General features: G+C 72.0%; 73 protein-coding genes (2 of these 73 cut by a window edge). 20 read left to right on the top strand and 53 right to left on the bottom strand.

The features are described from left to right. Together ilvC and serA are read left to right on the top strand one after the other, a co-directional pair. A protein-coding gene (gene ilvC, locus ABZ807_RS09590) for a ketol-acid reductoisomerase (protein ID WP_357154756.1) crosses the window boundary here: on the top strand, positions 1 to 685 show its 3' portion. 329 nt of this gene lie to the left of the window's left edge; only the last 685 of its 1,014 coding nucleotides appear in the window; its start codon lies off the left edge, out of view; its stop codon occupies positions 683 to 685. A gap of 476 nt (positions 686 to 1,161) precedes the next feature. Further along, positions 1,162 to 2,760, top strand: a complete 1,599-nt coding sequence (gene serA, locus ABZ807_RS09585) for a phosphoglycerate dehydrogenase (RefSeq protein WP_357154754.1) — start codon at positions 1,162 to 1,164, stop codon at positions 2,758 to 2,760. A gap of 61 nt (positions 2,761 to 2,821) precedes the next feature. Here the strand turns inward: serA and ABZ807_RS09580 are convergent, their stop codons facing one another. Continuing rightward, positions 2,822 to 3,178, bottom strand: a complete 357-nt coding sequence (locus ABZ807_RS09580) for a hypothetical protein (RefSeq protein ID WP_357154752.1) — start codon at positions 3,176 to 3,178, stop codon at positions 2,822 to 2,824. A gap of 361 nt (positions 3,179 to 3,539) precedes the next feature. Continuing rightward, entirely contained in the window at positions 3,540 to 4,415 is an 876-nt protein-coding gene (locus ABZ807_RS09575) for an FAD:protein FMN transferase (RefSeq protein WP_357154750.1), read from the bottom strand. A gap of 221 nt (positions 4,416 to 4,636) precedes the next feature. On the opposite strand from ABZ807_RS09575, the gene ABZ807_RS09570 reads away from it, so the two are divergent. The 3 genes from ABZ807_RS09570 to ABZ807_RS09560 all read left to right on the top strand — a co-directional run bounded on the left by ABZ807_RS09570 (position 4,637) and on the right by ABZ807_RS09560 (position 7,567). After that, complete coding sequence (locus ABZ807_RS09570) at positions 4,637 to 5,668, top strand: 3-isopropylmalate dehydrogenase (RefSeq protein WP_357154748.1); 1,032 nt, start codon at positions 4,637 to 4,639, stop codon at positions 5,666 to 5,668. A 412-nt stretch (positions 5,669 to 6,080) separates the two neighbouring features. Further along, positions 6,081 to 6,929: a tyrosine-type recombinase/integrase gene (locus ABZ807_RS09565; RefSeq protein ID WP_357154746.1), complete on the top strand. Its 849-nt coding sequence runs from the start codon at positions 6,081 to 6,083 to the stop codon at positions 6,927 to 6,929. A gap of 80 nt (positions 6,930 to 7,009) precedes the next feature. Further along, a complete protein-coding gene (locus ABZ807_RS09560; protein WP_357154744.1) occupies positions 7,010 to 7,567 on the top strand; it encodes a DUF2637 domain-containing protein in 558 nt (185 codons plus the stop codon). 62 nt (positions 7,568 to 7,629) lie between these two features. Here the strand turns inward: ABZ807_RS09560 and ABZ807_RS09555 are convergent, their stop codons facing one another. Both ABZ807_RS09555 and ABZ807_RS09550 read right to left on the bottom strand, forming a co-directional pair. Then, entirely contained in the window at positions 7,630 to 7,971 is a 342-nt protein-coding gene (locus tag ABZ807_RS09555; RefSeq protein ID WP_357154742.1) for a hypothetical protein, read from the bottom strand. A gap of 252 nt (positions 7,972 to 8,223) precedes the next feature. Continuing rightward, on the bottom strand, positions 8,224 to 8,460 hold the full coding sequence (locus tag ABZ807_RS09550; RefSeq protein ID WP_357154740.1) for a winged helix-turn-helix domain-containing protein: 237 nt from the start codon (positions 8,458 to 8,460) through the stop codon (positions 8,224 to 8,226). Positions 8,461 to 8,598: 138 nt separating this feature from the next. Between ABZ807_RS09550 and ABZ807_RS09545 the strand changes: the two genes are divergently transcribed. The 3 genes from ABZ807_RS09545 to ABZ807_RS09535 are packed head-to-tail and all read left to right on the top strand — an operon-like array spanning position 8,599 to position 9,121. Beyond that, positions 8,599 to 8,772 (top strand): hypothetical protein, encoded by a 174-nt coding sequence (locus tag ABZ807_RS09545; protein WP_357154739.1) that lies wholly within the window; start codon positions 8,599 to 8,601, stop codon positions 8,770 to 8,772. Then, entirely contained in the window at positions 8,769 to 8,990 is a 222-nt protein-coding gene (locus ABZ807_RS09540; RefSeq protein ID WP_357154737.1) for a hypothetical protein, read from the top strand. Before ABZ807_RS09545 ends, ABZ807_RS09540 begins: the two co-directional genes overlap by 4 nt. Continuing rightward, positions 8,987 to 9,121, top strand: a complete 135-nt coding sequence (locus ABZ807_RS09535) for a hypothetical protein (RefSeq protein WP_357154736.1) — start codon at positions 8,987 to 8,989, stop codon at positions 9,119 to 9,121. The genes ABZ807_RS09540 and ABZ807_RS09535 overlap by 4 nt, the downstream gene beginning before the upstream one ends. Before the next feature lie 116 nt (positions 9,122 to 9,237). Here ABZ807_RS09535 and ABZ807_RS09530 read toward each other — a convergent pair whose 3' ends face one another. The 5 genes from ABZ807_RS09530 to ABZ807_RS09510 are packed head-to-tail and all read right to left on the bottom strand — an operon-like array spanning position 9,238 to position 11,250. Beyond that, on the bottom strand, positions 9,238 to 9,492 hold the full coding sequence (locus tag ABZ807_RS09530; RefSeq protein WP_357154734.1) for a hypothetical protein: 255 nt from the start codon (positions 9,490 to 9,492) through the stop codon (positions 9,238 to 9,240). Between the two features lie 12 nt (positions 9,493 to 9,504). Further along, the gene (locus ABZ807_RS09525; RefSeq protein WP_357154732.1) at positions 9,505 to 9,786 is read right to left on the bottom strand and encodes a hypothetical protein; all 282 of its coding nucleotides are present in this window, start codon (positions 9,784 to 9,786) and stop codon (positions 9,505 to 9,507) included. Beyond that, positions 9,783 to 10,088 (bottom strand): hypothetical protein, encoded by a 306-nt coding sequence (locus ABZ807_RS09520; RefSeq protein WP_357154730.1) that lies wholly within the window; start codon positions 10,086 to 10,088, stop codon positions 9,783 to 9,785. The genes ABZ807_RS09525 and ABZ807_RS09520 overlap by 4 nt, the downstream gene beginning before the upstream one ends. After that, the gene (locus ABZ807_RS09515; RefSeq protein ID WP_357154728.1) at positions 10,085 to 10,726 is read right to left on the bottom strand and encodes a hypothetical protein; all 642 of its coding nucleotides are present in this window, start codon (positions 10,724 to 10,726) and stop codon (positions 10,085 to 10,087) included. The genes ABZ807_RS09520 and ABZ807_RS09515 overlap by 4 nt, the downstream gene beginning before the upstream one ends. Next, entirely contained in the window at positions 10,726 to 11,250 is a 525-nt protein-coding gene (locus tag ABZ807_RS09510) for a hypothetical protein (RefSeq protein WP_357154727.1), read from the bottom strand. The genes ABZ807_RS09515 and ABZ807_RS09510 overlap by 1 nt, the downstream gene beginning before the upstream one ends. Before the next feature lie 58 nt (positions 11,251 to 11,308). Here ABZ807_RS09510 and ABZ807_RS09505 point away from each other — a divergent pair, with 58 nt between their 5' ends. After that, a complete protein-coding gene (locus tag ABZ807_RS09505) occupies positions 11,309 to 11,866 on the top strand; it encodes a DUF3152 domain-containing protein (RefSeq protein WP_357154725.1) in 558 nt (185 codons plus the stop codon). A 5-nt stretch (positions 11,867 to 11,871) separates the two neighbouring features. Here ABZ807_RS09505 and ABZ807_RS09500 read toward each other — a convergent pair whose 3' ends face one another. The 37 genes from ABZ807_RS09500 to ABZ807_RS09320 form a co-directional block, all read right to left on the bottom strand. Then, the gene (locus tag ABZ807_RS09500; RefSeq protein ID WP_357154724.1) at positions 11,872 to 12,579 is read right to left on the bottom strand and encodes a hypothetical protein; all 708 of its coding nucleotides are present in this window, start codon (positions 12,577 to 12,579) and stop codon (positions 11,872 to 11,874) included. Position 12,580: 1 nt separating this feature from the next. Beyond that, positions 12,581 to 13,699: a DUF5047 domain-containing protein gene (locus ABZ807_RS09495; protein ID WP_357154722.1), complete on the bottom strand. Its 1,119-nt coding sequence runs from the start codon at positions 13,697 to 13,699 to the stop codon at positions 12,581 to 12,583. Then, a complete protein-coding gene (locus ABZ807_RS09490) occupies positions 13,696 to 14,910 on the bottom strand; it encodes a carbohydrate binding domain-containing protein (RefSeq protein ID WP_357154720.1) in 1,215 nt (404 codons plus the stop codon). The genes ABZ807_RS09495 and ABZ807_RS09490 overlap by 4 nt, the downstream gene beginning before the upstream one ends. An 84-nt stretch (positions 14,911 to 14,994) precedes the next feature. Beyond that, positions 14,995 to 16,296, bottom strand: coding sequence for an SGNH/GDSL hydrolase family protein (locus ABZ807_RS09485; RefSeq protein ID WP_357154719.1), 1,302 nt, complete (start codon positions 16,294 to 16,296; stop codon positions 14,995 to 14,997). An 83-nt stretch (positions 16,297 to 16,379) separates the two neighbouring features. After that, positions 16,380 to 18,260 (bottom strand): hypothetical protein, encoded by a 1,881-nt coding sequence (locus tag ABZ807_RS09480; RefSeq protein WP_357154718.1) that lies wholly within the window; start codon positions 18,258 to 18,260, stop codon positions 16,380 to 16,382. Continuing rightward, positions 18,253 to 18,711, bottom strand: coding sequence for a hypothetical protein (locus tag ABZ807_RS09475; RefSeq protein WP_357154716.1), 459 nt, complete (start codon positions 18,709 to 18,711; stop codon positions 18,253 to 18,255). Before ABZ807_RS09475 ends, ABZ807_RS09480 begins: the two co-directional genes overlap by 8 nt. Positions 18,712 to 18,820: 109 nt before the next feature. Beyond that, positions 18,821 to 19,162 carry a hypothetical protein gene (locus ABZ807_RS09470; protein WP_357154714.1) on the bottom strand — a complete coding sequence of 114 codons (342 nt, stop codon included), beginning with the start codon at positions 19,160 to 19,162 and terminating at the stop codon, positions 18,821 to 18,823. Then, complete coding sequence (locus ABZ807_RS09465; RefSeq protein ID WP_357154712.1) at positions 19,162 to 19,572, bottom strand: hypothetical protein; 411 nt, start codon at positions 19,570 to 19,572, stop codon at positions 19,162 to 19,164. Before ABZ807_RS09465 ends, ABZ807_RS09470 begins: the two co-directional genes overlap by 1 nt. Before the next feature lie 2 nt (positions 19,573 to 19,574). Next, complete coding sequence (locus ABZ807_RS09460; protein WP_357154710.1) at positions 19,575 to 19,916, bottom strand: hypothetical protein; 342 nt, start codon at positions 19,914 to 19,916, stop codon at positions 19,575 to 19,577. After that, positions 19,913 to 20,506, bottom strand: coding sequence for a hypothetical protein (locus ABZ807_RS09455; protein ID WP_357154708.1), 594 nt, complete (start codon positions 20,504 to 20,506; stop codon positions 19,913 to 19,915). The genes ABZ807_RS09460 and ABZ807_RS09455 overlap by 4 nt, the downstream gene beginning before the upstream one ends. An 18-nt stretch (positions 20,507 to 20,524) precedes the next feature. Beyond that, the gene (locus ABZ807_RS09450) at positions 20,525 to 20,848 is read right to left on the bottom strand and encodes a hypothetical protein (protein ID WP_357154706.1); all 324 of its coding nucleotides are present in this window, start codon (positions 20,846 to 20,848) and stop codon (positions 20,525 to 20,527) included. Between the two features lie 13 nt (positions 20,849 to 20,861). After that, on the bottom strand, positions 20,862 to 22,259 hold the full coding sequence (locus tag ABZ807_RS09445) for a hypothetical protein (RefSeq protein WP_357154704.1): 1,398 nt from the start codon (positions 22,257 to 22,259) through the stop codon (positions 20,862 to 20,864). A 189-nt stretch (positions 22,260 to 22,448) separates the two neighbouring features. Next, positions 22,449 to 22,607, bottom strand: a complete 159-nt coding sequence (locus ABZ807_RS09440) for a hypothetical protein (RefSeq protein WP_357154702.1) — start codon at positions 22,605 to 22,607, stop codon at positions 22,449 to 22,451. 12 nt (positions 22,608 to 22,619) lie between these two features. After that, entirely contained in the window at positions 22,620 to 22,949 is a 330-nt protein-coding gene (locus tag ABZ807_RS09435; protein WP_357154701.1) for a hypothetical protein, read from the bottom strand. A 32-nt stretch (positions 22,950 to 22,981) separates the two neighbouring features. After that, a complete protein-coding gene (locus tag ABZ807_RS09430; protein ID WP_357154700.1) occupies positions 22,982 to 23,638 on the bottom strand; it encodes an HK97 family phage prohead protease in 657 nt (218 codons plus the stop codon). Beyond that, complete coding sequence (locus ABZ807_RS09425) at positions 23,638 to 24,807, bottom strand: phage portal protein (RefSeq protein ID WP_357154698.1); 1,170 nt, start codon at positions 24,805 to 24,807, stop codon at positions 23,638 to 23,640. The genes ABZ807_RS09430 and ABZ807_RS09425 overlap by 1 nt, the downstream gene beginning before the upstream one ends. Before the next feature lie 18 nt (positions 24,808 to 24,825). After that, entirely contained in the window at positions 24,826 to 26,469 is a 1,644-nt protein-coding gene (locus tag ABZ807_RS09420) for a terminase (protein WP_357154696.1), read from the bottom strand. A gap of 505 nt (positions 26,470 to 26,974) precedes the next feature. Next, complete coding sequence (locus ABZ807_RS09415; protein WP_357154808.1) at positions 26,975 to 28,531, bottom strand: DnaB-like helicase N-terminal domain-containing protein; 1,557 nt, start codon at positions 28,529 to 28,531, stop codon at positions 26,975 to 26,977. A gap of 61 nt (positions 28,532 to 28,592) precedes the next feature. Next, positions 28,593 to 28,781: a hypothetical protein gene (locus ABZ807_RS09410; RefSeq protein WP_357154694.1), complete on the bottom strand. Its 189-nt coding sequence runs from the start codon at positions 28,779 to 28,781 to the stop codon at positions 28,593 to 28,595. Positions 28,782 to 28,797: 16 nt separating this feature from the next. Beyond that, positions 28,798 to 29,061, bottom strand: a complete 264-nt coding sequence (locus ABZ807_RS09405) for a hypothetical protein (RefSeq protein ID WP_357154692.1) — start codon at positions 29,059 to 29,061, stop codon at positions 28,798 to 28,800. After that, positions 29,058 to 29,183 carry a hypothetical protein gene (locus ABZ807_RS09400; protein ID WP_357154690.1) on the bottom strand — a complete coding sequence of 42 codons (126 nt, stop codon included), beginning with the start codon at positions 29,181 to 29,183 and terminating at the stop codon, positions 29,058 to 29,060. The genes ABZ807_RS09405 and ABZ807_RS09400 overlap by 4 nt, the downstream gene beginning before the upstream one ends. Beyond that, on the bottom strand, positions 29,180 to 29,425 hold the full coding sequence (locus ABZ807_RS09395; protein WP_357154688.1) for a hypothetical protein: 246 nt from the start codon (positions 29,423 to 29,425) through the stop codon (positions 29,180 to 29,182). The genes ABZ807_RS09400 and ABZ807_RS09395 overlap by 4 nt, the downstream gene beginning before the upstream one ends. After that, the gene (locus ABZ807_RS09390; RefSeq protein WP_357154687.1) at positions 29,422 to 29,823 is read right to left on the bottom strand and encodes a hypothetical protein; all 402 of its coding nucleotides are present in this window, start codon (positions 29,821 to 29,823) and stop codon (positions 29,422 to 29,424) included. The genes ABZ807_RS09395 and ABZ807_RS09390 overlap by 4 nt, the downstream gene beginning before the upstream one ends. A 76-nt stretch (positions 29,824 to 29,899) precedes the next feature. Next, positions 29,900 to 30,100 carry a hypothetical protein gene (locus tag ABZ807_RS09385; protein WP_357154685.1) on the bottom strand — a complete coding sequence of 67 codons (201 nt, stop codon included), beginning with the start codon at positions 30,098 to 30,100 and terminating at the stop codon, positions 29,900 to 29,902. Next, entirely contained in the window at positions 30,097 to 30,459 is a 363-nt protein-coding gene (locus ABZ807_RS09380; protein ID WP_357154683.1) for a hypothetical protein, read from the bottom strand. Before ABZ807_RS09380 ends, ABZ807_RS09385 begins: the two co-directional genes overlap by 4 nt. Next, on the bottom strand, positions 30,456 to 30,971 hold the full coding sequence (locus ABZ807_RS09375) for a hypothetical protein (protein ID WP_357154681.1): 516 nt from the start codon (positions 30,969 to 30,971) through the stop codon (positions 30,456 to 30,458). Before ABZ807_RS09375 ends, ABZ807_RS09380 begins: the two co-directional genes overlap by 4 nt. Further along, entirely contained in the window at positions 30,968 to 31,483 is a 516-nt protein-coding gene (locus tag ABZ807_RS09370) for a RusA family crossover junction endodeoxyribonuclease (protein ID WP_357154679.1), read from the bottom strand. The genes ABZ807_RS09375 and ABZ807_RS09370 overlap by 4 nt, the downstream gene beginning before the upstream one ends. Continuing rightward, positions 31,480 to 32,634 carry a hypothetical protein gene (locus ABZ807_RS09365; protein WP_357154677.1) on the bottom strand — a complete coding sequence of 385 codons (1,155 nt, stop codon included), beginning with the start codon at positions 32,632 to 32,634 and terminating at the stop codon, positions 31,480 to 31,482. The genes ABZ807_RS09370 and ABZ807_RS09365 overlap by 4 nt, the downstream gene beginning before the upstream one ends. After that, positions 32,631 to 33,500, bottom strand: a complete 870-nt coding sequence (locus ABZ807_RS09360) for a PD-(D/E)XK nuclease-like domain-containing protein (protein WP_357154675.1) — start codon at positions 33,498 to 33,500, stop codon at positions 32,631 to 32,633. The genes ABZ807_RS09365 and ABZ807_RS09360 overlap by 4 nt, the downstream gene beginning before the upstream one ends. After that, complete coding sequence (locus tag ABZ807_RS09355) at positions 33,497 to 33,778, bottom strand: LuxR C-terminal-related transcriptional regulator (protein ID WP_357154674.1); 282 nt, start codon at positions 33,776 to 33,778, stop codon at positions 33,497 to 33,499. Before ABZ807_RS09355 ends, ABZ807_RS09360 begins: the two co-directional genes overlap by 4 nt. Positions 33,779 to 33,833: 55 nt before the next feature. Then, a complete protein-coding gene (locus ABZ807_RS09350) occupies positions 33,834 to 34,319 on the bottom strand; it encodes a hypothetical protein (RefSeq protein WP_357154672.1) in 486 nt (161 codons plus the stop codon). Then, positions 34,316 to 34,735, bottom strand: coding sequence for a hypothetical protein (locus ABZ807_RS09345; RefSeq protein ID WP_357154671.1), 420 nt, complete (start codon positions 34,733 to 34,735; stop codon positions 34,316 to 34,318). Before ABZ807_RS09345 ends, ABZ807_RS09350 begins: the two co-directional genes overlap by 4 nt. Then, the gene (locus tag ABZ807_RS09340; protein WP_357154669.1) at positions 34,729 to 34,911 is read right to left on the bottom strand and encodes a hypothetical protein; all 183 of its coding nucleotides are present in this window, start codon (positions 34,909 to 34,911) and stop codon (positions 34,729 to 34,731) included. Before ABZ807_RS09340 ends, ABZ807_RS09345 begins: the two co-directional genes overlap by 7 nt. Next, positions 34,908 to 35,129: a hypothetical protein gene (locus ABZ807_RS09335; protein ID WP_357154668.1), complete on the bottom strand. Its 222-nt coding sequence runs from the start codon at positions 35,127 to 35,129 to the stop codon at positions 34,908 to 34,910. Before ABZ807_RS09335 ends, ABZ807_RS09340 begins: the two co-directional genes overlap by 4 nt. After that, positions 35,126 to 35,584: a hypothetical protein gene (locus ABZ807_RS09330; protein ID WP_357154666.1), complete on the bottom strand. Its 459-nt coding sequence runs from the start codon at positions 35,582 to 35,584 to the stop codon at positions 35,126 to 35,128. The genes ABZ807_RS09335 and ABZ807_RS09330 overlap by 4 nt, the downstream gene beginning before the upstream one ends. Positions 35,585 to 35,589: 5 nt before the next feature. Continuing rightward, positions 35,590 to 35,937, bottom strand: a complete 348-nt coding sequence (locus ABZ807_RS09325) for a hypothetical protein (protein ID WP_357154664.1) — start codon at positions 35,935 to 35,937, stop codon at positions 35,590 to 35,592. A gap of 161 nt (positions 35,938 to 36,098) precedes the next feature. Next, on the bottom strand, positions 36,099 to 36,308 hold the full coding sequence (locus ABZ807_RS09320) for a helix-turn-helix transcriptional regulator (protein WP_357154662.1): 210 nt from the start codon (positions 36,306 to 36,308) through the stop codon (positions 36,099 to 36,101). Positions 36,309 to 36,428: 120 nt separating this feature from the next. Here ABZ807_RS09320 and ABZ807_RS09315 point away from each other — a divergent pair, with 120 nt between their 5' ends. Then, positions 36,429 to 36,689: a helix-turn-helix transcriptional regulator gene (locus ABZ807_RS09315; protein ID WP_357154660.1), complete on the top strand. Its 261-nt coding sequence runs from the start codon at positions 36,429 to 36,431 to the stop codon at positions 36,687 to 36,689. A 65-nt stretch (positions 36,690 to 36,754) separates the two neighbouring features. Further along, positions 36,755 to 37,852 (top strand): branched-chain amino acid aminotransferase, encoded by a 1,098-nt coding sequence (locus ABZ807_RS09310; protein WP_357154658.1) that lies wholly within the window; start codon positions 36,755 to 36,757, stop codon positions 37,850 to 37,852. 179 nt (positions 37,853 to 38,031) lie between these two features. On the opposite strand, the gene ABZ807_RS09305 is transcribed toward ABZ807_RS09310, so the two are convergent. The 4 genes from ABZ807_RS09305 to ABZ807_RS09290 form a co-directional block, all read right to left on the bottom strand. Beyond that, complete coding sequence (locus ABZ807_RS09305; protein WP_357154656.1) at positions 38,032 to 38,769, bottom strand: tyrosine-protein phosphatase; 738 nt, start codon at positions 38,767 to 38,769, stop codon at positions 38,032 to 38,034. Between the two features lie 60 nt (positions 38,770 to 38,829). Further along, positions 38,830 to 39,243 (bottom strand): PRC-barrel domain-containing protein, encoded by a 414-nt coding sequence (locus tag ABZ807_RS09300; RefSeq protein ID WP_357154807.1) that lies wholly within the window; start codon positions 39,241 to 39,243, stop codon positions 38,830 to 38,832. A 204-nt stretch (positions 39,244 to 39,447) separates the two neighbouring features. Then, the gene (locus ABZ807_RS09295) at positions 39,448 to 39,978 is read right to left on the bottom strand and encodes a carboxymuconolactone decarboxylase family protein (RefSeq protein WP_357154654.1); all 531 of its coding nucleotides are present in this window, start codon (positions 39,976 to 39,978) and stop codon (positions 39,448 to 39,450) included. Position 39,979: 1 nt separating this feature from the next. After that, positions 39,980 to 40,534 carry a peroxiredoxin gene (locus tag ABZ807_RS09290; RefSeq protein ID WP_357154652.1) on the bottom strand — a complete coding sequence of 185 codons (555 nt, stop codon included), beginning with the start codon at positions 40,532 to 40,534 and terminating at the stop codon, positions 39,980 to 39,982. 363 nt (positions 40,535 to 40,897) lie between these two features. On the opposite strand from ABZ807_RS09290, the gene cimA reads away from it, so the two are divergent. Further along, positions 40,898 to 42,481, top strand: coding sequence for a citramalate synthase (cimA, locus tag ABZ807_RS09285; RefSeq protein ID WP_357154650.1), 1,584 nt, complete (start codon positions 40,898 to 40,900; stop codon positions 42,479 to 42,481). 11 nt (positions 42,482 to 42,492) lie between these two features. Here the strand turns inward: cimA and ABZ807_RS09280 are convergent, their stop codons facing one another. Next, entirely contained in the window at positions 42,493 to 43,428 is a 936-nt protein-coding gene (locus tag ABZ807_RS09280; protein WP_357154805.1) for an endonuclease/exonuclease/phosphatase family protein, read from the bottom strand. A 274-nt stretch (positions 43,429 to 43,702) separates the two neighbouring features. Here ABZ807_RS09280 and ABZ807_RS09275 point away from each other — a divergent pair, with 274 nt between their 5' ends. From ABZ807_RS09275 to ABZ807_RS09245, 7 genes are all read left to right on the top strand, one after another. Further along, a complete protein-coding gene (locus ABZ807_RS09275) occupies positions 43,703 to 44,752 on the top strand; it encodes a MoxR family ATPase (RefSeq protein ID WP_357154648.1) in 1,050 nt (349 codons plus the stop codon). Next, positions 44,749 to 45,753, top strand: coding sequence for a DUF58 domain-containing protein (locus tag ABZ807_RS09270; protein WP_357154646.1), 1,005 nt, complete (start codon positions 44,749 to 44,751; stop codon positions 45,751 to 45,753). Before ABZ807_RS09275 ends, ABZ807_RS09270 begins: the two co-directional genes overlap by 4 nt. Next, entirely contained in the window at positions 45,750 to 46,709 is a 960-nt protein-coding gene (locus tag ABZ807_RS09265) for a VWA domain-containing protein (protein WP_357154644.1), read from the top strand. The genes ABZ807_RS09270 and ABZ807_RS09265 overlap by 4 nt, the downstream gene beginning before the upstream one ends. 31 nt (positions 46,710 to 46,740) lie before the next feature. After that, on the top strand, positions 46,741 to 47,604 hold the full coding sequence (locus ABZ807_RS09260) for a trypsin-like peptidase domain-containing protein (RefSeq protein WP_357154642.1): 864 nt from the start codon (positions 46,741 to 46,743) through the stop codon (positions 47,602 to 47,604). A gap of 105 nt (positions 47,605 to 47,709) precedes the next feature. Further along, a complete protein-coding gene (locus ABZ807_RS09255) occupies positions 47,710 to 48,018 on the top strand; it encodes a hypothetical protein (protein WP_357154640.1) in 309 nt (102 codons plus the stop codon). Between the two features lie 9 nt (positions 48,019 to 48,027). Next, positions 48,028 to 48,453: an alternative ribosome rescue aminoacyl-tRNA hydrolase ArfB gene (arfB, locus tag ABZ807_RS09250; RefSeq protein ID WP_357154638.1), complete on the top strand. Its 426-nt coding sequence runs from the start codon at positions 48,028 to 48,030 to the stop codon at positions 48,451 to 48,453. 48 nt (positions 48,454 to 48,501) lie between these two features. Beyond that, entirely contained in the window at positions 48,502 to 48,888 is a 387-nt protein-coding gene (locus ABZ807_RS09245; RefSeq protein WP_357154636.1) for a DUF4180 domain-containing protein, read from the top strand. 37 nt (positions 48,889 to 48,925) lie between these two features. On the opposite strand, the gene ABZ807_RS09240 is transcribed toward ABZ807_RS09245, so the two are convergent. Together ABZ807_RS09240 and ABZ807_RS09235 are read right to left on the bottom strand one after the other, a co-directional pair. Further along, positions 48,926 to 49,879, bottom strand: coding sequence for a 3-methyladenine DNA glycosylase (locus tag ABZ807_RS09240; protein ID WP_357154635.1), 954 nt, complete (start codon positions 49,877 to 49,879; stop codon positions 48,926 to 48,928). A gap of 34 nt (positions 49,880 to 49,913) precedes the next feature. After that, the gene (locus tag ABZ807_RS09235; RefSeq protein ID WP_357154634.1) at positions 49,914 to 51,377 is read right to left on the bottom strand and encodes a hypothetical protein; all 1,464 of its coding nucleotides are present in this window, start codon (positions 51,375 to 51,377) and stop codon (positions 49,914 to 49,916) included. A 185-nt stretch (positions 51,378 to 51,562) separates the two neighbouring features. Between ABZ807_RS09235 and ABZ807_RS09230 the strand changes: the two genes are divergently transcribed. Next, positions 51,563 to 52,054, top strand: partial view of a fumarylacetoacetate hydrolase family protein gene (locus ABZ807_RS09230; protein ID WP_357154632.1) — the 5' portion only. It continues 312 nt past the right edge of the window; the window shows 492 of its 804 coding nt (coding positions 1-492); it begins with the start codon at positions 51,563 to 51,565; the stop codon falls past the right edge of the window.

Here is a 52,054-nt window from a genome sequence, read left to right as displayed (position 1 = left end):
CTTCAACATCCGATACGACCTGATCAAGCCGCCGGCCGACGTGGACGTGGCGATGGTCGCCCCGAAGGGCCCCGGTCACCTGGTCCGCCGCCAGTACGTCGACGGCAAGGGCGTGCCCTGCCTGGTCGCCGTCGAGCAGGACGCCACCGGCACCGCGTTCCAGTTGGCCCTGTCGTACGCCAAGGGCATCGGCGGCACCCGGGCCGGCGCGATCCGGACCACCTTCACCGAGGAGACCGAGACCGACCTCTTCGGCGAGCAGGCGGTGCTCTGCGGCGGCGCGGCGGCGCTGGTGCAGACCGGTTTCGAGGTGCTCACCGAGGCTGGCTACGCCCCCGAGGTGGCCTACTTCGAGTGCCTGCACGAGCTGAAGCTGATCGTCGACCTGATGTACGAGGGCGGCATCGCCCGGATGCGCTACAGCGTCTCCGACACCGCCGAGTACGGCGACCTCTCCCGCGGCCCCCGGGTGATCGACTCCCGGGTCAAGGAGGAGATGCGCAAGATCCTCGGTGAGATCCAGTCCGGCGAGTTCGCCCGCGAGTGGGTGGCCGAGGACGAGGCCGGCCGGCCGAACTTCGCCAAGTGGCGGGCCGAGGGCGCGGCGCACCCGATCGAGGAGACCGGGCAGAAGCTGCGCTCCATGATGAGCTGGGTCGACCGGCCCATCACCGAGACCGCCTGAGGCGTGGCGGCCCCGCCGGCGGGGCCACCGCGACGCGGCCCGCGACCCGACGCTCTCCCCGGCGTCGGGCCGCGGGCCGCGCGCGTCCACCGTCTCGTCGGCGGCGGCGGCCGGGCGCCGGGCGGTGGCGGTGGACCGGCCGCTCACCTGCTGGGACCGGGTGACCAACGCCTCGGCCGGCCGCGGGCCGAACCGGGCGGGGTCGGGCCGGGCCAGCCGGCGCGGCAGCGCGATGCGGACGGTGGGTGACACGGCCGGCCCGCCCGCACGTGCCGGATGAACGCGGGATGACGGGCGTGCGACGACCCTGTGTGAGGGCCCTCACCCCGCCGTCCGGGACACGCCGGCCATCGGGCCACCTACGATCCCTGATAGGTGCGTAGCCGGCACCTGACGGCCATGGCACGGATCAGCGCGGGGCGCAGCGCGGCGTCCCGGCGCCCCAGGCCGACCGCATACGACGTCTACGAGGACCGATGAATCCTGTCGTACTGATCGCCGAAGAACTCGCTCCCGCCGCCATCGAGGTGCTCGCCCACGACTTCGACGTACGCCACGTCGACGGCACCGATCGCCCGGCCCTGCTCTCCGCGCTCTCCGAGGCCGACGCGGTGATCGTGCGCAGTGCCACCCAGATCGACGCCGAGGCGATCGCGGCCGCGCCGCGTCTCACGGTGGTCGCCCGGGCCGGCGTCGGTCTGGACAACGTCGAGGTGCCGGCCGCCACCGCGCGGGGCGTCATGGTCGTCAACGCCCCCACCTCCAACATCGTCTCCGCCGCTGAGCAGGCCGTCGCGCTGCTGCTCGCCGTCGCCCGCAACACCGCCGCGGCCAGCGCCGCGCTGAAGGCGGGGGAGTGGAAGCGGTCCAGGTACACCGGCGTCGAGCTGCAGGGCAAGACCGTCGGCGTGGTCGGCCTCGGCCGCATCGGGGTGCTCTTCGCCCAGCGGATCGCCGCCTTCGGCACCCGGCTCATCGCGTACGACCCCTACATCCAGCCGGCCCGCGCGGCCCAGCTCGGCGTCCGCCTGGTCGGCCTGGAGGAGCTGCTGCGGGAGAGCGACTTCATCTCCATCCACCTGCCGAAGACCCCGGAGACCGTGGGCCTGATCGGGGAGAAGGAGCTGGCGGTCGTCAAGCCCGGCGTACGCATCGTCAACGCCGCCCGCGGCGGCCTGGTCGACGAGCAGGCCCTGGCCGACGCGATCGCCGAGGGCCGGGTCGCCGGCGCCGGCGTCGACGTGTACGCCAAGGAGCCCTGCACCTCCTCGCCGCTGTTCGCCTTCGACAACGTGGTGGCCACCCCGCACCTGGGCGCCTCCACGCACGAGGCGCAGGACAAGGCCGGCCTGGCGGTGGCCCGCAGCGTCAAGCTGGCGTTGCAGGGCGAGTTCGTGCCGGACGCGGTCAACGTGCAGGCCGGCGGCGTGGTCGCCGAGGACGTCCGCCCGCTGCTGCCGCTGGCCGAGAAGCTGGGCCGGGCCTTCACCGCCGTCGCCGGCGGGGTGGCCGCCAGCGTCACCGTCCAGGTGCGCGGCGAGATTGTCAACCACGACGTGTCGGTGCTCAAGCTCGCCGCCACCAAGGGGCTGTTCAGCTCGGTGGTGGAGGAGCAGGTCACCTACGTCAACGCGCCGCACCTGGCCGCTGAGCGGGGTGTCGAGGTGACCCTCGCGACCCAGGCCGAGACGGTCGACCACCCGGTCCTGGTCACCGTCCGCGGCGCGCTGCCCGACGGACGTACGGTCAGCGTCTCCGGCACGGTCACCCACACCGGCGCCCGGGACGTCATCAAGCTGACCGAGGTGGACGGGTTCGACGTGGAGATCGGCGCGGAGGGCATCCTGGTCTTCTTGCGCTACGTCGACCGGCCGGGCGTGGTCGGCACCGTCGGCACCCTCCTCGGCGAGGCCGGCATCAACATCGCCGCGATGCAGGTGGCTCGTCGGGAGGCCGGCGGCGAGACGCTGATGACCCTAACCGTCGACCAGGCGCTCGGGGCGGACCTGCTCACCTCGGCGGCCGACTCGATCGGCGCGACCTCGGCCAGCGCCGCGGACCTGCGCGACGAGTAGTCCACGCACGACGTATCGGGGGCCTGGCCGTCTCGGCCGGGCCCCTCGTCGTACCGGGCGGTCAGCCCACGACGCGGGACGGCGGCGGATAGACCGAGCCGTCCTGGGCGTCGAAGAGCATCAGGTCGTGCTCGCCGGCGAGCCGCTCGATGTCGAGCAGGACCTGGTCCTCGCAGGTCGGCACGAGGTTCAGCTCCACGTGGTCGCCGGCCGCGTGCAGCGGTGCGACCTCCCACGGCGTGCCCGGTCCGGCGGGCCGGTCCGGATAGCTGGCGATGATGGCCCGGTAGAAGGCGACGACCCGCCGATCGGGGTGCCGGTCATCGTGGCGTCCCTCGCGGCACCGCCGCACCGCCACCCGGACGTCCTCGGGCGTGGCCCCGTCCGGCAGGGCCCACACGCTCAGATCGAAACTCACGGCGGACAGCGTGCCATCCACCGTTCACGTGGACGCAACTGACCCGCCGACGGGCGACGCGAAGGTGACGCAGGGTCCGCCGGGTACGGTCCGCTGTGGAGACTCTTGCGTCGAGTTGCGTCGATTCGCTAGCGTACCGGTGCGGTCACCGGCTGAGTGGGGCGTTCGGCCCGTCTTCGGGTGATGAGGTCAGGTGTTCCGGCCGACCGGTCCGCACCCCTCGATTGCGCGAGCCACGCGCACTCGTCGCTGGCCGGCCCCCACGGTCATTGCCGAGACCTTGGGGGCCGATCGCGGGCCCGCCGACCTCGCCACCACAGTGGACCCCCTCCACCGGTCGGCCGGCGTGCCGCCGCGGCGCTCAGCGGCGCCGGTGGGCGAAGAGCGCCTGATATCCCGAGCCGTTGCGGAACCAGGCCAGCCCGGTCGGGCCGGCCGCGTACAGCGCCGTGGCGTAGGCGTCCGCCACCGCCAGGTCGGGCCCGACGACGGTGGCGGCGACCAGGTGGCCGGTGGGTTCGCCGGTGTGCGGGTCGACCACGTGGTCGCGGCGGCCGGTCACCCCGGAGGTGCCCACCGCGCCGGCGGTCATCTCCAGCACCAGCGGTGCGCGGCGTCCGTCGGTCGGGTGGTGCACCGCGACCCGCCACGGCCGGCCGTGCGCGGCGTGACCGCGGACGGTGAGGTCCGCGCCGGAGAGCACGGCGTAGTCGTGGATGCCGGCGGCGCGCAGCCGGGCCGCCGCCCGCTCCACCGCCCAGCCGTTGAGCAGGCCGCCGGGGTCGAAACCGCCGGGTACGGCCCAGGCGTCGAACCAGCCGTCGGTCGCGGCGCGCATCGCCGCGCAGCGATCCACCAGGTCGGCCAGGGGCGGGTATGACTCGGGCGCGATCTCGCCCCGGCGCAGCCGGGAGACCAGGCTGTCCGGCCGGGCCGGGCCGTAGGTGAGGTCGATGGCGCGCAGTTCGGCGACGGCGTCGCGCAGCGCGTCGCCGACGGCCCGGCGGCCGACGTGCTCGGGGGCGTTGAGCAGGAGCGAGTACTCCGCCGTGCTGGTCCGCACGGTGTGCCGGACGGCGATCCGGTCGACGGGGGCCTCGCCGGAGCGGTCGAGCCGGTGGCTGCTGGTCCCGAGCCGCAGGTCCGGCCGGCGCCGGCTGAACGCCGTCTGGTCAACCCAGCGGGTGCGGGGCTGCTCGTTCGTCCGGGCTGGTCTGGTCTGCTGGTCGATCCGCATGACACCTGCTCCTTCGCCGACGGCGCCGCAGCGCTGCGGCGGATCCCGTCACGGGCCCCGTGACCCGTTCGTCATCGACCATAGGCAGCGGAGATGACTGCCCCATGAATGTCACCTGGGAGCCTCCTGAGCATCCGCTTATCCCAAATGTTGGAAGACGCGTACCGGGAAGCGGGACGCCGACGTACCGTGCACGAGAACGACGAGGTGAGGAGCGCCAGGTGGCACGGATCGCGGTGGTGGCCGGGGACGGGATCGGACCGGAAGTGGTCGAGCAGGCCCTCAAGGTCCTCGACGCCGTGCAACCCGGGATCGAGGCCACCCGCTACGACCTCGGCGCGGCGCGGTACCACCGTACCGGCGAGGTGCTGCCCGACGCGGTGCTGACCGAGCTGGCCGGCCACGACGCCATCCTGCTCGGCGCGGTCGGCGACCCCTCCGTCCCGCCGGGCGTGCTGGAGCGGGGGCTGCTGCTCAAACTCCGCTTCGCCTTCGACCAGTACGTCAACCTGCGCCCGTCCCGGCTGTGGCCGGGCGTGCCCGGCCCACTGGCCACCGTCAAGCCGGGCGAGGTCGACCTGGTGGTCGTCCGGGAGGGCACCGAGGGCCTCTACGCGGGCGCCGGCGGCGCGCTGCACCGGGACACCCCGGCCGAGGTGGCCACCGAGGAGAGTCTGAACACCCGGCACGGGGTCGAGCGGGTGATTCGGGACGCCTTCGCCCGGGCCGCCCGCCGGGAGCGTCGCAAGGTCACCCTGGTGCACAAGACCAACGTGCTGACCCACGCCGGCTCGCTGTGGGCGCGCGCCTTCGCGGCCGTGGCCGCCGAGCACCCCGACGTGACCACCGAGTACCAGCACGTCGACGCCGCGGCGATGTTCCTGGTCACCCAGCCCCAGCGGTACGACGTGGTGGTCACCGACAACCTCTTCGGCGACATCCTCACCGACATCGCCGCCGCGGTCACCGGCGGCATCGGGCTCGCCGCCAGCGGCAGCATCAACCCCGGCGGGACGTACCCGTCGATGTTCGAGCCGGTTCACGGCTCGGCGCCGGACATCGCCGGCAAGGGCCTCGCCGACCCGGTGGCCGCGGTGCTCTCCGGCGCGCTCCTGCTCGACCAGCTCGGCCACGCCGACGCCGCCGCGCGGGTGACCGCCGCGGTCGCCACCGAGCTGGCCAGCCGCACCCCGGGCGCACCGCTGCGCACCGAGGAGGTCGGCGACCGGCTCGCCGGCCACGCCGTGGCCTGACCGGCCACCGCCCGTTCCACCGGTCCGGTCCCGGGTCCGCCAGTCCTCGGGGCCGGGCCGGGCCGCGTCCGTCCGGCCGTCGTCGGCGGCTCCGACGCTGCCGCGACGCCCATCCGGATCGTTCGATCTGCGGGGGCGGAGCTATCCGCTGAACGACCGTTCGGACGCCTCACCCGTTCGGCCCACCACCGCGCCCCGCCCGGCCCCCGCCCGGCCGAAGAGCCGACCCGCCGCCGCGACGACGCGCCCGGCATCCACCGCGCCGCCGAACCGCCGCCGCCCCACCCGAATTGACCGCCCCGGCAGCCGATAGCTGCCCGCCCCGCCGCGTCACACCATCAACCCAGTGACGCGCCCGGGCGGCGGCGGCCCCCGCCATCCCGGGCGCTCGACCGCCCACAGGGAGGCGACCGTGACCTACACCGTAGATGCCGCCAACGCCCCGCACAGCCACGAACTGATCATCGGCTTCGTGCGGTACCTCGCCGGCCTCGGCCGCGCGGAATCAACCCGAGACACGTACGCCGACGAACTGTGCCGCCTCGACCGGCAGCTACCCGAAGGGCTGCTCTACGCCTGCGTCGACGAGCTGGTCGACGGCATCCACACCGGCCGCCGCTCCGCCGCCCACATCGCGAAGATCACCGCTGCCGTGACCGGCTTCTTCGGCTGGGCAACCCGGCCGGCCGACCCGCGCCTCGACTTCAACCCGGCTGCGGACCTGCCCCGCGCCACCGTGAAGCCGCGCCGGCCCCGGCCCATCACCACTGACGAGCTGGCCGACATCCTGCGGCGGGCGCGGGAGCCCATGCGCACGTGGTACCTGCTCGCCGCCGGCAACGGGCTGCGCTGCATCGAGATCTCCCGCCTCGACCGGGCCGACCTCACCGAAGAAGCGACGTGGATCCACGGCAAGGGCGGCAAGGAGCGCATCGTCCCAACCCACCCGGCCGTCTGGGCGGCCGTGAAGGACCTGCCGTCCGGGCCGATCGCCCGGACCCGGGCCGGCGCCCACGCCGACCGCGTCCAGGTCCAAGAGCGCGCCAACTACCACCTCCAGACGACGCTCGGCCACAAGACGGTGTCGATGCACCGGCTGCGGCACTGGCACGGCACGTACGTACATCAGGCGGCCGGTGGCGACATCCGCGTGACGCAGGAGCTGCTTGGCCACGCCAACCCGAACACCACCTCTACGTACGTGGCGACGATCGGCGGCGCGAAGGCAGCCGCGGTGCACGCCCTGCCGCTGCCGATCTGAGGACACGAATAGGACGGGCCTGGCCGGACTGGAGTCCACCCACCGGCCAGGCCCTTGACCGACTGCAAAGGAGTCGACCCATGCTCAACCCTACGACCCTCGCGCGGGCCAGCTCGGCGGCAGTTGTCGCCGGCGTGGCCGCCGTCGCGTCCTACTCCCACATGCGGGACCTGGCCGCCGGGCACGGCCAGGGCGTGCTGCTGGCCAACCTGCTGCCCCTGTCCGTGGACGGGATGCTGATCGTGGCCAGCGTGGTCATGGCCGATGACCGCGTGGCCGGACGGCGGCCAAGGCTGTCCGCCGGGGTGTCGTTCGTGGTCGGGGTCGCGGCGAGCATCGCGGCCAACGTGCTGGCCGCGCCGCCGTCCACCGTGGCCAGGGTCATTTCCGCCTGGCCAGCCCTGGCCCTACTGCTGGTCGTTGAGATGCTGGCCAGAGGGCCACGGTCCGCTCCGGACGTTGCCGAGCCGGCGTCGCAGTGCGAGCCAGCCGGGCGGCCGGGGATCGCGCCGGAGACGGCGGTGAGGATCGCCGCGGCGGTGGCCACCCGCCCCGACGCGGACAGGGATGAGGTCGCGGCCATGGCCGGCGTGTCCACGCGGACAGTGCGCCGGTACCTGGCCGGCCAGCCTGCCTGACCGCCGGACAACCACAGCGCCCCCGGACCGCGTGCTGGTCTGGGGGCGCTGTCGTGCTCGGGCTACCGGACGCGGCGGGGCCGGCGTACCTTCGGCGCGGTCACCTCCGGCGGAACGACGTGCTGCTGCGCCGGGTTGACGCGCACCGCATCGTTGACCGTCTCGACCCGGGGCCGCCGATCGGCCGGCAGATGCCCGCGGTCCGCCACGACCACCACGTGCGCCCGGCCCTGCTCCATCAACTCCCGTGCGTCCGGCCAGGTGCGCACGATGCCGGCGAACACGTACCCGCAGGCCTCGACCCTCTCCAGGCAGGGCGCGGCGACGGCGGCGAACTCGGCCGGGTCGGTGGTGGTGGCGGGGACGAAGACGACGGCGTGGTCACGGGTGGCGCGGTGTGGCATCAGGGGTGGCTCCTCTTTTACCGGCGAGCCCCGATAGAACACCCGTCCGACCGGCTGGCGGAAGACCCAAGATCAGGGGGGGCGAGCACGGCCGGTGATCACTGGGCGGGAGCAAGTTGCATGTGGTAACACGCCACAGACCGTGAGGCGTGGGAGCGCTAGCGGCGAGATTCGATCACAGCCGGTCTATGGCCTGTCCGGACATGTTCGCCACGCAGCGCAGCCGGCCGCCGCCCGTTCTCACCGATGCCGCTACGAATCGCGTTCCCCGCGTTCCTCCACGTACACCCCCGCACCGGGCACACCGTACGTCAGCCCGCGCTCCCGCAGGATGATGTGCGCCTTCTGAATCGTCGGCACCGACACCGAGTACAGGATGGCCAGCTCACGCATGCTCGGCAGGGCCGTGTGCGGGGGGTGCTCGCCGGCGGCGATGCGGGCTGCGAGGTCTTCCGCAATCTGCTCGTACGTCAGCCGGCGGGCGGGCATGGATGTGGTGATCTCCGTGGGTTGGGGCCCGCAGATAACACCATGTGCGAATCGCGGCTTCAACAGACTGCTTGCCCTAGAAACCTAGGCTTTCTAGGCTGCGAAGGGTGACCCTCTGACACGGGAGAGTGATCACCCATGGTCCGGCTACTCGCCCACCTTCGCCGCCGACCCGCGCCGCGCATCGACGCCACCGGCCCCGCCATCCAGCGCGCCGAACAGGAGAAGGCCAAGTCGCTGCTGCTCGCCCAGGCCCGCCGCCGCCAGGCCCAGCACCTGCACGACGGGCCGATCTTCGGCGTGCAGTCGTGACCGGCATGTACGACGGGGTGGAGGTGCGGGTGCCGCTGCGGTGCCTCGGCTGCGCCGACACCATCCTCCGGCTGCCGCACATGTGCGCCGGCCAGCGGGAGCTCGTGCCGTACGGCGGCCTCTGCGAGTGCCCACGGTCCGGCTGCGGGCCGACAGCGGCACCGGCGACCAAGCGGCGGGGCGGCACGTTGACCCCGGCCAGTACGGTGCCGGCATGACGCCCCGCTGGAACTTCCGCCTCGGCCCGATCCAGTTCACTGGCGCGTTCGGGGCGCTGTCGTGGGGGATCGTCGCCGTCGTCGTCCTGATCTGCTGCTGCGCCGGCATCATCGGCACGGTCCAGGGTTGACCGACTGACCGCCCGGACAGCACGAAGCGGCCCCGCCCCCGGTGAGGGGAGCGGGGCCGCTTGCATGCTGGTCGGTGCCCGACCGGGACGTCACCGGCGGCACCGCGACGACGATCCTACTCGGACCGGACGACACCCGCCGGCTCGGCCGCCAGCCACGGCACATACCGCCGCAGCCAGCCGTCCACACCCGGGATCGCCAGCACCCGCGTCACCGCGCCGATGACGGCCAGGGCCTGCGCCCCGTACGCCGTCTCGGACAGCCCGGTCTCGGCGAGGATCTGCGGGGCGATGACGAGCGCGGCCACCAGCGCGGCGGCGACGGTCCGGGCGGTCGCCCGCCACGGGTGACGGGTCTGCGTGGGCTGCATCGGTGAGCCTCCTCAGACTCTCGGGGGCCAGATCCAGCGGCCCTGCTGGTCGGGCTCGCCCTCGGTGCGGGACGTCGCCCAGTAGGTGTCGGTGCCGTCCAGGAAGACCTGAAGGTTGACGGCGTCGCCACCGAAGTTGCGGACCACCAGAGCCGGGTACGTCTGGCCCGGGGCGACGAAGTTGTGCCGGCTCCGCTGGACCTCGTCGGTGCCGTTGAGTCGGTCGCCGATGATGATCGAGACGTCCTGCTCGGTGAGGGTGTAGTGGACGAAGCGGCCGATGGTGGGCGTCATGCTGTTCCTCCGTGGGATCGGATGTGGTCTTCCAGGCGGGTCTCCACGCGGCCGATCGCATCCCGCAGCGACGACCCCGAGTTCGGCTTGAGTTCCTTCTCGATCAGGCTGAGCCGCTCCGGCACGCCCGGTACGGCGTCGCGGCCGGGCCGGGCCGGCGCCCCATACCAGTCCTCGCGGAACTCATCGTTCTGCCGCGCGAGCTTCCGCAGCGGCCGACCGATCATCCCGGCGAGGACCAGCGCCGAGACGACCACGCCGAGGATGACGCTGGCGGCAACCCAGCTCTGCAGGTGGCTCACCGGGCTGGCCCGTCGGCGGCGCGGCGCACGATCGCGTCGGCCAGCCGGTCGTAGTCGATGACCACCGGCGGGCGGGCGGCGAGCGCGGCCAGCTTGTCGTCGACCGCCTTCTGCCAGGGCTCGTCGCGCTGCCGCCACCGCACGGCCTCGATGCCGCGCTTGCCGTCGGCCATGGTCGGCATCCCGGACCGCCAGCGGGTGACCGTCTCGTGCAGCTCGTCGAGCTTCGCGCGGTCTTCGGGCAGCATGTCGTCCTCCAAGAGTCCCCAGGGGCGTCGGTCCTGCTCCGCCGTCCGGGTCTGCCGGATCGAGCCGTGCAGGTGCTTGTCGTGCGGGTTGGGCCCGATGTACGGGCGGCGCCGCCATCCGTCGTCGGCGTCGGCGATCTGCCGGTTGAAGATCCAGTAGTGGGCGGACGGGTGCCGCTCGAACGCGGCGATGATCGCGGCGACGTCGACGCCGTCCTTGTCGACGTCGATCGCGTCGACGGAGCCCCGAGAGTTGGGGTTGTGGTCGCTGCGGCTGGCCTGGTGGGCGGCGTCGCCGATCCACCCGTCCGACGTACGGTCCCGGCCCGGCCAGCGGGTGTCGATCTCGGCCCGAAGCACGTCCAGAGCGGGCGCCAGGTAGTAGGCCATCAGGATCCGATCCGGTAGACGGCCAGCGTGGAGACGCCCAACGTCGTCGCCGTCGCGCAATAGATCTCGACCTTGATGATCGTGCCCGCAGCCATCCGACGCGTGCCAGCCGTACCGAACCCGGACTCGGTGAATCCGCCGAACGGGATGCGGAACGGCCGGCCGTCGAGGAAGGCCTGCGCAAACGCCCTCCCCGTCTGGCCATTGGTCACCGTGCCCTGCACGGTCGCCGCGTAGACACCGGCGGTCGGCACCGTCCACTCGAACGCGCTGGGCTTGCCGAACCCACCGACGTTCGAGCTCGCGGCCTGCCAGCGCATCGCGACCAGCGTCGTCGCGGCGATCGCCTGCGGCGTGACTTCCGATGTGGCCTCGAACCCGACCATCGTCCCGAGCGCCGCCGCGTCGACGCGCTGCAGCTGCGTCTCGGCAGCATTGGCGAGGTCCTTCGTCGCGCGGGCGATGTCCGGCGGGTCGTCGGGCACCAGATACGGCAACCCGTAGATAGACGTCGAGCCCGGCATATCAGTCCTCCTTGCGCTGCGCAGCTACCATCGTCCCGACACAGATCGGGAGGCGACGATGCAACGACGAGTGATCGGCATGGGCGTGCTGGCGGCGGTGCTCACCGCGGCCGCGGTCCTCGCGTGGGTCGACGTCCTCACCGACGACCGCCGCGCCCCGGTGGCCGCCGCCGTAGCGCAGGTGCGATACGCGCCGCCGAAGGTGGAGGTCGCCGACGACGTGACCGACATCGACCCGGCCGAGGTCGCCGCCGTCGTCGACCAGGCCGTCAACGACCCGCGCGGCTGGCGCACCAACATGGACGGATTCACGGTGCGGATCGTCCAGCCCGGCTACCGAGGCGTAAACGGCATCGGCCAGCTCGTCGGCGCGGCGTGGGCCGACGAGCAGCTGGCCGTCGTCACCGCCGACGCGTGGATGCGCGTAGGACCGCGGTTCGCCGCAGTGGGCGGCACCCTCGACATGCAGCGCGCCCACATCGTGCTGCACGAGCTCGGGCACCTGATCGGCCACGACCACGAGTCGTGCCCCGCGCCGGGCCAGCCTGCCCCGCTCATGCGTACCGCCACGTACGCCCTCGACGGGTGCACCCTCAACATCTGGCCCAACCCCTGACCTGGTCACAGCGGCATCACCACGAGGACCCGGTCGGAGAAGTCGGCGGTGACGCCCAACTGAGCGCCGTACTTCATCGTGAAGGTGGTAGCGCCGGCGACCAGGCCGGAGAGGTAAAACGTTGCCCCGAACTGGTCGACCCGGTAGGTGCTCGGTGCGCCCGTGTTCGACGCCATGTTGATGGACCGCTGCGGGGATGTCGCCAGCGTGTTGGCGCCCGCAGCCACAAACGACGCCTTGCATCCGCCGAGGGCCGCGGCGGTGGCGTAGCCCATCTGCGAGCTGATGATGACCAGGCACTTGCCGGATCGGCCGATGGTGACGGTGACCTCGGGGCCTACGGTCGCCAGGTCGCCGTAGACCGCCGACGCGGTGCTCTCCTGAGTGCTGATGACTGCCGCGCGGATCGGATTGCTGACGGCGTCCAGGGCGCTCGCCGCGGCCGGGGTGCCGGGGATGGTGAGCCGGCCGAGGATGCACCACGACCCGGCGGCCTGCCCGGTCGCCAGGATCCCCACCACATCGCCGGGGGCGAGCAGCACCGCCTCGTTCGTGTTCAGGATCGGCAGGTTGTCGACCAGCACCCCGTCGACATCGACAGTGTTCTCCGCCGTTAACGGGTTCCATGCGCGGATGATGCCCTGCCGGTAGCGGAGACCGGCCGCGGGCTGCTGGGCGAGTATCGGTGTCAGGTCATCCGTGGCGTACGACATCTCACAGCCCCCCGAGCAGCACGGTCGTCTGTTCCCGCGTCGACCCCGACAGCGGGGTCTCCACAACCAACGGCACCGTCAACCGGTCGAGGACGTGCACCTCGGACCGGCCCGGGTACGTGACCCGAATCGGGTCGTACGGCTCCAGGGCCGCGTTCGGCACCGCCGCGAAGTCCACCGCGTACGGCAGGCCCAGCTGCCGGGCCAGCAGCGACGCCGCAGCGCTGCGCGCCTGGTCCGGGCTGGTGATGAACGGGCTAGAGAAGTAGCGCGGAACCTTGCCGAACGAGCCGTGCCAGTAGGTCGGCGACAGCGGGTTGGCGTCGACGACCACCGCCCGGGCCGGGCTGGTCGTGTCCGCGCCCTCACCGGTCGCGACCACGCCGTTGTAGACGCCCTGCCGGGTCAGCCGCCGGCCGACCTGCAGCAGCACCCCATCCCGCCCGTGGTTGACCTCCCACACCGGGCTGGTCGGCGACGGTGGGGTGCGGACCACCAGAATGCCCCGGTGGTCCCACCACCAGATTTTGCCGACGCTGGTGACAAGCTCGTCGAGGACGGCGTACCGGTCCTCCTCCGCGATGATCTGCCGGCCGATCGGCTGCCCGCTGGTCGCGTCGTCCCACTCGATCGTCGCCCACGGGTAGATCTCCCTGACCAGCGCCGACATGACCGCCCCGTACGTCGTCGACGCGGTGAAGGCCCGGGGCCTGGCAAGCCGGCCGTCGACGATGCCCGACATGCGGTCCTGGCCGGAGACGCGGATCGGCCCGTCCGGGGCCTGGTCCTGCTCGTCGGTGTCGATGCGGAAGTAGCCGAGGCTCACCCACTCGGTGACGCCGTTGCCGTAGCGGACCCCCCGCCGCACGAACACCTCATTGCCGTACGGGGCGAGCAGGTCGCCCGCCCGGGTCGGCCACATGCCCTTACCTTCGGTCGCCATCTCCAGCGTCGACCGGACCTGCTGCCCGCCGTCGACCTGGACATCCCCGCCCTCGATGCCGATGACCGTCCCCGACGGCTGCACACCGGTCTGCCCGGGGGCGACGACGCGGGCCTCGCACACCGCCCGGTGGGAGCCGCGCACGGCGCGGAGAAACTGGTTGCTGACTGGTCTCACGGCACGATCACATCCGTCGGGTCGCCGATGAGCTCCATCAGGCTCAAGCAGGTGTCGTGCGCGGCCAGGACCGCGGCGCAGGTCGGGTAGGTGGTGAGCACCGTCTGGCAGGTGACGGTCGCCCCCACGACGTCCGGGCCCGGCGCGGCGATCTCCGTACACGGCAGCTCGAACACCCGCCGGGTCGACCGGCGGCCGGTACGCCGCTGCGTGGTGTCACCGATGACCACATACCCGCCGGGCACGCCGACACCAGCCGGCACATGCACGAGCATCGGATCGCCGGACGCGAGGACCAGGTCCAGCTCTCTGGCATCGCCGAGCGTCTCGGTGAGGACCTCAAGGGTCCACCGGCGGGAACCGCGCACGTCGTTGACGGCCACCGGGAAGCTGCGGCCGATCACGTCGAATACCCCGGCGCGGGAGGGCCGCTCCACATCCGAGTAGTCGAGGACCGTCACCTTGCGGTTCAAGAACGGCCGGCTGACCGACTTCAGCCACACCCCGCCGATGGCCGGGGTGATCGACCCGGAGAACACCGGGCTCCCCCCAATCACGACGAAGTACGCCTCATCGACACGCATCGTGTTGGTGGTGGGAGGGGTGCCGCTCATCGACGCGGCCACGAAGGTCGCCTGCGTCGCCCCTACCGGGGCCTCGCCGGTGACCTCGAAGTACGTCCACGCCCCCGCCGACATGGACACGGTCGAGCCGAGCGTCTGGGACAGGATCGCGCCTCCAGCGTCCCGCCAGATGATGCTGATGCCGGCGGTGCGGGCGACCGTCGACCGCAGCCAGTCCGATGCGATGTAGAAGTTGCCGGCGGTGACCGGGAGGTTCACCGTCCGGGCCTGCACGGCGGCGGTGACGCCATCGGGGGTGAGGAGCAGCGACGCGGCGCCCTCGTGTGGCGTCGTCGTCGACTGGGCAACCGTGCCGCCGTTGCCCGTCCACCCGGAGGTGTCCGTCTCGATGTACGGGTTGGCGTTCTTCGCCGGCCCGATTTCCCAGCCCAGCGGCGAGATGAACGCCCGCACCCGGTAGTAGTTGGCGACGTCGGGGGCGAACTCGTAGTCGCTTACCGACACCCAGCCGCCGGCGGTCACGGGCACCGCCGAGCCGCCCCGCACGGTCGTCCACCGCAGCTGATCGGTGGACCGCTCCACCAGCGCGTACGCAGCCGACGACGGGATCTGCACCGACACCCGCACCCGCGACAGGATGGGGTCATAGGACAAGCCCGCGGGGGCTGGCCCGGAACCGCTACCAGCGGGGATCGGCACCGTGCACCTCCGTCACCTGGTCAGGATCGCCGTGGCGATGTGGTCGGCGATCAGGCCCTGCCCCTTGTCGCTGTTGTGCGCCTCGTCGATGTAGAGGCCCAGGGCGGTCGCCTCCGCGGTGCCCTGGTCGGGAATCCGCGACCGCAGATCCAGGGTGGCGACGTCCGCGTCGGCGGCGGCAATCGCGTCCATCTGCGCCAGGTAGCTCGACCATGTCGCCTCGGTGGCGGTGCCCCGCTTCGGCATCTTCAGCAGCAGGATCGACCCGGACCAGCCGGCGGTGCGGACGTTCGCGATCAGCGTCTCCAGGGCGGTCTTGAACGCCGCCGGGGTGGTGCCGCCGGTGGCGTCGTTCGCCCCCCACGCCATCACCAGCAGGCCCGAACCCGGCACCGCCCCCAGCGCGCTGTGCCACAACGCCGAGCCGGTGAACGTGGCCAGGGTCGCCCCCGAGCGGGACGCGTCGATCACCCTGACGCCGGCGGACTCGTCGCCGTTGTACGTGACCAGGCCCTCCAGCAGCACGTTGCCCGGCGACGCGGTGGTCGTCGAGGAACGCTGCACCAGCACCGTGTGAGCCCCGGCGGTCAGGGCGCCGGAGTCCCACAACAGCACACCGCTGGACGTGGACCCGGCAACCCCGTCAACCACCACCTCAGCGGCCCCGTTGAGGCGCACCCCGTACTTGCCGACCGCAGCGCCCTTGGTGCCGTACACCCTGGCCCTGGTCCCGGTGAACGTGAACGTCACCGACTCGCCGGCCGGGATCACCGCCGACCGCAGACCCAGCCCATGATCCGACTGGGTCACCCCAGCCGTCGCCGTGCGCGGGTAGTCGGCGGGGATCGGCGACACCCGCGGCGACGCGCAGATGTACGGGAACGTCGCGCCCGTCACCCCGACAGGCTGGAACCGGGACCGCAACTCGGACTGGAGCACCTGCAACCAGCGCCGCGTCACGGACGTCGCGCCGTACCCCTCGGAGATCGAATCGCCGAACACGACGACGGAGGCGATCGACCCGTACCGGCCGCCGAGGGTCGCGAACCACTTCCGCAGCGCCGGGTTGTGCCCCGCCGTGGCTGAGAGGCTGTCGAGCCGGCCGTTGTTGTCCGCGTCGATGGGGAACGCCGGCCCGCCACCGACACGCACCCACAGCCGGTCCACGGCGCTGTCGGGGAACCAGAACACGGGAAGCTGCCCATACGCGTCGAGGGTCACCGTCGACCCGCCGATCGCGGCACCCGGAGCCGTCGACCCGTCGTAGGCGCGGATGTCCGCCAACACCGTGCCGGCCGCGTCGGAGTACACCACGGCGTTCCTGCTCGCCGCCGGCGCACCCGAGGGCAAGTACGCATACCGGGACCCTGCATCCGGGCCGAGCAGACGCGCCACGACTACCTCCCCGCCCCGGCGCCAACGCGCCGCTTCAACCCGCGGTTGTGCTCACGCAGGTTGATCTGCACCACCTGCTGGATGCCGTGCCCCAGATCCAGGGTCAGGTTCAGCACCTCGGGGCCGGCGGCCACCGCCTGGCCGCGGCCGCCCCACGCCACCTCACCGCCCAGCCAGTCCCGCACCACCGTCTCCGCGATAGACCGCGACCGGCCCAGGTCACCCCGACGCGGAATGAACGCCTCACCGCCGGTCTCCCGCTCCCCGTACAGCACCGTCGGGCTGGACGTGAAATGGGCCGCGAGCATGCCGCCCCTGGCCATGTGGTGGTCGATGCCACCCCACCGGCGCACCTGGGTACCGACACCCGGAATGCGGTGGTCGCCCTTGGTGGTCACCTGCACGGTGACGTTGGCGACCGTCCCGTCAGCCTTGCGAACCTGCTTCATGAACGTCTCAAGCTTGGTGGTCGCCGGCCCGGTGTTGACGTTGATGTTCGTGTTGACGTTCTTCGGCGTCTTCAGCAGCTGGGCGGCCAGCTCCGCCGCCTTCGTCTTGGAGAAGCCGGCCTTCTCCGCCATCGCAATCAGCTTCGCCCGGTTCGTCGAGTACGCGGCGGCGGCCTTACCGGCGCTGATCCCCGACTTGTCGCCAGCCTCAGTCTCCGTGTTGAACGCGTCGGCAAGGTTGAGCAGCGACGTCATGTTCGCGTCTGCCCGCTCCTTGTTGCTCATCTTCGCCTTGGCGTTCTCCTTGATCGCATCGGTGGCGTTCCGCACGGCATCCCGCGACGCGATCTGCGCCCGGGCAAGGGAGATGTTCGAGTTGACAAACTCGTCGGCCTTCTGGCGCACGTTCGTGATCCCCGCCGCCGCGCCGTTGGCGTCGCCAGCCAGGGCCTGGAAGCCACCAGACAGGTTGAACGCGCTGGTCTTCGCCCCGTCCTGACTGTTCTCCAGCTCCTTCAGCTTGCCGGACAGCCCAGGCACAAACCGGGCCACCTTCTCGAACGCCTCGGTGAGCAGATTCAGCATGAAAAACACGCCACGGACGCCTACCTCGAGGATCAGGAACACGCCCTTCAGCGCCAACCCCATCGCCGCACCGTTGTCCGACAGCATCCGGAAGCCGTCACCGACGGCCGCGAGCAGCCGCTGGATGCCCTCGCCGACCACCGAGATGACCGGGCCAGCCTTGGTCACCGCCGCGGCGATCCCGGACAGCGCGGCCTGGGCGCCGCGGCCGATCCGATCGGTCAGCGGACCGAGCCAGGTGGCGCTCACGTCGAAGATCCGGCGCAGGCTGGGCAGCATCCCAGCGAACAGACCCTTGGCCCGCTTCACCGCGTCGAGGGTGGCCGGCACGAACCGGCCGGCAGCGGTTTGCAGCTGCGTGCCGACGGTCTCCTTCAGGTCGTCGAAAGCACCTGCCACCCGCGCGTCCTGCGACGCGATCAGCACACCACCGACCACGCCACCGAGCCCGGCGCCACCGACGATCGCACCCGCTACCGCCGGTCCGGCGGCCACCGCCGCACTGACCAGCACCGCCGACATCGCCAACGCCACCTGCGGGCCCGCCGACGACACCGCCTTCGACAGGCCACCGCCGACCGAGCCCCCCAGCTCGGCCAGCTTCCCGAGCCCGGAGCCGATGCCGCGCACGAACTTCTTCCCCGCGCTGTCGCCGGAGCTGGCCCACCGGTGGGCGGCACCGCCCACCTTGGAGAAGCCACGACCCCACTGGGCGAAGCCCTTGTTGAGCTGCGCGGTGACCTTGTTGCCCTGGTCGCCGACCCGCTTGATGTTCCGCTCGGTCGACTTGACGCCCGGACTGGTCTTGTCACGTAGAAGGATGTCGACTTCGACGTCCCTGTCAGCCACGGCGGATCACCCCCAACGCCTCGTCGACGGCCTCGACTGCGGCGGCCCGCCACTGGTCGACCTCGGTGGACGGCTCCGAGAAGAACCCGGGCGTCACCTGCTGGAAATGCCAGTCGGCGTCACCGCGGCGACCCCACGACGGGGCGGCCACCCTGCCCTGGTCGATGCGCCGCAGGTCAACCTTCGGCCGCTTGTCCGGGAATCCCTTACGGCGGCCCTTCAGCTTCACGCCGGCGGCCCGGCCCTGCAGTTTCACGGCGGCGGTGATGGACAGCTTCGACACCCACTTGCCGAACCCGCCGCTGCTGGGCAGCGTGGCCAGGGCCCTTTTACGGATCAGCTTGCGGACCTCAGGCACCGGCTTGCGGACCGCCTTCGCCAGCGCGTTCGTAACCTCCTTGCGGCGGTCGAACGTCCGGAGGTCACGGATCAGCTCGTCGAGCGAACCCACCCCGATCACCCCCTCGCCGCGCGGCGTCGGGCCGCGTGCTCTTCCTCGATGAAGTCGACGAGGGTGGCAACGTCCCTCGGGTGCCAGTTCTCCAGGCCGGCCGGCCCCGTCAGCGGCTGGCCCGTGCGCCACGCGAGCGCGACGAGGTCGTGTCGGACGGAGCCGGCTGGCCAGGGTCCAGGCCGTCACCCGGCTCGTCCGGCTCCGGCTTGTCGACGACCTCGATGCACTGCGCGTCGAAGTCCGGCCACGACAGCCCGGTCATGCCCCGCCGTGTCATGGCGGACCAGGCCAGCCACCGGTAGCCGAGGTGCACCCGGCTGTGGATGTCGTCGAAGGGGCAGCCAAATTCCTGCACCTCCCACTTCGCCACGTCACGCTGGTCGGCGACCACCTCGTGGGTGGTGCCGTCCTCCATCTCGACCTGGAATTCGAGCAGCAGCGTCGCCATCAGGCGCTGGTCCCGAACACGGGCTGCCCGATGACCGGCAGCGACAAATCCTGGGTGAGCCAGTTGCCCTGCTCCCCGCCGAACTCCGGCATCAGCGCCACGATCGTGAAGGTGGCGGTCGCCTGCGCGGTGCCGACCTTCGGCTGCAGGATCACTTCCAGCTCGCCGCCGTTCGCGTCGCGCAGCGCCTTCGCCAGGCCGCCCGTGACGTTGATCTGGAGACCGGCCAGTTCGAACGTCCAGACCGGGGAGTCGACGTCCTGAAGCACGCCGTCCGGGACGAGGGTCCGCAGGGTCTGAACCGGCTGGTCGGGCACCAGCCGGGCCTTGGTGACCTGGTTGGCGTACTGGATTGTCGCGATCGTGACAAGCGCGTTCTTGTAGACGTGGGCGCCCACTGCGGCCGGCATGGTCATTCACTCCTCATGGTGATCTGGAGGCCGTGCAGGTCTCCGGCGCCCGTGTCGAACTTCACCGGCGCGATGGTGTCGACGAACCCCACATCCAGGAGCCCGTCAACAAGCTGTTCGTGGTGGGCGTCGATCCACTCCGACGCGGCGACCTCACCACCCGGTAGCACGATGAGGATCCGCCAGGTGACGGTGAACGACCGCCCCGCCGCTCGGTCGAGCGAGGACAGCAGCGGCCACCCGTCGCCCGGCTTCGTCGCCTTCGGCCGGTACGCGTAACCCTTTACACCCTCGACGGTGGTGAGGGCATTGGCGATCGTGGTCCGGTCCCCGACAAGACTCATCCGAACACCACCGGCCGATATGGCGCCTCCAGCCGGCGGACCTCCGGGTCGGAGCCGGGCAGCACGGTCGACCCCACCTCAGCGTCGCCCTGAAGCACCGCGAGGGGCATCTTCCGCATCTCCAAGTTCCGCGCCACCCGCCGCTTCAACGCCTCAGCGAGATCCGGCGGGTACACCGCCCGGATGCGGCACACCGCGCGCTGCGCGGCGGCCTCCGCGTCCACCGCCGACTGAACCTCTTCCAGGGTGTGGCTGGTCGCGCCGAGGTACTCGACGACGTCGGCGGCGTCCGGCATCCCTGACCCGGGGGTCACCGCCAGGGCGTGCGCGGCGAAGTCGGCGACGTCGCCGGCGCCGGTGACCCGGGCGATGTACCGGCCAGCCGTGGCCGCGGTGTAGGCAGCCCGGTACCGGCCGGCGGCGACCGTCTCCACGGTCGGGGTGGCGGTGGTACCGGAGGGCAGGGTGACCACCACGGACGGCGTGACAGTGACGGGGACACCGTCGAGGCCGGTCACAGCCACGTCGATCAGCCACTGCCCGCCAACAGGCAGCAGCACCGACGTCGCCGAGATCGCCCGCACGCCCATGGTGGCCACCTCCCCCGGTCAGATTCCGCCGAGGACGTAGTACTTGACCTCGGTGGCAGCGCCGTCGATCGCGACCTGCACCCGCCGGTTCACGTCGCCCCACTCCACCGGCACCCGCCCGGACTTGACCTGCCCGGCCGCCAGCGAAATCGTCCGGTCGGCGACGGCCAGGTCCCCGACCGTGTTGTTGGTCGTCAGGGTGACGGTGTGCGCGCCGACGCCCGTGTTCCGCCAGAGCACGACCGAGCCGGCCGGGACGGTGTCGGCCGACGCGGTGCCGGTGCGCTCGGTGGTCGCCGTGCCCACGCTGCTGGCGACGTTGTCTGCTGCGTAGTCAGCCATCGGTCCGCCTCGCTTACGGGGTCTTGGTGACGCGGCCGAACGCGGCCGGCTTCAGCGTGTTGTAGGCGACGTAACCGCCGTAGGCCACCTGCACGCCCAGCACGGAGGGCAGCACCGCGGTCAGCAGACCGATCCGCTCCTCGTACACCTCGGTCCACCGCTTCGGCCCGAGCACCAGCGTGCCGTTCGGCATCGACGGCACCACGATCCGCGGCAGGCGCAGCAGGTCACCGACGAACGAACCGGGCGACGTGGAGCCGGGCTGCTGGTTGGACGCCAGCTGCGACTCGATCAGCGGCCCCAGCGTCGTCCACATGTCCAGGGACGCCCAGATCGTGTCCGGCAGCCGGCCCGCACCCGTGTACGAGGTGGCGGCCGCCGCGTACAGCGCCTCGATCCACTTGCTCAGCGGCTGCGCACCGGTGGCGACCGTGGAGCCCGCCGTCGCGGCCGGAACCGCTGCGGCGAACGCATCGCCGGCGGCATTCTCGGTCTGCAGCGCGTACTGCTCCTGCAAGTCGTTGAGGATCGCATCCCACGCGGCCGGCGACGTCCAGTCGATGTCCTGCCGGGACACGTCGAGGTAGCCGCCCCACGTCTCCTTCGTGAAGGACACGGAACCGATGACGAGCTTCTGCGAGCCCATGCCCGTGCTCGTCGCCTGGGTGGTCTGCTTCCCGACCGCCGAGTGCGCGGTGATGACCGGCCGCTTGAACGACTCACCCGCGAAACCGAGCGGCTTCGCCCCCAGCGAGTCGATGAACGGCCGCGCCGCGTCGACGTCGTTCATGACCTCGCCGATGATCGACACCGGCAGGACACCCGGCGTGTCCGCCGTCACCTGCGTGACACGGGCCTGCGACGGGTCGTTCGCGAGCCGGTTCGCGGCATCCCGGGCATTCGACCGGGCGACCGCGATGTCGGCGTCGGCCACGCCCGCGAAGATGACACCGGCCGACAGCAGACGCTCCCGCGCGTCCTGGTCGGACTGGCCGCCCATGTGCTGCGGCGCCGCGCGCAGCTGGTCGACGATCACCTGGCCGCGGCTGCGGTAGTTGTGGGAACGGGTGTGGGTCTGCGCGCCGAGCCCGGTCCGGCCGGTGCCCTCGCCGCCGCCGGGCTGCGCGGCCGGGGTCGGCCGCGGGTAGTTACGCGCCACCGTGTCACCCGCCGAGCGGAGCTGCTCGAACTCCTCCAGCGGCTTGATCTGCGAGTCGAGCTCGCCGATCCGGGTACGGGTGCGGCTGAGCGTCTCCTGCTCGGTCTGCGACAGGTCACGGCGGGCGCCGTCCGTGCCGCCGGTCATCGCGCCCTGGACGGTGCGCTCGATGAACGCCTCCAGGTCGTGCCGCTCGCCGTACAGCGACGTCAGGAACGGCGACCGGGACGCGGGCGTGGGGTTGTCTGGCATCGGCCCTCCCGGGCACTCGAACGGAATGTGTGATCTCCGGTCGGGTGTCTCCGGGTGGTCCGCCGGGTGGACGGGCAACCCGTCCGGCGCGGCGGCCGGCGCGGTAGACGGCGCGGCCTTCTAGCGGCCGATGATACGCCACGGCCCCCCGACGCTGGCAGCGTCAGGGGGCCGCGGGAACCACACGGCTCAGGCGGGATGCAAAGCGGCGACGGCGTTCGCCTGGGCCAGAGTGGAACACTGGGCGACAAGCACCCCGTTCCACATGACCTCGAATCGCAGCTCATTCACCATCTCGGCGGTTTTCCCCTTGGCGCCCACGGTGTCACGGACGACTGCTGCAGCCATGGCCGGTCCTCCTTACTTCGTGACGGCGAGGCCGACACGGTCGGCGAACTGGGCGACCTGCTCGGCGGTCGCGACCCCGTCGTGCTGGTTCGGGTCGACGCCGATACGCCGCTGAACCCGCTGCCACGAGCGGGGCAGCTCCATCGACGGGTCCTGAGCGCCGAACCGGTAGAGCTCCGCGTTCAGGGTGTCGACGAGGTCCTGGTCGTCGTCGGCGCCGTCGTTGATGGCGGCCAGGATCGCCTTGATGGACAGCGACGTCTCCTGCTCCGCTGCGGCGTCGGCCGCCGGCTGCGGGTCAGGGGTGGTTTCCGGCTGCGTGGTGGTTGCTGCTCTGGCCATTCGAGATAGTCCTTCCTACGGATTTCCGGGGCTCAGCTCGCGAGCGGCCCCGCCTTCACCTGCTCAAGATATGCGGCCCACTCATCCAACTCGCGCGCCGCCGACTCCCTCACCCGCTGCGGCTCGCACGACCGGATCCACTCCACTGCCGCCGACTTGAACGCCGGCGTCGACACCAACGACACCGATATCAACCGCGCCTCCAGCCGCGTCACCAGATCCTTGTACTTCGGCCCCAACTCCGGGTTGTAGTCCTGGGCGTACGTCCACGCCGACCGGATCGGATTGAACCGAATCGACATGTACCCCAGCATCGACCGGCCGTTCTCGTCCGGCTTTGCCAGCTGCGCCGCCCGCTGCGCCTTCAGGCTGTCGTCCAGCTTCCACACGCCGCGCAGCGCGTTGCCGTCGTCGTGCCACTCGTGCGCGACACCGATCGGCCACGCCTCGAACGACATCGGCGCATACATCGGCATGTCGTCGTGGAACACGTGCAGCGGCAGGCTCCGGGCGGCCTCCTTGATGCTCTTCGCCAGCGAGCCGGGGGCGAAATCCTCCATGAACATGCCGATGTCCGCGGCCTCGCCGTACGGCACCGCCACCGCCGACAGGTACTTCAGGTTGTCGGTCGTCTCCACCTCGAGCAACTGCAGTGGAGCCGTCCGCCGCTCGTCCGGCAGCCTGCTCATCACACGGCCTCTTCCTGGTTGTCGTCTTCGGCGCCGCCCGGCAGCACCTTCAGCGATGGCGGTCCCGGCGGCGCGGCCGGCTCCGGCTTCTTCAGCTCCCCGAACTCGGGTTCGGTCGGCAGGGACTGCCGAATACGCCACTCCTCGGCGGTCATCAGGCCGGCGTTCACTGCGGCCACACCCGACTGCACCTCCGTCGCGAAGTCGTCCCGGGTCAGCTGCAAACGATCAAACCGAACCGACCGGCCGTACGGCAGCCACGCCAGCGACCACACCAACTCGAGGTCGGACATCACCGGCTCCAGCGACGTCCGCAGCAACGTCAGGAACATCGGGCCGGGTGACTTGTACGTGTGGCTACTCGACTGGCCGCCGAGCCAGTACGGGTCGAGGTTGCACGCGTTCGCCACGTCCACCAGCGACAGCTTCCGCGCCTCGATCATCTGGGAGTCCACCGGCGACCACGACAGCGGTATCACCTCGGTGCCGTTCGGCAGAACCGCGGGCCGGCGGCCCGGACCCGTGAACTTCTCCTCCCACGTGTCCTTCGCGGCCTCAGCCTCCTCCGGGCTGAGCGTGTGCTGCGGCGCGATCACCGCCACCGACGGAACACCACCCCCGGTCAGGTTCTTCGACTCGGCGGCCTCCTCCAGGCCGGCCCGGTTCAACGTCTTCAGGTGCTCCTCGACGACGCCGACCCCACGCCACGGCGCGCCCTCGGCCGCACCCCGCTGGGCGTGCACCACATCGCCGCGCGGCACTTTCCGGCCGTTCAGGTAGTAGTCCACCCCGCCGTCCTCGGTCGACGCCGGATCGGCGACGTGCCACATGTGCGCCGGGAACCATCGGACGCCCCGCACCCCACCTTCCGCGTACCGCATGGTGACCATGTGCACCGCGTTGCCGTGCAGCAGATAGTCCTCGACATGCACCCGAGCGAACGTCGACCTGGCACGCAAATTCACATCCGGCAGCTGCAGCAGCGGCGGCCGCGGCTTTGTCAGCTCGTCGCCAGAAAACTGGTCGATAGCGCACTGCGAGATCAGCCCGCCGTACAACTGCAACGCCCTGCCCATACCCGGCAGCGACCGGGCGGAATTGACGTCCCACACCTGCCGGGTGAGGGTGGCCGGATCAACGACCGGCGGCCACAACTGCCCAGAGACCATGAGGGGCCCATCCTTTCGTCATCTAATTATGAACCGTCCAAGGTCAGGCGGAAGAGTCCGTGCCAGATGCACCGCACCCGCCGCCGCATAGACCGCATTCACGTGACCCTCGCCCTTGCGGCTGAACACCTTCGTGTTGCCGCGGGACAGCCACTCCGCGCCTTCCACCTGGTTGTTCAGCAGCGGATCATTCGAGTGCAGCACCTCGATCGCGTCGACCAGGTCCGCAAAGCCCATGCACACCGCGCCCGTCTCGCCCCTGATCTCCTCGACCTTCACCCCCGGCGGGGGCCACGCCGCCCGGCCCGGCTGGCCCTTCTTCGCCGGGTCCGCCAGGTCAGCGGTCAGCGCCGCCGTCGAGCTATCCGGGAACCACCCGAACGCCGCCGGCCGGGTACGCGCCAGCAGTGCCGGCAGCTCCCGCCGCACCTTCGCCGTGCAGCCCTGCCCCTCCCATGCCTTGACGAAGTCGATGGCGACCTTTCCGCTGGGAAGCACTGCGGCGGAGTACAGCACCGCGTGCCGCAGATCTGGCGCCACGTCCAGCACCATCGCGACCCGGGACCGCACCTCGTCCAGGCCGCTGCCGACGCCGCAGTCCTTCCACGCGCCGGGGTCGATCGCCGGATCGAGAAGCTTCACTCGGATGCACATGTGCTCGGTCTTGAAACCGGTCAACGCCCGACCGCCGAGCCGGACCGCACGGCGCGCGTTCGCCAGCAGCTTCGCCCCGTCCTTGCGGATGTTCATGTTCGGGTTGGCCTGCGCCAGGGCGTACACATCGGTCGGGTCCGCATCCTCCGGCGCCGACCACTCGAACAGCCCGAACTGATAGTCACCCGGGCTGTCGTCGGCGGCGAGCAGCTCGGCCACGCCGCGCTCCCCGGACTCCTGGTCCCACCACTCGATGAACTCCCGGGCCGTGTCCTGAAGGTCGTTGAGCACCACCGACTTCGCGCTGCCCGCGTTCGACAGCCCCCAAATCTGCGAGCCATCCACCGCGCTGGTCGTCGGCTCCGCCGCGTCCCACGCCTCGTAGCTGTCGTGCTGCCGCAGCTCGTCCAGGATCAGCCGATCGATCGACAGCGACCGGCCACCCTCCTCATTGCTGGCCGCGATCTTGTACCGGCACGCGTCCAGGTCGTCGACGTCCCCCGACGGCGCGTACACCAACTCCTGCTCCCCGTTGGCTTTCCGCACCCCGCCGCGCTTCGGAATGCCGGCCTTCAGCTCGGGGACGCTGCGGGCCAGCTTCACCGCCTTCAGCCACGACTCCCGGGCGTAGTCCAACTTCGTCGACGTGCCGAGCACCATCGGCAGCTTCCCGCGGAACAGCCAGAACAGGGTGAGCACCACCAGCAGGTGCGTCTTCCCGTTCTGCCTGGCAACCAGGATCAGCACGGTGGTGAACCGCGGCGACCCGTCGGGCAGCAGCTCGCCGGCGTGGATGGCCGCCCACCGCTCCCACGGGTCGAGCGGCTTCTTCAGGGCGTCCCGGGCGAAGGTGTCGACCTCGAACCCATAGCTGGTCGGCGGCGTCAGCGCGCACCCGCAGCCGCACGGTCCGGGCGGGCCGACGACCAGCGGCCGGGTCCACAGCCGCGGCACGGTGCTGCCGAGCACCACGGGGGCCGGGACCTGCGGCTCTACGGTTCCGGTCATCGATCGCCTTCCATCAAGTCGTGATCGGGGAGAGAGAAAGGACACGTACCCCGGGGTGTCCGGCCATGATCGCCTGGCCAAAACGGGGGGTCACCATCGGGTTTTGCTCCTGCCTTGCGGGTCGGGTGCCTTGGTCGGGTCTCCGATGGCCAGGTTGCAGGGTTGGCATGCGGCCACGATGTAGCGGGGGTCATCGCCTGTGACGCTGCGTCCGAGGGTGTGGTGTGCCACGTCCTGCTGGTTGGTGCAGGTATGTGGCTTGACCCCTGGCTTGGCGCACCATCCGTCGCGGTGGGCTCTGCATCCCTTGCCGTAGTCACGGGCGAGGACGTCGGCTCGGGTGCGCCTCCACCTGCGGGTGCTGCCTCCTGCCCATGTCTTACTCATGACTGCGTCCCACTGCGTCCCACTGCGTCCCGGCCGCACTGCCGTTTGCGTGTGACTGCGGCCCGGTGTAGGGTCGCGCCGGAGGCGCGCCCACCCCGGGACGCGGTCGCACGGGCCCTCACGATTCACTCTCTGATTCAGGATCTTGGGCCGCAGTCGCCACCACCCGGTAGCCCTTCGCTCCCCGCCGTCCGATCGTCTCGGCCAGGCGGCCACCCACGATCAGGTCGTCGACGGTGTCCTTGACCACCGCGTCGCGTACCTGCCATCCGGCCGCGCGCAGCACGGCGAACAGTGTCCGCTCCGAGCTGACGTGCTGGTCGGGCTGCGCGCCGATCACGGTGAGGATGGCGTCGGCCAGCTGGGCGCCGCGTTCGGTGTCCTGCTCGGTGGGTTCGGTCGGTTCGGCGGGGGGCAGGATCGCCAGGTCCAGGTACGACACGTGCGTGCGGGTGTCGTCCACGATCATTTCGCCCATGAACGTCTTCCCGGACGTCTTGGTGCCCCGGCCGTGGCGGCGGAGGTGTCCGGGCCGGTCCTTGGTGACGTACACGTGGGAGCGGCCCCTCGCGCCGCGGCCGAACGGGTCGGCGTTCTCCAGCAGGATCAGCGCACCCGACAGGGCGTTGCCCTTGTGGATGGAGCCGAGGGCGTAGCGGCCGCGGTTCTCCCTGTCCTTGACGACGTGGTCGCAGGTGAGCACGGCGCATCCGGACCGGATGAACGGGGTGATGAGCAGCCGGCGGAACAGGGCGACGCCGTCTTCGTCGCGGATCCCGGCGGCGTGCATGGCCATGCCTTCGTTGACGCCGTCGAGGATCACCAGCGACGGCGCCGGGTCGGCGATGAGCCGGGCCATCTGCGTCTCGGTGACCGCGCGGGCGGGGGCGACGAACCGGAACCGGCCGGCGATGTCGTCGTCGTGCACGCCGAGGGCCTGCAACCGTTCGATGGTGTCGGACGGGTCGGCTTCCTCGAAGTGCACGTACACCACGGTGTGCCCCTGGTCGAGTTCGGCGGCCACTGAGGCGAGCGCGAACCACGACTTGCCGGCCTCCATCTCGCCGATGACGGAGTGCTCTTTGCCGGGGTAGATGAACCTGAGTCCGTCGCGGCGGCGCACGCCGACGGTCGGCTCCGGGCGGGCGACTTCACCGCGCAGGTACGGGCCGAGGTCGACCGGCTGCCACGAGTCCCGCTCCCCGCCGGTGGCGGGCCGGCCGGCGGCCTGGTCGCCGAGCTGGGTGAGGATCGCGGGCCCGTGCTCTTCCCACCGCTCGTCGTCGTCGACGATCTGCGCGGCGCGGGCCAGCAGCTGGTGGCGTGCCCGGCGGCGGGCGACTGCGGCGATGATCCCGGCGTGGTGGGCGACGGTGCCGGGGCCGATGGCGGCGCTTGTGCAGTCGGTCAGGTACGCCATGCCGCCGGCGCGTTGGAGGTCACCGGCCAGCCGGAGCCGTTCCCCGACGGCCACCGGGTCGACGGGTTCGCCGGCGGCGCGGGCGTCCTGGATGGTTCGCCAGATCGCCCCGTGGCGGGGTAGGTAGAAGTCGCCTGGGGTCAGGTGGTCGGCGCCGGGGGTGTGGTCGATTTCGGTGAGGGCGGTGCCGAGGATGAACCGCTCTGCCTCGACGACCGGGTCGACGGCGGTGGGGTTGGGGTGGTCGATGGCCATGGTCACGGGGCGGCCCGCTGCTGTCCGGTGTCTGGCGTCTTGGACAGGTCGGCGGCCCGGATCACAGGATCCCGCCGTGGCCGTCAGGCATCCGGCCGTTGGCGTACCGCTGGACGGCCCGCTCGTGGACCCGCTCGGCGGTGGCGGTGACCTGGTCGAGCGGGGCGTGGGACTTGATGGTGACGGACACGCCGGGGCTGCTGATGGTGACCTCGGTGGGGCTGGTCTGCTCGTCGGGTTGGTCGGTCATCGGTTCCTCCGGCGGATCAGACGTAGTCGACGAGGATGCGGGCGGCCTCGGCCGGCGGGGTGTCCGGCGGGCAGATCGGGGCGCAGCGCTCGCCGCCCGGGGTGGTGAAGTGCCAGCCGTGCTCGGGGTCGTCGAGCCAGCGCAGCCAGACGATCTCGTCAAAGTTGGCGATGGGGATGTTGCACTGCTCCTCGTCGAGGTCCAGGGCGTTGAGGTCGATGGGGACGTCGAGAGCGACGAGCTGGTCGACGACGGCGCGGACGTAGTCGGATCCGGTCATCGGTTCCGTCTCCTGATCAGGTCGGCGAGCAGGGCGGCCCGCAACGGTCGGGTACGCAGGCGGCGGATCACGTGCGGCACCACGTGCCGGATCACCGCCGCCCGCACAGTCGGATCGGTCACCGCCGCCGCCACTTCGGTGCGTCCGGGCAGCCGACGAAGTGGGACAGCCGCAGGTCCTTCCGGCCGAACGCCAGATGCGCGGGCACGACCCGGGCCCGTACCCGGCCCTTGTCGTCGACGGACAGCGCGACGTTGCCCTTGTCGCTGGGCTGCGCGTCGACGGGCATGTCCTTGTCCCGGTCGGTGACCGCCCAGATGATCGGGGCCTGGCAGGTGCGGCACTGCTCGGTCGGGTAGGTCATGGCTGGCCCCCGTCCTCAATGCCCAGCTCCACACGGAGCCGGTGCACCCGGCCCACTCCCCAGCAGCCCCGGGCCAGATGCTGGACAGCACGGGCCACCGCCGGTTCCGGTTCCCGTCCCTGCGACCGGTAGGCGGCGTACAGCAGCCGCAGCCAGTCCGCGTCGACCCATTCCGGCTGGCTGTGCGACACGCCGTTGTGCTCGCCGCCGGGGCAGCACACCTCGATCAGCGGATACGAGTAGCGGCCGACCAGCAGGTCGCAGTTCTGGTGGTGACGGAGCTGTTCGTTGGCGTGCTGCCGGGCCTCGGTAATGGCCACGGCAGGCTGCGTCCAGCCGCCGTCGACGACGATCGCCGGGTCGTGGTTCATGCAGAGGATGTGGTAGTTGCTGCTCACTCTGCTGCTCCCTCGAGGTAGGTGTGGGCGACGCCGCCGGCCCGGGTGGGGTCGGCGGCGTCACGGTCGAGGCTGGTCATGCAGGCGGCCGCTCGGGTGGGCGGAGCAGGTTGCGGAGGTCGAGGAGCAGATCGGTGACCGCCCGGTTGCCGCGGTTCGCGGCCAGCGCCTGCTCGACGTACGCGGTGGCCTGGTCGTGGCGGACGGTGAGCTGTCCGAGCCGCACTGCGGTGGGGTCGGCGGGCAGCGGCGCGGCCTCGCGGAAGAACCGGCTCACGGCTGCCTCCGGTCGATCGCCTCGACCCACGCGACGGCGACGGCGGCGACCTGGAGCAGCTCGGCGCGCAGCTTGACTGGGTCGTCCTCCGCCATGGCCTCGTAGGCCTCTTCCAGCAGGATCGCCCGCCAGTCGACCGCCCCGAGCCCGGCGAGGAACTGGCAGCGGGCTCGCATCTCGTCAGCCTCTCGGCGCATGACGGGGCCGCCGGTGCCGTCGGGGTGGTTCTGCTCGCCCCACTTCGCGTCCTGCCGCTGCCGCTCGGCACGGATCTCTTCAAGCACGCCGTTGGTGTGGCGCACGGCGTCCACGCCCTCGGGGGTGGTCAGGTCGTGGGTGCGCGGGTTCAGGTAGCTCACGACCGGTCACCGTCCTCGGCCGGCTCGCCCCGCAGCAGCCGCTCCAAGCCCTGCGCCACCTTGCGCAGCTCAGCCCGCAGCTCGTTCGCCGTCGACCCGCTCACCGCCATGGCCCGGCGCGCGTGTTCCGCCCACCCGCGCACACCGACCTCGTACCGGGCCGCCTCGATTGCGTGGAGCATGTTCCCGGTCATCTTCAGCGTGCGGTCCGCGAGCTCGATGTCGCCGGACTCGTCGAGGGTGCCCTGCGCGTTGCGATGGAGGTAGAGGGCCCGCTGCGCTTCCCGCAGCGTTTCCTCCTGGCCCTGGTTGGCGATCTCCAGCGCGGTGATCCGCAGCTTGACCGACGGCGCCTTTTCCTCGTCCGGGGCGGGCTGGGTGCGCTCGACGTGCCGCAGCTCAACAACACCGACCAGGGCCATGCCGGGCCGGCTGTACAGCTTGCCCGCGTAGGGTTCGAGGCTGGTGTCAGCCTGTGCGGACAGCTTGCTGTCCAGCTTGATCGCGGTCACTTGGTACCTCTCAGGTCGTCGACCGGGAACAGCCCGGCCGAGGTGTCCGCACCGGCCGGTGCCGGCGGGGCGTCGTCGGCGGCCAGCTCTTCCAGCCGCCAGATCCGGATCACCGCACCCGGCGACGCCAGCGAGTACGGACCCTCCATCGGGTACTCCTTGCGGGTCTCCCGGTAGCCGACGACCCGGGCGTCGTCCCGCCAGATCCCGGCGTCCGTGAGGGCGTCCTCCGTCGACCGGATCAGCTTCGACAGGTCCGGGGTGCGCATCGGCCAGGTGCGGCGCCGCTTCGGGGCGGAGGCCGGCTTGGGCATGGTGAAGACGATCGACACGAGCAGCGGTTCGTCGAGCGGTCGCCAGTCGTCGCCGACGGCGTCGCGGGCGGCCGTCTTGACCGCCTCCCGCCAGGGCTTGACCTTCTTCGACGACTCGATCATCACGCCGTTGCCCACGTGCCGCTTCGACCCTTGCGGGGCGGGCAGCCCGTGCACGGTGATGCGCAGCTCGGTCACTGGCCCTCACCCGCCGGCGGCTCCTGCTGGGCGATGAACTTCTCCAGCCGGTCGATCACCCGCGCCGCCTCCACCTTCGTCATCTCCTTCGTGCTGTTGAAGCCCTTGTCGAGCACGTCGGAGATGTACGCCAGGCCCTCGTCACGGGTGCCGATCCCGGCGTCCCGCAGGCACGCGTGCAACTTCCGCTGCTGCGCGTCGGTGATCGCCCCGCCGGCGAACTTGCCGGCCGGGGCCTCGTCGGCGGCGGGAACAGCGTCCGGCTGCTCGCCGGGGTCCGCCCCAGCGTCGTCCCACTCGGACTGGACGGCCGCCGGCATGCTCACCGGCTGCTCCGGAGCGGCTGGCAGGGCAGCGGCCTGCGCCGCGATCTCCTCACCGGTCACCTGGGACGGGAACTCGTCGTCGGCCGCCAGCTCGCCGCGGCGGATCGACGAGTACACGACGCTCAGCTCGGCGACGTCGGCCGCCGTCCACTGCCCACGCTTGCGTCCCAGCCGCGTCTCGATCTGCGGCACCTTCACGCCGACGCCAGCGAACGCAGCCAGCATGTCGGCGATCCGGTCGACCAGCGGCTTGCCGTCGCCGCGCTCGATCGTCGCCCGGCACCGGTCCTTCGCCTCCTCGACGAAGTCCGCCGGCAGCGCCGCCAGGATCGACTCCCGGACCGCCCGGGCGCCGATGTTCTGGTTGTTCAGGTAGACGTCCTGCAGGTCGGTCAGGGGCTTGCGGGCGCCGCCGGCCATCTTGGCGTGCGGCACCTGGAAGGTCCGCGACGACCGGACGTTGGTCTGCTGGTCCCACGCGTACGCGCGGATCTCGGACAGGCCCCGGACGTCGTCGCGGTGCAGCTCGTGGACGCCGTAGTCCATGTTCCCCCAGATCCGGGCCAGCTCGCGGGCGAGGTGCACGGACGGTCCGGTGCCGCGGTTCTTCACGGCGTAGAACGCCCGGTTGGCCAGGCCGGTCCGGCTGCACGCGGCCTGCATCTCGGCCCACGCGCGGTTCATGTCGCGGGGGTTCTGCTGGGCGACCTGGACGGCGGCGGCGACCTCGGCGACGGCGCGGGCCTGCTCGACGGCCGTGGCCTGGCCGACGTGGGCCGGCGCCGGGGCGGGATTGACCCGCACGACGGTCTCTCTGGTGCTCACATCAACTCCTGGAATCGGTTCTCGACGTAGCCGGGCAGGCTGATCAGCGCGACGTCGTCCGTGTAGCCCGGCCACCGGCCGGACGTCGTGCACTCGCGGTAGAGATGCCGGGCCTCCCGGGCCAGGTGCTCCCCGATGCGCTTCGCGACCGGGTGCAACTCGACGACGGTCACCAGGTACGGGGCCTTCTTCTCCTGGAAGACGAACAGCAGTTCGGCGTCGTCGCCGACCAGGCCGGTCGCTCGAGCGCCGGGCAGGTAGTGGCCGCGCTGGACGTGGTAGCCCCACTCGTTGATGGCCTTCTCGAGCTTTCCGGGCTCGGCCGAGTCGCAGGTCTTGTAGTCGACGAGCAGCGGCCGGCCGGAACTCGGAGCGGGCACCCAGTCGAGCCGGGCCCGGCAGCGGACCCGCGTCTCGGTGTCCTGCCAGAACAGCGACACCTCCGCCTGGCCCCGGTCGGGGTCGAGCAGCTTCCCAGCGAGCGGGTGCGCGCGGATCTTCGCGGCCATCGCGTCGGCCTTTTCCATGTCGGCCCGCTTGAGCGGCACCCCGCCGGCTTCCCGGATCGCCTTGACCTCGGCCTTGACCTCGTTGGTGTCCCAGCGGTCCCGGTCGACCAGGACCAGTTGGGGGCCGGTGCCGAGGACGTGGAGGTGGGCGGCCTTGCCGAAGTCAAACTCGGGTTTGTGCTCCTGGCCTTCGTCGAGCCAGTGCTTGAAGAGTGCGGGGCACGACGGGGGGAGCAGCTTCCGCACGCCCGTGCTGGAGAGGCTGCCGCCGGGGACGGGGTCGGCGTGATAGTCGTCGTCGGGCACCCCGGGGTAGATCCCGGGGCGCTCGACGACGAACGGCTGAGGGTCGGTCATTGGGAGGCCCCCGGCTGGTTGGGTCGGGCGTTGATCAGCCCGTCGCGGATGGCGATAGCGACCGCGTTGGCGGCGTTGATCGCGCCGATCCGCCGGTAGATGCGCGTCAGCTGCCGGCCGACGGTGGTCGGCACGCAGCCGGTGTGGCGGCCGATCTGCTCGCGGGAGAGGCCGGCGGCGAGCATGGCGAGCATTCGGCGCTCTCCGTCGGTGAGGCGCTCGGGCGCGGGGGCCGCCGGCGTGGTGCCGGCGGCCACCTGGACGAGCTGGGTCGACATCAGCCGGCCACCCCGGGGCAGCGGCGACAGCGCCGGTCGGGGCGGGTCGGCGCGCTCACCAGCTGCACCCGTCGGCGCAGTCCGGCTCGCACGGCAGGCCCTCGGCCATCCGGGCTAGCGCCTTCGCACGCCAGCCGACGACGTCACCCGGCCACGGCCAGCCCATGCCCTCGGCGAACGCCTTCACCGCCGGCGCGCCGTACTGCGGGTACTCGGCCTTGGTCATCGCCTCCACGACGTCGTCGCGGCCGAGCAGCCACGCGTACTCGCTGAGCTTGTCGACGGACCTGCTGGCGGAGATGCCCCGGTGACCGGCGATCTTCCCGATGGCGAAGGTGAGGTATTCACGGGCGGCCGTGTCGGTGTCGTCCTGCACCCACTTCTCGTGGGTGAGGTCGGCGTTCGGCAGTGCCTGCTGCGCGGTGTCTCGGGTCATGGCGCCGAGCAGCACGTCCTGCCGCCAGTTGAACGGGTCGTCCTCACCGTCGGTGGCGATCTCCCGGTAGCGGGCCAGGATCTGCTCCTGCGTGCGGGCGGTCATGCGGCACGCACCACGGGAAACGCGCCGGTCATGTCCCGGTCGGCCGTCGACACCACACGCGGCCGGATGTCGACCTTGGCCCGCTGCTCGGCGGCGATCTCCCGCAGCCACTCATCAGCGATCCCACGCACCGCCGCATCCGACAGCGTCGGCACCGCCCGGTCGACGACCAGCTGCCGCCACGTCGGGATCTCACCCGACACGATCGCCGCCGGAGCGTCCACCGCCGCGACCGGCCACGTACGGCGGGATGCCGGCAGCACCACCACCTCGCCCTCGATGACCGGGCCGCCCGGGGCGTAGTCGGTCAGGTCGTGCACGTCGGCCTGGTCGTCGCGGCCGAGGATCACGAGCAGGGCCACCCCCGCGCCGATGGGCAGCAGGAACAGGGAGGCCTGCAACAGGTCGTTCAGCATGAGGGCTCCTTGGAGGGCTCGGTCAGGCCGAGGATCTCGGCGACGTCGTCGTTGCCGGTGCTGGTCAGGAACGCGAGGGCTTTGGCCTGCCGTTCGGCGCGCCAGGCCTTGTCCTGCTCGCTGGCGGTGAGGCGGGCGGTGTCGTAGCCGCCGTCGATCGCGTTGGTGTCGCTCATCGCCGGTCACCTCTGCGGCGTCCGGTGGGGTTGCCGGTTAGCTCGCCCGGCCGGAGCGGGGCCGCGAGCGCGGCGACCTGCCGGGTGGTGCACAGGCTGCAGGCGCACCAGGTGGGGTGCCGGTCGTCGGCCGGTGTCGCGGCGGCGGGGAACACTGGGGCGACGTGCGGGCCGGTGGGCAGCGGGTTGGGGTCCGGGTTCGGCCACGGCGACGTCATCGCGCGCTATCCCGGCAGCCGTCCCAGCACTCCCACTCCTGCGGGGCCAGGACCAGCGGGCTGCTGTGCACCATCGTCAGGCCGCTGGTGGCCGCGCAGTAGCGGCAGCGCCGGTCCGGGTGGACCGCCTGGCCCGGCCGGACCGCCGGGACCGCGAACTCCGGCGGCAGGACACCGATCGCGGCGAGCAGCTGCCCGACCTGACGGACGTTGTCCACCTGAACCTTCAGCAGCGGGGCACCGTGGCTGAGGTAGAGCAGCCAGCCGTCGTGCACGAGAACCCGGCGGGTGCCGACGGTCCAGGTGTGCTCCACCGGGGCCATCGCCTGGCCGAGCCCGTTGCCGTACGAGTAGATGGCGTGCTCGGCGCGGACCTTGCGGGCGTGGGCGTACAGGTCGCGGACCAGGGCGATCTGCGTCGGGTCGGCGAGCAGCTTGCTGGTGGTGGTGGCCATGGCGGTCACACCCCGGCCGGCTGCTCGACGGCCTGGTCGGCCGTGACGTTCTGGTCGTACGACGTCAACGCCTGCCAGTCCGCCGACCGCTGCCGGGAGACGTAGAACACCCTGAACGGCAGCCCCTCGAACATCCGCTTGGCGTCGGCGCTGCCGGCGTTGATGTTGACCTCCGCGCCGAGCAGCTCGGCGACCCGGCGCACCTCGGCCAGCCCGTCCGCGTCGTTGTCGGCCAGCACGCAGTACGTGAAGTCGGCCGCGACGCTGAACGGCACGTCGGGGTTGGCCTCGTGGAAGTCGGCCAGCGCACGCAGCCCGGCGATGATGCCGGGTCGGGTAGTCTGCTGATTCATCGACCTGCTCCTGTCTCTTGCGGGATGAGTGGGTCACGCGGGCCGTCCCGGGCGAGGGGGCGGCCCGCTTTCTTGCGTTCAGGGCTCGACGCGAGGGCGCGGCGGCGGCACGGGGCGCGGGTGGCCGGGCCCGGTCGGTGCCGGCCCGGTCGGTCCGGGGCTCACGCGGCTGCGCTCGCGGGCTCGGGCAGGAACTGCGCCGGCGGCACCCCGAGCCAGTCGGCGATCAACACCAGCTCCTCCGCGCGGAACGGACGTTGTCCGGACAGCCGCAGCTGCACCGACGGCTGCGTGATGTGGAGCAGGTCGCCGAGGTCGCGCTGCGTCTTGTTCTGCCGTGCCAGCTCGGCCCGCACCTCGGCGGCGATCATGGCGCGAACGTTGTTTGGCATGGGCCGAGAGTGTCACGGATAGCGTGACAGTGTCAAGGAATCCACGCTGGTATACCGGAAACCATTGACGTGATACCGAAACGGTGTCAACCTTGTGGCATGACGAACGCGGCCACGGACACCGTGAGAACCCTCAGCGACGCGGTCGCCGAGGAAATCCGGGTGCTCCTCACCCGGCGAAAGTGGAGCCAGCGGCGACTGGCGCAGGAACTCAACGTGTCGCCCGCCTGGCTGAACTACCGGCTCACCGGCGTGCAGGCGATCGACCTCAACGACCTCCAGCGCATCGCCGACGTGCTCCAGGTGTCCGTAGCCGCCCTGCTCCCGGCCCCATTCCGGCCGAACGACCGTTCGGGGTAAGTTTCTGGCACCAGTGATTCGGCGCGCGGTCCCGCACGCCGTGGACCCGCAGGGAGGTCAGCGCGATGAGCGGTGGTGACAAGCTCGATTTCGAGATCCGTCCGAATCCCGCGCCGGTATCCGCCGCCGACCGGGCCGCCCTGCTGGCCAACCCGGGCTTCGGCCGGGTCTTCACCGACCACATGGTGACCATCCGGTACGCCGAGGGCAAGGGCTGGTACGACGCCCGGGTCGAGGCGCGTGCGCCGATCCCGATGGACCCGGCCAGCGCCGTGCTGCACTACGCGCAGGAGATCTTCGAAGGCCTCAAGGCGTACCGGACGGCCGACGGCGTGGTCACCCTGTTCCGCCCCGAGGCCAACGCCAACCGGTTCATCGCCTCTGCCCGGCGGCTGGCCATGCCGGAGCTGCCGGCGGAGACGTTCGTCGAGTCGCTGCGCCGGCTGGTCGAGATCGACCGGGACTGGATCCCGGAGGGTCCTGACGCCAGCCTCTACCTGCGGCCGTTCATGTTCGCCAGCGAGGTCTTCCTCGGCGTGCGCCCGTCCAACGAATACCTCTACTGCGTGATCGCCTCGCCGGCTGGCGCCTACTTCGCCGGTGGGGTCAAGCCGGTCACCGTCTGGGTCTCCCCGGACTACACCCGCGCGGCGCCGGGCGGCACCGGCGCGGCGAAGTGCGGCGGCAACTACGCCACCTCGCTGGCGGCCCAGGCCGAGGCGATCGAGGCGGGCTGCGACCAGGTGGTGTTCCTCGACGCGGTGGAGCGCCGGTTCGTCGACGAGTTGGGCGGCATGAACGTCTTCTTCGTCTACGACGACAACACCCTGGTCACCCCGCCGCTGACCGGCACGATCCTGCCCGGCATCACCCGGGACGCGGTCCTCACCCTGGCCGCCGCCTCCGGGCACCGGGTCGAGGAGCGGCCGGTCAGCTTCGCCGACTGGCAGGCGGACGCCGCCAGCGGCCGGCTGCGCGAGGTCTTCGCCTGTGGCACCGCCGCGGTCATCACCCCGATCGGCCGGGTGCGCTTCCCGGACGGGGAGTTCCTCATCGGCGGGGGCGAGCCGGGCCGGTCCACCATGGCGCTGCGGGAGCAGTTGGTGGGGATCCAGCGCCGCGAGGCCGAGGACCCGCACGGCTGGGTGCAGCGCGTCCTCTGATCGTCCCGACGTCCGCCCTGCTCCGCCCTGCCGGAGCGCGGTTTGCGGCATGTCGCGCTGTCCCGGGGGCGGCGACACCGCGACATGCCGCAAACCGCGTCCGCGACCGGCCAGGTCGAGGCCGGGGCGGGTCGAGGCCGGGGCGGGTCGAGGCCGGCCGGGTCGAGGCCGGGGCGGGGTTACTCCAGCAGGTGGGTGCGGAGGGCAGCGAGTTGGGCGTCCGTCAATCCGGCGTGCCGCAGGTAGGCCTCCACCGAACCGTGCCGCTGCCGCAGCTCGGCCAGGAAGAGCGTCATCGCCTCGGCCGGCGTGGTGAGCGGGGGCAGCCCGGGCTGGATCTGCTTACCCGTGCTCTCGAACCATGCCTGGAACCGTTCGGCGGCCTCGGTGCTCAGCGCGTAGTCGGCGGCGATCTCGGCGTCGGAGACCCCGAGCACGGCGAGCGTCAGGCCGCAGACGAGGCCGGTACGGTCCTTGCCGGCGACGCAGTGCACCAGCACCGGAGCGTTGGCCTCGTCGGCGATCAGGCCGACCGCCTCGGCCAGCCCCGCGGCGCCGGTCTCGGCCAGGTCGGCGTACCGGTCGGCGAGGTAGCGGGCCAGGTCCGTCGCGGGCCGGTAGGGGTTCTCACCCCAGTCGACGTGCTCCGGATGGATGTTCCGGTATGCCAGCCCGTCCAGCTCCGGCACCCGGCCGTCCCGTTCCACCTCGGACGGCCGCCGCAGGTCGACGACGGTCCGGACGTCGAGGGCCGCGAAGGCCTCCCGGTCGGTGCCGTCGATCCGGTGCGGTGAGTCGGAGCGGTAGAGCCGACCCCAGCGGACGGTGCGACCGTCGTGGCCACGGTAGCCGCCGACGTCGCGGAAGTTGAACATGACGGAGAAGGGAGTCCTGCGGTTGACCTCGATGGCGTCCACGCTGACACGGTAACGGCCGGCGGGGTCTCGCCCCGCCGGCCGTCACGTCGGATTTTTTGGTCAGTGCGCGGTGCCTGGGGGCACGTTGCCGTAGCTGTCGTCGTAGTAGCCGCCCAGCTTGTCCCGGTAGGCCGGGTCGCTGTGGCTGGTCTCGTCGTACTCGGGCGCGGCCTTGATCTGGTCCTTGCTGCGGTCGACGTAGACCTTCCGGTCGTCGTGGTCGACCTGGTTGACCGTGCCGGCCGGCAGCAGGACCTTCTTGCCGAAGATCCACGGGCCGGTGTCGACGACCAGGTAGCTGCTGCCGACCTCGTGGCTCGCGCTGTCGATCTTGCCGATGCCGCCGTCGGTGGCCTCGACCCTGTAGCCGACCAGGTCGACGTCGGCCACGCCGGCCTCGTCGCGGTAGCTCCACGGGTTGAAGGCGCCGGCGGGCGCGTCACCGGCGAAGGCTTCCAGGCCGCCGTCGAGCATTGGCTCGGTCGTGCCGTGCGTGATGTGCGGGTCGAGCCTGTCCATGGGTAACTCCTGCCCCGACTGTGCTAGTCGTTTCGCCAGGGATCGTCTTCCGTGTCCGGAAAACAGATACCCGGCTCGGCCGCCTCCCACACCCCCGGAGCCGGAAACGACGGTGGGCCGGCGCCGCGAGTGCGGCGCCGGCCCACCGGGGCGTACGGCTCAGGCCAGCGCGGCCTGCGCGTCGAGCGCCACCGCGGCGGCGTGCACGACGGCGGCGATGCGCAGCCCCTCGTGCACCTGCTCCCGGGTGAACCCCGCGCCGCGCAGCGCCTTCTCGTGCGACTCCAGGCAGACCCCGCAGCCGGTGATCGCCGAGACGGCGAGGCACCAGAGCTCGAAGTCACCCTTGTCCACGCCCGGCTTGGCGATGATCTGCATCCGCAGCCGGGCCGGCATCGAGGCGTACTGCTCGTCGCCGATCAGGTGCTTGGCGCGGTAGTAGACGTTGTTCATCGCCATGATCGTGGCGGCGCCCTTGGCGGCCTCGACCGCCTCCGGAGTGAGGTGGGCGGCCGCCTCGTCGGCGATCTCCTTCAGCACGACCGCGTTGCGCGCGGCGACGGCGCAGGCCAGGGCGGTGCCCCAGGCCTGCTCCGGCTTGAGCGTCGAGGTGCCGACGGTGGAGCCGAGGTTGAGCTTGATGTCCTTCGCGTACCCAGGCAGGGCCGCCTTGACCGCGTCCAGACCCATGTCAGGCGCCGGCGAGCAGCGCGTTGGCGTCCAGGGTCGCGCCGCCCTTGTTCCAGTTGCACGGGCAGAGCTCGTCGGTCTGCAGGGCGTCGAGCACCCGCAGCACCTCGGAGACGTTACGGCCGACCGACCCGGCGGTCACCATGGCGAACTGGATCTCGTTGTCCGGGTCGACGATGAAGGTGGCCCGCTGCGCCACGCCGTCGTCGCCGAGCACGCCGCAGGCCGCGGTCAGCTCGCGCTTGATGTCGCTGAGCATCGGGAAGGGCAGCTCGCGCAGGTCCGGGTGGTCCTTGCGCCAGGCGTAGTGGACGAACTCGTTGTCCACCGAGACGCCGAGCACCTGCGCGTCTCGGTCGGCGAACTCGCCGTTGAGGCGGCCGAACTCGGCGATCTCCGTCGGGCAGATGAAGGTGAAGTCCTTCGGCCAGAAGAAGACCACCCGCCACTTGCCCTCGTGGGACTTGTGGTTGATGGTCTCGAACGCCTTGTCGGCGTCGAGCGAGACGCAGGCGGTGAGTTCGTACTCAGGGAAGCGGTCACCGACAGTGAGCACGGGTCCTCCTTGGCAGCAGCATGTCAGCGGCGCGAGGCCGGTAACTGGATCTGTTCCAGATTCTTCCGCAGTGTTGTTTCGCCCTGGTGGCGGCCGGGTGACTTGTGAAGTCGATCACTACCGACGCGTTCCGTACCGGACGCGACGGTTGATCAGGTAAGAGACACCCTCTGTCACCTTCCCGATATGTGGATTGTGCCTCCCAAAACCCGGGGTGCGGTGGCAAAGTGACGATCGTGACCAGCACCGTCCTGATTATTGGCAGTTAGCGCGCCGGCTTCCCCTCCGCCGAGCGCGCAGACCTCCCGCATCCGCGGGGGGTCTTTTTGTTGCTCCCCCAGGGTTCGTGAAGAAGGGACTCCCATGACGTTCCAGGTGTACGACACGACGCTGCGCGACGGCGCCCAGCGTGAGGGGCTCAGCTACTCGGTGGTCGACAAGCTGGCGGTGGCGCGGCTGCTCGACGAGTTCGGGGTGGGCTTCATCGAGGGCGGGTGGCCGGGCGCGGTGCCGAAGGACACCGAGTTCTTCCGCCGGGCGCGGACCGAACTGGACCTGAGGCACGCGGTCCTGGTCGCCTTCGGCGCCACCCGCCGGGCCGGGGTGATGGTGGCGGCCGACCCGCAGGTGCGCGGGCTGCTCGACGCCGAGACCCCTGCGGTGGCCCTGGTCGCCAAGGCCGACATCCGCCACGTCGAGCGGGCGCTGCGCACCACCGGCGCGGAGAACCTGGCGATGATCCGCGACACCGTCGCCCATCTGGTCGCCCGGGGGCGGCGGGTCTTCGTCGACGGCGAGCACTTCTTCGACGGCTACCGGCACGACCCGGCGTACAGCGCCTCGGTGGTGGAGACCGCGCTCGCCGTGGGCGCCGAGCGGTTCGTGCTCTGCGACACCAACGGCGGGATGCTGCCGTCCCAGGTCACCGCCGCGATCGTCGACCTGACCGCGCGCACCGGCCTCGCCCCGGAGCTGTTCGGCATGCACGCGCAGAACGACACCGCCTGCGCGGTGGCCAACACCATCGCCGCCGTCGAGGCCGGGGTCCGGCACGTCCAGGGCACCGCCAACGGGTACGGCGAGCGCCCCGGCAACGCCGACCTCTTCGCCGTCGTCGCCAACCTCCAGCTCAAGCTCGGGCTGCCCGTCCTACCCGAGGGCTGCCTGGAGCAGATGGTGCGGGTCTCGCACGCCATCGCCGAGATCGCCAACATCGCCCCCGACACCCACCAGGCGTACGCCGGGGCCGCCGCCTTCGCCCACAAGGCGGGGCTGCACGCGAGCGCGATCAAGGTCGACCCGTTGCTCTACAACCACGTGGACCCGTCGGTGGTGGGCAACGGTATGCGGATCCTGGTGACCGAGATGGCCGGCCGGGCCAGCGTCGAGCTCAAGAGCCGCGAGCTGGGCCTGGACCTGGCCGGCCATCCCGAGGCCCTGTCGAAGGTCACCAGCCGGGTCAAGGAGCTGGAGGCGGGCGGCTGGTCGTTCGAGGCGGCTGACGCCTCGTTCGAGCTGCTGGTCCGCTCCGAGCTGCCGGACGCCGCGCCGCCCCGGCCGTTCGCGCTGGAGTCCTACCGGGTGCTGGTCGAGCACCGCGAGGACGGCGCGGTGGTCTCCGAGGCGACCGTCAAGATCCGGGTACGCGGCGAGCGGGTGATCGCCACCGCCGAGGGGAACGGCCCGATCAACGCCCTGGACGAGGCGCTGCGGATCGGCCTGTCCCGCCACTACCCGGTGCTGCGCGACTTCGAGCTGGCCGACTACAAGGTGCGCATCCTGGAGGGCAGCCACGGCACCGGCGCGGTGACCCGGGTGCTGGTGGAGACCGCCGACGGCGCCGGCCGGGACTGGACCACCGTCGGCGTGCACCCCAACGTGGTCGAGGCGAGCTGGCACGCCCTGGTCGACGCGCTCACCTACGGCCTGGACCGCGCCCGGGTCTGAGCCGCCGGGCGTCAGGCGGCCGGGAGGCGCAGTTCGGCCAGCACCGCGCGGTGGTCGCTGCCGGGCACCGGGTGCACGGAGACGGACCGGACGGCGATCCGCCGGTCGACCAGCACGTGGTCGATGGTGACCGGCGGGATCAGGTCGCCGTCGTACGGGCCCCAGGTGCCGGTGAGCCCGGCCCCGGCGGCGTCGGCCGCGTCGACGTAGCCGGTGGCCAGCAGCGCCCGCAGCGGGGCGTGGTCGAGGGTGGCGTTGAAGTCCCCGGCCAGGATGCTCAGCGGCCCGTCCGGGGTGGCCCGGGGCTGCGCCCGCAGGTCGGTGAACCACTCGTCGACCACGCTGGGGGCGTACGGCGCGGCCGGGTGGGCCGACTCGACCCGCAGCGGAGGCGCCCCCGGCACCGCCACGGTGGCGTACGCCTGGGTGAAGTGGAAGCCCGTGTTGCGCCGGAAGCCGCCGTCGGAGAGCGGCAGCCGGGCGTAGAGCCCGGAGCCGGTGGTGCCCACCTCCGGGTTGAGCTGCCGGTGGGGCAGCAGCTCGGCCAAACCCTGCCGGTCGAGTTCGGCGCGGGCCTCCGGGGTGAACTCCTGCACCGCGAGGACGTCCACCCGGTGCCGGCGTACCAGGTCAACCAGCGTCCGGGCGTCGGCGTCGCCCTTGAGCAGGTTCGCGGTGAGCAGCCGCAGCACCGGCCCGCCGGTCGCCGGCTGGCCGGCGGGGACCGCCCGGGGGATCACCGTGCCGAGCAGCGACAGCGCCACCACCGCCGCGACCACCGCGGGCCGGCGGCGCCGCAGGGCGAGCGCCAGCACCAGCGGAACCAGGCTCCATCCCGCGGCGTACGGGGTGAAGGCGACCGCCTGCACCAGCGGCCCGCGCTCCAGCCCGGCCAGTCGGACCAGCGCCCAGGCGGCCCCGGGTACGACCGCCAGCCAGCAGAGCAGGGCGCCCACCGGCAGCTGCGTCCGGGCCGGTGCCTCGGTGGTGATCATGGTCGTCAGACTAGTGCGGACGCCCGGGCGGCGGGGCGCGGCGGCGGTGACGGTCGGCGTCCTGGCGCTCATCCTGCCCGGCGGGGGATCGCCGCCGCACACCCCGGCGTTCCCGGCGCGAGGTTGCCGACCGGTCGGGTGAGTCGTCCCGCTCCGGGCAGGAAAGGGCCTGGTAGGGGTTGATATTCCGACGTTTGTCCGCCCGGTGTCACGGGAAGCAAGCACCGTGACGGACATCTCGGACACCCTGGCCAGCCTGCCCAGCCCGGCCGATCCCGACGAGGCGGCCACCGAGCTGGAGCAGACCCTCTTCGAGGTCAGACGCGTGATCGTCGGGCAGGATCGACTCGTCGAGCGCCTGCTCACCGCACTGATCGCCGACGGGCACTGCCTGCTGGAGGGCGTACCCGGCGTGGCCAAGACCCTCGCCGCGCAGACCCTCGCCACCGTCGTCGGCGGCACCTTCTCCCGGATCCAGTTCACCCCCGACCTGGTCCCCTCCGACATCGTCGGCACCCGCATCTACCGGGCGTCCAAGGAGAGCTTCGACATCGAGCTTGGCCCGATCATGGCCAACCTGGTGCTGGCCGACGAGATCAACCGGGCTCCCGCCAAGGTCCAGTCCGCGCTGCTGGAGGCGATGGCCGAGCGGCAGGTCTCCATCGGCGGCCGGAGCTGGCCGGTGCCGGAGCCGTTCCTGGTGCTCGCCACCCAGAACCCGATCGAGTCCGAGGGGGTCTACCAACTCCCCGAGGCGCAACGCGACCGGTTCCTCATGAAGGTCGTCGTCGACTACCCGAGCGACGCCGACGAGCTGGCCATCCTCTACCGGATGAGCACCGACCGGCCCCGCGCCCGCCAGGTGCTCGACCCGGGCCGGCTGCGCGGGCTGCAGCAGCGCGCCGCGCACGTCTTCGTACACCACGCGCTCGCCGAGTACGTCGTCCGCCTCATCCTCGCCACCCGAGACCCGGGCCGTTTCGGGCTGCCCGAGCTCGCCCCGATGCTGGCGTACGGGGCGAGCCCCCGGGCCACCCTCGGCCTGGTCGCCGCCGCCCGGGCCCAGGCGCTGCTGCGCGGCCGGGACTACGTGCTCCCGGAGGACGTCCGCGAACTCGCGGTGGACGTGCTGGCCCACCGGCTGGTGCTCTCCTTCGACGCGGTGGCCGACGGGGTCTCGCCCGAGGCGGTGGTGCACCGGCTGGTGCAGGCGGTGCCCCCGCCCCTGCTGGCCACCGGGCAGCCCGAGCACGCCCCCGATCTGGCCGCCGCATGAGGCGGCCCACCGCGCCGGCAGCCGTCGGACCGGGCCTGGCCGACCTTGCCCCCGACCAGCTGCTGCGCCGGCTGGAACTGACCGTCACCCGACGGTTGGACGGGCTGCTCCAGGGCCAGCACCGGGGCCTGCTGCCCGGGCCGGGCAGCGAGATCGCCGGCAGCCGGGAGTACCGCCCCGGCGAGGACGAGGTGCGCCGGATGGACTGGGCGGTGACCGCCCGCACCACCGTGCCGCACGTCCGGGAGGTCGACGCCGACCGGGAACTCACCACCTGGCTGCTGGTGGACGCCAGCCCCAGCATGGAGTTCGGCACCGCCGAGCTGGACAAGCGCGAGCTCTCGGTGGCCGCCGTCGCGGCGGTCGGCTTCCTCACCGCCGGCAGCGGCAACCGGCTCGGCGCGCAGGTGCTCACCCCGACCGGGCTGCGCCGCTTCCCGGCCCGCAGCGGCCGTACCCACCTGTTGAGCCTGCTCCGGGCGCTGCTGGCCGCCCCGCGTGCCGGCGGCCACGACGAGCGGACGGCCCCACCCGAACCGCCCGACCTGGCGGTGGCGCTCGCGGCCGTGCAGCGGGTCGCCACCCGACGCGGGCTGGTCGTGCTGGTCTCGGACTTCCTCGACGGCCTGCCCGAGCACCACGACGAGCCGACCCCCTGGGAGCCGGCGCTGCGCCGCCTCGCCGCCCGGCACCAGGTGCTCGCGGTCGAGATCACCGACCCGCGCGAGCTGGAGCTGCCGGACGTCGGCCTGATCACCCTGGTGTGCCCGGAGACCGGCCGGCGGCGGGAGGTCTGGACCGGCGACGAGGTGCTGCGCCGGCGCTACGCCAGCGCCGCCGCCGCCCAGCGCGAGCAGGTACGCCGGGCACTGCGCCGCTGCGGCGCCACCCACCTGGCGCTGCGCACCGACCGGGACTGGACCGCCGACGTGGTGCGACACGTGCACGCCCAGCGGCGCCTGGCGGCCGCGCCCGCCGCCGCCCGGGGAGGTGTCGCGTGACCTGGCAGTCACCCATCCGCCTGCTGCTGCTGCTCGGCGTGCTCGCGCTGGCGGTCGGCTACCTGCTCGCCCAGCGCCGGCGCAGCCGGTACGCCGTGCGCTTCACCAACCTGCGACTGCTCGACCGGGTCGCGCCGACCCGGCCCGGCTGGCGGCGGCACCTGCCGGCGGGTCTCTTCCTGGCCATGCTGGCGCTGCTCGTGGTGGGCTTCGCCCGGCCGACGGCCGAGGTGCGGGTGCCCCGCGAACGCGCCACCGTCATGGTCGCCGTCGACGTCTCCACCTCGATGCTCGCCACCGACGTGGAACCGGATCGGCTCGCCGCGGCCAAGCACGCGGCCCGCCGTTTCGTCGACGGCCTGCCCGACGAGTTCAACGTCGGTCTGGTCGCGTTCGCCGGCAGCGCGGCCGTGCTGGTGCCGCCCGGCACCGACCGGGAGGCGCTGCACGAGGGGATCGACCGGCTCGCCGAGGGCATCACCGGGGTGCAGGGCACGGCGATCGGCGAGGCGATCAGTGCCTCCCTCGGGGCGATCAGGAGCCTGGACTCCACGGCGGCGAAGCAGCCGCCACCGGCCCGGGTCATCCTGCTCTCCGACGGGGCGAACACCTCCGGCATGGACCCGATGGAGGCCGCCGCAGCGGCCGTGGCGGCCAAGGTGCCGGTGCACACCATCTCCTTCGGCACCCCCGGCGGGTTCGTCGACCGTGGCGGCCGGCCAATCCAGGTGCCGGTCGACGGGCAGACGCTCAAGGCGGTGGCCGAGGACACCGGGGGCGGCTTCCACGAGGCCGGCAGCAGCGAGGAGCTGCGCGAGGTCTACGAGGACATCGGCTCCTCGGTCGGCTACCGCACCGAACGCCAGGACATCTCCGCCCGGTTCATCGGCCTCGGGCTGGTGTTCGCGATGGGCGCCGCGGCCGGGTCGATGCGGTGGTTCTCCCGTCTGCCCTGAGCCCGGCACAGCGACAGTGAGGAGCGCACGCATGGCAGTGCAGACCGGACTGGGCGAGCCCCGGGGACCGTGGTTCGTCTCGCCCGAGCTGGGGCCGGACGGGCGGCCCCGGTGGGACGTACCGGGGGCGGGAGAGGGCCCGTCGCGGCGGCGCTGGCGCGGCCGGCTGCTGACCGCAGCGGCGGTGGTGGCGCTCTCCACCGTCTCCGGCGCGGCGGCCGGCGGCTGGGTGGCCGGCCGGGACGGCGGCGTGGGGGCGACGGCGGCGTCCGCCGCACCGGTGCCGGCGGAACTGGTGACCGCCGCCCAGAAGACCGTGCCGGGCGTGGTGTCGGTCATGGTCGGCGGCGGCTCCGCCGCGTCCGCGTCCGGTTCCGGGTTCGCCATCGACAACCAGCAGCACATCATCACCAACGACCACATCCTGGCCAAGGGCGGTGGCGGCGAGGTGACGGTGGAGCTGTCGGACGGGCGGCGGTACACCGCCGAGGTGGTCGGCCGGGAGCCGGGCAGCGACCTGGCGGTGCTGCGGGTGCCGGCGGCGGCCGGGCTGGCGCCGCTGCCGCTGGCCAAGCCGCGCTCCACCAAGGTCGGTGAGCCGGTGCTGGCGGTCGGTTCGCCGCTCGGCCTGGCCGGGACGGTCACCGCCGGCATCGTCAGCGCGCTCGACCGCCAGGTACGCCTCGGCACCAACCGGCGCAGCGCGGTGCAGACCGACGCCTCGATCAACCCGGGCAACTCCGGCGGTCCGCTGGTCAACGCCCGGGGCGAGGTGGTCGGGGTGAACACCGCGATCGCCACCATCGACGGCAACGGCTCGATCGGCATCGGCTTCGCCATCCCGATCGAGCAGGTGCAGCAGACCGCCGACACCATCATCGGCAAAGGCGGCTGAGTCGGGCGCGCCAGGACCGGACGGTCGTAACGGTAGAACTGTCGGATACCTGGCGTGGACCATCGGACCATAGAAATATTACGCTGAGTATGGATACTGGCGTGGGTGGAGCTTCCTCTCATAGCGGTCCTGCTGGCGGTGGGACTCTTCGTCGGATGGGGCGTGGGCGTGCAGTACGCCCGGGCCAAGCGCGGCTGGACCGACTACAAGGCCGCCCAGAGAGCCGTCCCAGGCGCCCGGAAGACCGCCTGGCTGCTGGTCCGGGCGGTCACCACCAAAGTCGGCGTCATCGCGCTGCTGCTCGTCGGGGCGGTTGCGTACGCCGCCGTCGGCCCCGACCACGACCGGGCGGAACCGGCGCCCAGCCCGTCGCCGAGTTCGTCCGCCCCTGAAGGTGGCCCGAAGGGGCGGTAGCCTCGGGGCGTGGACGACGGACTGCGGGTGACCGACCGGTGGATCGTGCCCGCCGCCGAACTGCGGGAACGGTTCTCCCGGTCATCCGGGCCGGGCGGGCAGGGAGTGAACACCGCCGACTCCCGGGTGGAGCTGAGCTTCGACCTCGCCACCTCGCCGAGCCTGCCGCCGGCGCTGCGGGCGCGGGCGCTGGAACGGCTGGCCGGGCGCCTGGTCGACGGCGTGCTGACCATCGCCGCGAGCGAACACCGCGCCCAGCTCGCCAACCGGGAGGCGGCCCGGGAGCGGCTGACCGTGCTGCTGCGGGAGGCCGTCGCACCCCCGCCCCCGCCCCGGCGGCCGACCCGCCCGTCACGCGGCGCGAAGGAACGCCGGCTGGCGGAGAAGAAGCGCCAGTCGCAGCGCAAGCGGGACCGCCGGGTGGACGGCGACTGAGCGGGAAATTCGCTGTGTCCCCGCCCGACGGATGCCTAGGCTGCCAGCATGTCCGACACCCTCGTCACGCTGCACGGCCGTACCCTGCTCGCCTGCGCTGCCGACGGCCCCCGGCTGTGCGGGGGCGCCGACGCGCTGGACGTGATCGGCGAGGCGCTCGGCCACCGGGCGGAGCTGGTGACGCTGCCGGTCCGGCGGCTCGCCGACGAGTTCTTCACGCTGCGTACCGGGGTGGCGGGTGAGCTGGTGCAGAAGTTCGTCAACTACCGGCTGCCGGTGGTCGTGGTCGGCGACATCTCCGCGCACGTCGCGGCCAGCACCGCCCTGCGGGACTTCGTCATCGAATCCAACCGCGGCCGACAGCTCTGGTTCGTCGACACCATGGCCGAGCTGGAGGAGCGGCTGCGCCAACGGGGCGAACGGGCCACCGCCTGACTGAATGGCGGGAGGGCGTTGAGCCGGGCCCCCGGGGTCATGCCCCCACCCTCGCCGGTGGCTCCGCCCTCTCAACCAACGCCGCGCAGACATCGATCAGCCGGGCGCGCAGATGGCCAGCTCGCTGCGAGAACTCGCGTTGACGAGCCGCGTACTCTGCCTTGCCCTCTGGCGTCTCGACGGCTACCGCCGGTTGCCCATACGAGGAGAAGTCGTACGGGGATGCCTGCATGTCGAGTAGCCGGATGTCCCTTGCCAACTCGAAGCAGTCGAGCGACAGGTCGCCAGGAACCGCCGGGCCCAGCTTGGTTGCCCACTTGTGGCAGTCCATGGAGGCGTGCAAACAGCCTGGCTGGTCAAGCTCTACCTGGCTCTCTCGGGTGGGTTGGAGCCGGTTGAGGCTGACTGCGTCCGGGGTGAAGAACCGGAAGGCATCGAAGTGTGTGCAGCGGATCTGGTGAGACTCGACTACCGCGTCAGTGCCCTCTTGCCCAAGTCGCAGGGGGAGTGGATGCCGGTGCTCACGTTGGCGGTACACCATCGCCCACTCGTGCAGGCCGAAGCAGCCGGTGAAGGCTGGCCGGGACGCGATCGCGGACAACAGTCGATGGATGAAGCGCACTGACTCAGCCCGCTCGGCGAGGAACGCTGCCACGTCGAAGCTCACGACCCCGTCCGCGTCTGTGGCATACCAACGCCACTGCTGGTGTGGGGCAGAGCCGTTCGGTCCGGGCTCCAAGGAGACGCCGACGCCGGGGTGCCACCGTCGCAGCACGGAGGGTCTGGTGCCGTAGTAGTCGTACAAGAAGTCATCGATCGCGTGGCGTTCCCTCGTGGCCTTGCGGGCACGGTGGCCTGCGGTGAGGGAGTCGGCGCGCTTTTCGTGAGCTGTCAAGAGGGGAAGCCAGGTTGTTGCGGGAAGGGTGATCGCGGCCCGGCGGGCCTGCGAGTCGGCCGCGTCGAGGGCGGCGGGTGCGAGGGCGGCGGTCACGGTCCCCAGGGTACGACCGCCGCCCGGCCGGTGGTCAGGGCACGTCCACCCGGACCCCGGCGGAGAAGACCCCGCTGCGCAACTCCAACTGCTTCGGTTTCGGTGCCCCGTTGACCGTGAAGACCAGCGGCAGCACCTCCCGGTTGCCGGCCGCGACCGGTTGGGCGAAGACGTCCCGGCCCAGGTTCGCCAGCCGGGTGGCCGGCTCGTCGGTGCTGACCCAGTTGCCCCCGGGCAGGTAGGCGCGCTGGAGTTGGCCGTGCCAGGTCTGCTGCTCGGGTGTGAGGTTGCGCACCCCGACGGTGGCCTGGCACTGGCGGCCCGTCAGGCCGGCGGTCTCGCAGGTCACCCGGTAGACGGTGAACTCGAACGCGTTCTCGCGTAACGGGACTCCGACGCTGCCGGTGGCGCTCTGGCCCATCCAGGCGCCGCTGGTCGGCTGCTTGGTGGTGTCGATGGCGGCGACCCGCTGGGTGGCGGTCCACGCCGCCGCGAAGACCACGCCCGCCAGGATCGCCGCGGCCACGCCGACGATCAGCAGGACCGGTGGGCTCCGGCGTCGCCCGGACGAGCCGGGCGCGGCCGGGCGCGGGTAGACCGTGCCGCCGCCGGGTGCGGCGGCTCCGCCCGCGTACGTCGGATTGCCGGCGACGGTCGGGGCGGTGCCGGTCGGCTCGACGCCGCTGCGCCGCCGCCGGGCCCGCTGCCACCGCCAGATGCCGCCGGCGGCGAGGACCAGCAGCGCGGCCAGCGCCGCCGCCAGGATCGGCGGCCGGCGCCAGGCCGGGGCCGCCTCCTCCACCTTGGCCGCCGGGACGGGCGCGGCCTGCCAGGTCGCGGTGGCGCAGTCGTACGGCCGGTTGCCGTCGCTGGTGTACGCGCAGGCCGGCGCGGTCACCGACGTGCCCGGCGCGGTCGCCGCCAGGGCGGTGTCCAGCGTCGTGGTGCTGCGGGCCGGCAGCCGAAGCCGCCAGGTCACCTCGCCGGTGCCGTTGGCCGCGGACCGGGTGGCCCGCCCGCCCGCGCTGACCGCGGTCGTCGATGCGCCGGCTGGCAGCTCCTGCCGCACAGTGGTGTCGAGCGGGGTGCTGGTGTCGTTGCGGACCCGGATCCGGTAGCCCGGCACCGGCGTCCCGGCCGGCGCCACCGTCACGGTGACCGGTGGGGCCGGTCGGGGCGCACCGGGATTCGCGGTGGTGGCCATCCCCGGTGCCGGCACCGCCGGTGTCACCGGGATCACGGCTCCGGTCGCCGCCACCCCGGGTGCCACCGGCGGCGCGTGCCCCGCCGCCGCAACCGGTGCGCCGGTACCGCCCGGTGTGCCCGGGCCCCTCGGCGTGGGTGCGGCGGCCGGGCTCGCCGGTGCGCTGACCGCAGCGGGTGCGGCCTCGGCCCTGGTCGCGGGTGTCGCCGTGGGCAGGGCCGGCACGGCGGCGAGGACGCCCAGGCCGTGCACGAACACGGCGAGGGCCCTGTGGTGTCGTCTCGATGCAGGCATACGAACGAACCTCCGGAGCCGACGGTAGGGGCGGGGACCCTCCGCCCGGGTACGAAGCGTCGAAGACCGCCCCGACCGCCGGCCGGTCACGTATGCTGCGCCGACGCCGACGCCGACGCCGACGCCGACGCCGACGCCCGGCGTCGGCGGGATGCCGCCGCGCGGGCGGGGGTTAGATTGGCCTGGTGCGTATCGCTCGTTTTGCTCATGCCAAGGGAATGTCGTTCGGGGTCGTCGAGGGCGAGCCGGGGGTGGGTCCGCAGGGCCTGACCATCGCCGAGATCGAGGGCCACCCGTTCGGCCAGGTCACCTTCTCCGGCGCCCGTTGGGCTCTCTCCGACGTCCGGCTGCTCTCGCCGATCCTGCCGAGCAAGGTGGTCTGCGTCGGCCGTAACTACGCCGAGCACGCCGCCGAGCACGGCAGCGAGGTGCCGAAGGAGCCGCTGCTCTTCCTGAAGCCGTCCACGTCGGTGATCGGGCCGCGGGACGCGATCCGGCTGCCCATCTTCTCCAAGCAGGTCGAGCACGAGGCGGAGCTGGCCGTGGTGATCGGCGCCCCAGGTGCCCGTCGAGCCGACCGGGCCGCCGCGGAGAAGGCCATCTTCGGCTACACCTGCGCCAACGACGTGACGGCGCGGGACCTCCAGCGCTCGGACGGGCAGTGGACCAGGGCCAAG

Origin of the sequence: Micromonospora sp. NPDC047548, from assembly GCF_040642975.1 — a bacterium.
Lineage (GTDB): Bacteria > Actinomycetota > Actinomycetes > Mycobacteriales > Micromonosporaceae > Micromonospora.
Note: the sequence above shows the minus strand (reverse complement) of the source record. Positions and strands in the feature narration are given on the sequence as shown.

Bases quoted from the DNA above. Each gene is read 5' to 3' on its own strand.
- ABZ807_RS09300 (WP_357154807.1), bottom strand. From the start codon at position 39,243: ATGCTCGACGGCGGCCTGGAAGCCTTCGCCGGTGACGCGCCCGCCGGC.
- ABZ807_RS09465 (WP_357154712.1), bottom strand. From the start codon at position 19,572: ATGCCGGCCGCAGTGGGCGCCCACGTCTACAAGAACGCGCTTGTCACG.
- ABZ807_RS09575 (WP_357154750.1), bottom strand. From the start codon at position 4,415: ATGCGGATCGACCAGCAGACCAGACCAGCCCGGACGAACGAGCAGCCC.
- ABZ807_RS09320 (WP_357154662.1), bottom strand. From the start codon at position 36,308: ATGATCGCCGCCGAGGTGCGGGCCGAGCTGGCACGGCAGAACAAGACG.
- ABZ807_RS09295 (WP_357154654.1), bottom strand. From the start codon at position 39,978: ATGGGTCTGGACGCGGTCAAGGCGGCCCTGCCTGGGTACGCGAAGGAC.
- cimA (WP_357154650.1), top strand. From the start codon at position 40,898: ATGACGTTCCAGGTGTACGACACGACGCTGCGCGACGGCGCCCAGCGT.
- ABZ807_RS09405 (WP_357154692.1), bottom strand. From the start codon at position 29,061: ATGACCGGATCCGACTACGTCCGCGCCGTCGTCGACCAGCTCGTCGCT.
- ABZ807_RS09455 (WP_357154708.1), bottom strand. From the start codon at position 20,506: ATGGGCGTGCGGGCGATCTCGGCGACGTCGGTGCTGCTGCCTGTTGGC.
- ABZ807_RS09445 (WP_357154704.1), bottom strand. From the start codon at position 22,259: ATGCCAGACAACCCCACGCCCGCGTCCCGGTCGCCGTTCCTGACGTCG.
- ABZ807_RS09330 (WP_357154666.1), bottom strand. From the start codon at position 35,584: ATGGCCACCACCACCAGCAAGCTGCTCGCCGACCCGACGCAGATCGCC.
- ABZ807_RS09325 (WP_357154664.1), bottom strand. From the start codon at position 35,937: ATGAATCAGCAGACTACCCGACCCGGCATCATCGCCGGGCTGCGTGCG.
- ABZ807_RS09245 (WP_357154636.1), top strand. From the start codon at position 48,502: ATGTCCGACACCCTCGTCACGCTGCACGGCCGTACCCTGCTCGCCTGC.
- ABZ807_RS09505 (WP_357154725.1), top strand. From the start codon at position 11,309: ATGCAACGACGAGTGATCGGCATGGGCGTGCTGGCGGCGGTGCTCACC.
- ABZ807_RS09515 (WP_357154728.1), bottom strand. From the start codon at position 10,726: ATGGCCTACTACCTGGCGCCCGCTCTGGACGTGCTTCGGGCCGAGATC.
- ABZ807_RS09450 (WP_357154706.1), bottom strand. From the start codon at position 20,848: ATGGCTGACTACGCAGCAGACAACGTCGCCAGCAGCGTGGGCACGGCG.
- ABZ807_RS09555 (WP_357154742.1), bottom strand. From the start codon at position 7,971: ATGCCACACCGCGCCACCCGTGACCACGCCGTCGTCTTCGTCCCCGCC.
- ABZ807_RS09500 (WP_357154724.1), bottom strand. From the start codon at position 12,579: ATGTCGTACGCCACGGATGACCTGACACCGATACTCGCCCAGCAGCCC.
- ABZ807_RS09530 (WP_357154734.1), bottom strand. From the start codon at position 9,492: ATGCAGCCCACGCAGACCCGTCACCCGTGGCGGGCGACCGCCCGGACC.
- ABZ807_RS09470 (WP_357154714.1), bottom strand. From the start codon at position 19,162: ATGGCGACGCTGCTGCTCGAATTCCAGGTCGAGATGGAGGACGGCACC.
- ABZ807_RS09260 (WP_357154642.1), top strand. From the start codon at position 46,741: ATGGCAGTGCAGACCGGACTGGGCGAGCCCCGGGGACCGTGGTTCGTC.
- ABZ807_RS09460 (WP_357154710.1), bottom strand. From the start codon at position 19,916: ATGAGTCTTGTCGGGGACCGGACCACGATCGCCAATGCCCTCACCACC.
- ABZ807_RS09420 (WP_357154696.1), bottom strand. From the start codon at position 26,469: ATGACCGGAACCGTAGAGCCGCAGGTCCCGGCCCCCGTGGTGCTCGGC.
- ABZ807_RS09270 (WP_357154646.1), top strand. From the start codon at position 44,749: ATGAGGCGGCCCACCGCGCCGGCAGCCGTCGGACCGGGCCTGGCCGAC.
- ABZ807_RS09350 (WP_357154672.1), bottom strand. From the start codon at position 34,319: ATGACCGCCCGCACGCAGGAGCAGATCCTGGCCCGCTACCGGGAGATC.
- ABZ807_RS09550 (WP_357154740.1), bottom strand. From the start codon at position 8,460: ATGCCCGCCCGCCGGCTGACGTACGAGCAGATTGCGGAAGACCTCGCA.
- ABZ807_RS09360 (WP_357154675.1), bottom strand. From the start codon at position 33,500: ATGACCGACCCTCAGCCGTTCGTCGTCGAGCGCCCCGGGATCTACCCC.
- ABZ807_RS09545 (WP_357154739.1), top strand. From the start codon at position 8,599: ATGGTCCGGCTACTCGCCCACCTTCGCCGCCGACCCGCGCCGCGCATC.
- serA (WP_357154754.1), top strand. From the start codon at position 1,162: ATGAATCCTGTCGTACTGATCGCCGAAGAACTCGCTCCCGCCGCCATC.
- ABZ807_RS09310 (WP_357154658.1), top strand. From the start codon at position 36,755: ATGAGCGGTGGTGACAAGCTCGATTTCGAGATCCGTCCGAATCCCGCG.
- ABZ807_RS09435 (WP_357154701.1), bottom strand. From the start codon at position 22,949: ATGGCCAGAGCAGCAACCACCACGCAGCCGGAAACCACCCCTGACCCG.
- ABZ807_RS09525 (WP_357154732.1), bottom strand. From the start codon at position 9,786: ATGACGCCCACCATCGGCCGCTTCGTCCACTACACCCTCACCGAGCAG.
- ABZ807_RS09315 (WP_357154660.1), top strand. From the start codon at position 36,429: ATGACGAACGCGGCCACGGACACCGTGAGAACCCTCAGCGACGCGGTC.
- ABZ807_RS09510 (WP_357154727.1), bottom strand. From the start codon at position 11,250: ATGCCGGGCTCGACGTCTATCTACGGGTTGCCGTATCTGGTGCCCGAC.
- ABZ807_RS09440 (WP_357154702.1), bottom strand. From the start codon at position 22,607: ATGGCTGCAGCAGTCGTCCGTGACACCGTGGGCGCCAAGGGGAAAACC.
- ABZ807_RS09425 (WP_357154698.1), bottom strand. From the start codon at position 24,807: ATGGTCTCTGGGCAGTTGTGGCCGCCGGTCGTTGATCCGGCCACCCTC.
- ABZ807_RS09410 (WP_357154694.1), bottom strand. From the start codon at position 28,781: ATGACCGACCAACCCGACGAGCAGACCAGCCCCACCGAGGTCACCATC.
- ABZ807_RS09340 (WP_357154669.1), bottom strand. From the start codon at position 34,911: ATGAGCGACACCAACGCGATCGACGGCGGCTACGACACCGCCCGCCTC.
- ABZ807_RS09235 (WP_357154634.1), bottom strand. From the start codon at position 51,377: ATGCCTGCATCGAGACGACACCACAGGGCCCTCGCCGTGTTCGTGCAC.
- ABZ807_RS09560 (WP_357154744.1), top strand. From the start codon at position 7,010: ATGCTCAACCCTACGACCCTCGCGCGGGCCAGCTCGGCGGCAGTTGTC.
- ABZ807_RS09355 (WP_357154674.1), bottom strand. From the start codon at position 33,778: ATGTCGACCCAGCTCGTCCAGGTGGCCGCCGGCACCACGCCGGCGGCC.
- ABZ807_RS09415 (WP_357154808.1), bottom strand. From the start codon at position 28,531: ATGGCCATCGACCACCCCAACCCCACCGCCGTCGACCCGGTCGTCGAG.
- ABZ807_RS09395 (WP_357154688.1), bottom strand. From the start codon at position 29,425: ATGACCTACCCGACCGAGCAGTGCCGCACCTGCCAGGCCCCGATCATC.
- ABZ807_RS09430 (WP_357154700.1), bottom strand. From the start codon at position 23,638: ATGAGCAGGCTGCCGGACGAGCGGCGGACGGCTCCACTGCAGTTGCTC.
- ABZ807_RS09335 (WP_357154668.1), bottom strand. From the start codon at position 35,129: ATGACGTCGCCGTGGCCGAACCCGGACCCCAACCCGCTGCCCACCGGC.
- ABZ807_RS09345 (WP_357154671.1), bottom strand. From the start codon at position 34,735: ATGCTGAACGACCTGTTGCAGGCCTCCCTGTTCCTGCTGCCCATCGGC.
- ABZ807_RS09535 (WP_357154736.1), top strand. From the start codon at position 8,987: ATGACGCCCCGCTGGAACTTCCGCCTCGGCCCGATCCAGTTCACTGGC.